At 33.5% G+C, this 57,671-nt stretch carries 49 protein-coding genes (1 of these 49 running past the window's edge); 29 read left to right on the forward strand and 20 right to left on the reverse strand.

The genetic code is table 11. The features are described 5' to 3' along the window. The first annotated feature begins 141 nt into the window (after positions 1-141). Positions 142-648: an RNA polymerase sigma factor gene (locus tag UMM65_RS11670; protein WP_321976737.1), complete on the forward strand. Its 507-nt coding sequence runs from the start codon at positions 142-144 to the stop codon at positions 646-648. Beyond that, a complete protein-coding gene (locus tag UMM65_RS11675) occupies positions 645-1,235 on the forward strand; it encodes a hypothetical protein (protein WP_321976738.1) in 591 nt (196 codons plus the stop codon). Before UMM65_RS11670 ends, UMM65_RS11675 begins: the two co-directional genes overlap by 4 nt. A gap of 41 nt (positions 1,236-1,276) precedes the next feature. Here the strand turns inward: UMM65_RS11675 and UMM65_RS11680 are convergent, their stop codons facing one another. From UMM65_RS11680 to UMM65_RS11690, 3 genes are all read right to left on the reverse strand, one after another. Beyond that, positions 1,277-2,308, reverse strand: coding sequence for an NADP(H)-dependent aldo-keto reductase (locus UMM65_RS11680; protein WP_321976739.1), 1,032 nt, complete (start codon positions 2,306-2,308; stop codon positions 1,277-1,279). A 220-nt stretch (positions 2,309-2,528) separates the two neighbouring features. Further along, positions 2,529-3,710, reverse strand: coding sequence for a phosphoglycerate kinase (locus UMM65_RS11685; RefSeq protein ID WP_321976740.1), 1,182 nt, complete (start codon positions 3,708-3,710; stop codon positions 2,529-2,531). A 45-nt stretch (positions 3,711-3,755) separates the two neighbouring features. Continuing rightward, on the reverse strand, positions 3,756-6,071 hold the full coding sequence (locus tag UMM65_RS11690) for a M28 family peptidase (RefSeq protein WP_321976741.1): 2,316 nt from the start codon (positions 6,069-6,071) through the stop codon (positions 3,756-3,758). Positions 6,072-6,167: 96 nt separating this feature from the next. Here UMM65_RS11690 and UMM65_RS11695 point away from each other — a divergent pair, with 96 nt between their 5' ends. Beyond that, the gene (locus UMM65_RS11695) at positions 6,168-6,632 is read left to right on the forward strand and encodes a CBS domain-containing protein (RefSeq protein ID WP_321976742.1); all 465 of its coding nucleotides are present in this window, start codon (positions 6,168-6,170) and stop codon (positions 6,630-6,632) included. A 1,152-nt stretch (positions 6,633-7,784) separates the two neighbouring features. On the opposite strand, the gene UMM65_RS11700 is transcribed toward UMM65_RS11695, so the two are convergent. Together UMM65_RS11700 and UMM65_RS11705 are read right to left on the reverse strand one after the other, a co-directional pair. Beyond that, positions 7,785-8,132, reverse strand: a complete 348-nt coding sequence (locus tag UMM65_RS11700; protein WP_321976743.1) for a hypothetical protein — start codon at positions 8,130-8,132, stop codon at positions 7,785-7,787. Positions 8,133-8,134: 2 nt separating this feature from the next. Next, positions 8,135-8,857 carry a PA3715 family protein gene (locus UMM65_RS11705; protein WP_321976744.1) on the reverse strand — a complete coding sequence of 241 codons (723 nt, stop codon included), beginning with the start codon at positions 8,855-8,857 and terminating at the stop codon, positions 8,135-8,137. A gap of 153 nt (positions 8,858-9,010) precedes the next feature. Between UMM65_RS11705 and UMM65_RS11710 the strand changes: the two genes are divergently transcribed. The 5 genes from UMM65_RS11710 to UMM65_RS11730 all read left to right on the forward strand — a co-directional run bounded on the left by UMM65_RS11710 (position 9,011) and on the right by UMM65_RS11730 (position 14,749). Further along, positions 9,011-10,072, forward strand: coding sequence for a pyridoxal-phosphate dependent enzyme (locus UMM65_RS11710; protein ID WP_321976745.1), 1,062 nt, complete (start codon positions 9,011-9,013; stop codon positions 10,070-10,072). An 11-nt stretch (positions 10,073-10,083) separates the two neighbouring features. Next, positions 10,084-11,157 carry a DUF1611 domain-containing protein gene (locus UMM65_RS11715; protein WP_321976746.1) on the forward strand — a complete coding sequence of 358 codons (1,074 nt, stop codon included), beginning with the start codon at positions 10,084-10,086 and terminating at the stop codon, positions 11,155-11,157. After that, positions 11,154-12,656, forward strand: coding sequence for a hypothetical protein (locus UMM65_RS11720; protein ID WP_321976747.1), 1,503 nt, complete (start codon positions 11,154-11,156; stop codon positions 12,654-12,656). The genes UMM65_RS11715 and UMM65_RS11720 overlap by 4 nt, the downstream gene beginning before the upstream one ends. 98 nt (positions 12,657-12,754) lie before the next feature. After that, positions 12,755-13,558, forward strand: a complete 804-nt coding sequence (locus tag UMM65_RS11725; RefSeq protein ID WP_321976748.1) for a creatininase family protein — start codon at positions 12,755-12,757, stop codon at positions 13,556-13,558. Positions 13,559-13,687: 129 nt separating this feature from the next. Further along, the gene (locus UMM65_RS11730; protein WP_321976750.1) at positions 13,688-14,749 is read left to right on the forward strand and encodes a mandelate racemase/muconate lactonizing enzyme family protein; all 1,062 of its coding nucleotides are present in this window, start codon (positions 13,688-13,690) and stop codon (positions 14,747-14,749) included. A gap of 270 nt (positions 14,750-15,019) precedes the next feature. Here the strand turns inward: UMM65_RS11730 and UMM65_RS11735 are convergent, their stop codons facing one another. From UMM65_RS11735 to UMM65_RS11750, 4 genes are all read right to left on the reverse strand, one after another. Next, positions 15,020-15,664 (reverse strand): spermidine synthase, encoded by a 645-nt coding sequence (locus UMM65_RS11735; protein WP_321976751.1) that lies wholly within the window; start codon positions 15,662-15,664, stop codon positions 15,020-15,022. A gap of 84 nt (positions 15,665-15,748) precedes the next feature. Continuing rightward, on the reverse strand, positions 15,749-16,198 hold the full coding sequence (locus tag UMM65_RS11740; RefSeq protein ID WP_321976752.1) for a DoxX family membrane protein: 450 nt from the start codon (positions 16,196-16,198) through the stop codon (positions 15,749-15,751). A gap of 1 nt (position 16,199) precedes the next feature. Then, a complete protein-coding gene (locus UMM65_RS11745) occupies positions 16,200-16,811 on the reverse strand; it encodes an HmuY family protein (RefSeq protein WP_321976753.1) in 612 nt (203 codons plus the stop codon). A 19-nt stretch (positions 16,812-16,830) separates the two neighbouring features. Next, the gene (locus UMM65_RS11750; RefSeq protein ID WP_321976754.1) at positions 16,831-18,915 is read right to left on the reverse strand and encodes a TonB-dependent receptor plug domain-containing protein; all 2,085 of its coding nucleotides are present in this window, start codon (positions 18,913-18,915) and stop codon (positions 16,831-16,833) included. Between the two features lie 105 nt (positions 18,916-19,020). Here UMM65_RS11750 and UMM65_RS11755 point away from each other — a divergent pair, with 105 nt between their 5' ends. The 3 genes from UMM65_RS11755 (at position 19,021) to UMM65_RS11765 (ending at position 23,353) form a co-directional block, all read left to right on the forward strand. Then, positions 19,021-19,929 carry a DUF6607 family protein gene (locus tag UMM65_RS11755; protein WP_321976755.1) on the forward strand — a complete coding sequence of 303 codons (909 nt, stop codon included), beginning with the start codon at positions 19,021-19,023 and terminating at the stop codon, positions 19,927-19,929. A gap of 270 nt (positions 19,930-20,199) precedes the next feature. Beyond that, positions 20,200-20,415, forward strand: a complete 216-nt coding sequence (locus tag UMM65_RS11760) for a hypothetical protein (protein ID WP_321976756.1) — start codon at positions 20,200-20,202, stop codon at positions 20,413-20,415. Positions 20,416-20,770: 355 nt separating this feature from the next. Beyond that, positions 20,771-23,353: a phosphoenolpyruvate carboxylase gene (locus tag UMM65_RS11765; protein ID WP_321976757.1), complete on the forward strand. Its 2,583-nt coding sequence runs from the start codon at positions 20,771-20,773 to the stop codon at positions 23,351-23,353. A gap of 42 nt (positions 23,354-23,395) precedes the next feature. On the opposite strand, the gene UMM65_RS11770 is transcribed toward UMM65_RS11765, so the two are convergent. From UMM65_RS11770 to metG, 6 genes are all read right to left on the reverse strand, one after another. Further along, entirely contained in the window at positions 23,396-25,519 is a 2,124-nt protein-coding gene (locus tag UMM65_RS11770; RefSeq protein WP_321976759.1) for a Tex family protein, read from the reverse strand. Positions 25,520-25,781: 262 nt separating this feature from the next. Then, positions 25,782-25,940 carry a hypothetical protein gene (locus UMM65_RS11775; protein ID WP_321976760.1) on the reverse strand — a complete coding sequence of 53 codons (159 nt, stop codon included), beginning with the start codon at positions 25,938-25,940 and terminating at the stop codon, positions 25,782-25,784. A gap of 87 nt (positions 25,941-26,027) precedes the next feature. After that, entirely contained in the window at positions 26,028-26,846 is an 819-nt protein-coding gene (locus UMM65_RS11780) for a hypothetical protein (protein WP_321976761.1), read from the reverse strand. A 3-nt stretch (positions 26,847-26,849) separates the two neighbouring features. Continuing rightward, positions 26,850-27,737 carry a DUF488 domain-containing protein gene (locus UMM65_RS11785; protein WP_321976762.1) on the reverse strand — a complete coding sequence of 296 codons (888 nt, stop codon included), beginning with the start codon at positions 27,735-27,737 and terminating at the stop codon, positions 26,850-26,852. A gap of 46 nt (positions 27,738-27,783) precedes the next feature. Then, positions 27,784-28,587 carry a copper resistance protein NlpE N-terminal domain-containing protein gene (locus UMM65_RS11790; protein ID WP_321976763.1) on the reverse strand — a complete coding sequence of 268 codons (804 nt, stop codon included), beginning with the start codon at positions 28,585-28,587 and terminating at the stop codon, positions 27,784-27,786. Positions 28,588-28,743: 156 nt separating this feature from the next. Further along, positions 28,744-30,819, reverse strand: coding sequence for a methionine--tRNA ligase (metG, locus tag UMM65_RS11795; RefSeq protein WP_321976764.1), 2,076 nt, complete (start codon positions 30,817-30,819; stop codon positions 28,744-28,746). Positions 30,820-31,017: 198 nt separating this feature from the next. Between metG and UMM65_RS11800 the strand changes: the two genes are divergently transcribed. Together UMM65_RS11800 and UMM65_RS11805 are read left to right on the forward strand one after the other, a co-directional pair. Next, positions 31,018-32,007, forward strand: coding sequence for a S66 peptidase family protein (locus UMM65_RS11800; RefSeq protein ID WP_321976765.1), 990 nt, complete (start codon positions 31,018-31,020; stop codon positions 32,005-32,007). Continuing rightward, positions 32,008-32,367: a YraN family protein gene (locus tag UMM65_RS11805; RefSeq protein WP_321976767.1), complete on the forward strand. Its 360-nt coding sequence runs from the start codon at positions 32,008-32,010 to the stop codon at positions 32,365-32,367. A gap of 65 nt (positions 32,368-32,432) precedes the next feature. Here UMM65_RS11805 and UMM65_RS11810 read toward each other — a convergent pair whose 3' ends face one another. The 4 genes from UMM65_RS11810 to mfd form a co-directional block, all read right to left on the reverse strand. Next, positions 32,433-33,764 (reverse strand): TlpA family protein disulfide reductase, encoded by a 1,332-nt coding sequence (locus tag UMM65_RS11810; RefSeq protein WP_321976768.1) that lies wholly within the window; start codon positions 33,762-33,764, stop codon positions 32,433-32,435. 84 nt (positions 33,765-33,848) lie between these two features. After that, the gene (locus UMM65_RS11815) at positions 33,849-34,700 is read right to left on the reverse strand and encodes a hypothetical protein (protein WP_321976769.1); all 852 of its coding nucleotides are present in this window, start codon (positions 34,698-34,700) and stop codon (positions 33,849-33,851) included. A gap of 49 nt (positions 34,701-34,749) precedes the next feature. Further along, a complete protein-coding gene (locus UMM65_RS11820) occupies positions 34,750-35,610 on the reverse strand; it encodes a hypothetical protein (protein ID WP_321976770.1) in 861 nt (286 codons plus the stop codon). 52 nt (positions 35,611-35,662) lie between these two features. Further along, positions 35,663-39,049 (reverse strand): transcription-repair coupling factor, encoded by a 3,387-nt coding sequence (mfd, locus tag UMM65_RS11825; protein ID WP_321976771.1) that lies wholly within the window; start codon positions 39,047-39,049, stop codon positions 35,663-35,665. A gap of 89 nt (positions 39,050-39,138) precedes the next feature. Between mfd and UMM65_RS11830 the strand changes: the two genes are divergently transcribed. Next, on the forward strand, positions 39,139-39,576 hold the full coding sequence (locus UMM65_RS11830) for a tellurite resistance TerB family protein (RefSeq protein WP_321976772.1): 438 nt from the start codon (positions 39,139-39,141) through the stop codon (positions 39,574-39,576). Between the two features lie 39 nt (positions 39,577-39,615). Here the strand turns inward: UMM65_RS11830 and UMM65_RS11835 are convergent, their stop codons facing one another. Beyond that, the gene (locus UMM65_RS11835; RefSeq protein ID WP_321976773.1) at positions 39,616-40,776 is read right to left on the reverse strand and encodes an aminotransferase class V-fold PLP-dependent enzyme; all 1,161 of its coding nucleotides are present in this window, start codon (positions 40,774-40,776) and stop codon (positions 39,616-39,618) included. Positions 40,777-40,877: 101 nt separating this feature from the next. Here UMM65_RS11835 and UMM65_RS11840 point away from each other — a divergent pair, with 101 nt between their 5' ends. The 15 genes from UMM65_RS11840 to UMM65_RS11910 form a co-directional block, all read left to right on the forward strand. Continuing rightward, positions 40,878-41,540 (forward strand): metal-dependent transcriptional regulator, encoded by a 663-nt coding sequence (locus UMM65_RS11840; RefSeq protein WP_321976774.1) that lies wholly within the window; start codon positions 40,878-40,880, stop codon positions 41,538-41,540. Positions 41,541-41,545: 5 nt separating this feature from the next. Continuing rightward, positions 41,546-42,340, forward strand: a complete 795-nt coding sequence (locus tag UMM65_RS11845) for a transporter (RefSeq protein WP_321976775.1) — start codon at positions 41,546-41,548, stop codon at positions 42,338-42,340. 6 nt (positions 42,341-42,346) lie between these two features. Next, positions 42,347-43,258: a metal ABC transporter solute-binding protein, Zn/Mn family gene (locus tag UMM65_RS11850; protein WP_321976776.1), complete on the forward strand. Its 912-nt coding sequence runs from the start codon at positions 42,347-42,349 to the stop codon at positions 43,256-43,258. A gap of 50 nt (positions 43,259-43,308) precedes the next feature. Further along, positions 43,309-44,046, forward strand: coding sequence for a metal ABC transporter ATP-binding protein (locus UMM65_RS11855; RefSeq protein WP_321976777.1), 738 nt, complete (start codon positions 43,309-43,311; stop codon positions 44,044-44,046). 192 nt (positions 44,047-44,238) lie between these two features. After that, positions 44,239-45,366, forward strand: coding sequence for a metal ABC transporter permease (locus UMM65_RS11860; protein ID WP_321976821.1), 1,128 nt, complete (start codon positions 44,239-44,241; stop codon positions 45,364-45,366). After that, entirely contained in the window at positions 45,359-46,519 is a 1,161-nt protein-coding gene (locus tag UMM65_RS11865) for a metal ABC transporter permease (protein WP_321976823.1), read from the forward strand. Before UMM65_RS11860 ends, UMM65_RS11865 begins: the two co-directional genes overlap by 8 nt. Before the next feature lie 116 nt (positions 46,520-46,635). After that, a complete protein-coding gene (locus UMM65_RS11870) occupies positions 46,636-49,797 on the forward strand; it encodes a UvrD-helicase domain-containing protein (RefSeq protein WP_321976778.1) in 3,162 nt (1,053 codons plus the stop codon). Positions 49,798-49,997: 200 nt separating this feature from the next. Further along, positions 49,998-50,516, forward strand: coding sequence for a CvpA family protein (locus UMM65_RS11875; protein WP_321976779.1), 519 nt, complete (start codon positions 49,998-50,000; stop codon positions 50,514-50,516). Between the two features lie 235 nt (positions 50,517-50,751). Then, the gene (panB, locus tag UMM65_RS11880) at positions 50,752-51,570 is read left to right on the forward strand and encodes a 3-methyl-2-oxobutanoate hydroxymethyltransferase (protein ID WP_321976780.1); all 819 of its coding nucleotides are present in this window, start codon (positions 50,752-50,754) and stop codon (positions 51,568-51,570) included. A gap of 183 nt (positions 51,571-51,753) precedes the next feature. Beyond that, on the forward strand, positions 51,754-52,758 hold the full coding sequence (locus tag UMM65_RS11885; protein ID WP_321976781.1) for an AAA family ATPase: 1,005 nt from the start codon (positions 51,754-51,756) through the stop codon (positions 52,756-52,758). Positions 52,759-52,852: 94 nt separating this feature from the next. After that, complete coding sequence (locus tag UMM65_RS11890; protein ID WP_321976782.1) at positions 52,853-53,722, forward strand: DUF58 domain-containing protein; 870 nt, start codon at positions 52,853-52,855, stop codon at positions 53,720-53,722. Further along, complete coding sequence (locus tag UMM65_RS11895; RefSeq protein WP_321976783.1) at positions 53,722-54,768, forward strand: hypothetical protein; 1,047 nt, start codon at positions 53,722-53,724, stop codon at positions 54,766-54,768. The genes UMM65_RS11890 and UMM65_RS11895 overlap by 1 nt, the downstream gene beginning before the upstream one ends. Continuing rightward, the gene (locus UMM65_RS11900) at positions 54,752-55,756 is read left to right on the forward strand and encodes a vWA domain-containing protein (protein WP_321976784.1); all 1,005 of its coding nucleotides are present in this window, start codon (positions 54,752-54,754) and stop codon (positions 55,754-55,756) included. The genes UMM65_RS11895 and UMM65_RS11900 overlap by 17 nt, the downstream gene beginning before the upstream one ends. A gap of 61 nt (positions 55,757-55,817) precedes the next feature. Next, the gene (locus UMM65_RS11905; protein ID WP_321976785.1) at positions 55,818-56,861 is read left to right on the forward strand and encodes a vWA domain-containing protein; all 1,044 of its coding nucleotides are present in this window, start codon (positions 55,818-55,820) and stop codon (positions 56,859-56,861) included. 1 nt (position 56,862) lies between these two features. Further along, a protein-coding gene (locus UMM65_RS11910; RefSeq protein WP_321976786.1) for a tetratricopeptide repeat protein crosses the window boundary here: on the forward strand, positions 56,863-57,671 show its 5' portion. The gene runs 10 nt beyond the window's last position; 809 of the gene's 819 nt are visible here — the first part of the coding sequence; the start codon lies at positions 56,863-56,865; the stop codon falls past the right edge of the window.

Below are 57,671 nucleotides of genomic sequence, written 5' to 3' on the forward strand. Positions count from 1 at the left end.
TTTATCGGTTTGGTTGTTATTTACAATTATTGAGGGTTCTCCCGTATAGAAGCTAACTCATCGAAATAGGGTTAACTAATGATATAAAAAACCTCTATGTAAATGACTTTGCGAATCTAAGGGTAGAAGCAAGACCTTATAATGCAAAAGAACCTTGAAAATATATTTTTAGAAGCATTAACGCAAAATCAGCAAAAACTGCTTAGAATTTGCTCTATTTATGCAATAGATTCCGAGGACAAAAAAGATCTTTTACAAGAGGTTTTAGTTCATATTTGGAGGTCCATGGACTCATTTAAAGGCAATTCATCTCTCAGTACTTGGATGTTTAGAGTTGCCTTAAATGTTTGCCTTCGTTTCAAGTCTAAACACACAAGGAACCAAAAGCGATTCATTCGATTAGATAGTATGACTATTGCCAATTTTGGGTCGGAGGAAAAGGGCGATGAGGAAAGTGAAAAACTATATATTCTCAGAAAGTGTGTGAAAAAATTGAATGAAGCTGATAAAGCGATAGTTGCTCTTTACTTGGAAGGATTAGCATATAGAGAAATTTCAAGTATTCTAGGCTTGTCTGAAAACAATGTAGCCGTAAAAATTAAGCGAATAAAATCAAAATTATTGAACTGCATAAATAAAACATTATGATAGAAGATGAACTAATTAATATCTGGCAATCGTCCAGCAATCGGGAACGCTTAAAATTTGAAAAATCTAAATTGATGATAGAACTCGATTCAAGTTTAGACCGTTTTAACCGTTGGTGGAAGAATATAGAACGGGTTAATGTTATTTCTGGAGTGATAACAGTTCTGGGATTTGTTTTCGGAGTTTATTGGGCCCCTTTCATTTCCATGAAAATTGCATCGGCACTAATAGTTGTTTGGGCTATATATATAGGAACTCGAATGTCATCCATAAAAAAATTCAAACCAAGTGACCTAGAAGAAAATTACCTACAATATTTAGAAAAGACTAGGGTCTATCTTTTTGCCCAAAAGAGAATATTTGATACTTCGTTAAATTGGAAAACTTTGAGTATGTACCCCATATATATATTGTTTTTTGTAGGTGTTTGGGATAAGCCTTTAGGACGATATGTAGCAGTCCTATCATTTTTGGCTCTGATTGGGATAGGTATTTATACCTATTATAATAATAAAAGAATAGTGAAAAATGAAATATTGCCAAGATTGCAAAAAGTGGATGAACTTATTAAAACCTTGAAAGAATAAAGAAAGGGTATTTATAGAATCAGCTTTGATTTTTTAAGTATTTAAGCCGCCGGATTCGGAATTTTACTATGCACTTCATTAATTTCATCAATAACTTCTTGAGACAAATCAATGTTTATGCTGTCAATATTTTCTTTAAGCTGACTCATTTTTGTTGCACCAATTATGTTACCGGTTACAAAGGGCAATTGATTTATAAAAGCCAATGAAAGTTGGGTCAAGCTTAAGTTGTGCTTTTCAGCGATTTTTAAATATTCTGCCGCCGCTTTAGCACATTCAGCACTGCTATATCTTTTATAGGCTGGAAATAAATTTATACGTCCGTTTTTAGGACCTTTTCCGTTTAAATATTTGCCCGAAAGTACACCAAATGCCAAAGGACTATATGCCAACAATCCCACACCTTCTTTTAAGGAGATTTCCGAAAGTCCTGCTTCAAAACTCCTTGCCAATAATGAATATGCATTTTGAATGGTTATCATTCTGGGTAAATTTTTGGTTTTAGATTCTTCTAAATATCGCATAACGCCCCAAGGTGTTTCATTGGAAGCCCCGATATGTCTTATCTTACCTTCTTTTATAAAACTATCTAAGGTTTCTAATACTTCGGCAAAATTATCTTCCCACTCACCTTCTTTTTGATAAGGATAATCTCTAATTCCAAATAAATTAACAGGTCTTTCCGGCCAATGCAATTGGTATAGGTCTATGTAATCGGTTTGCAACCTTTTTAAACTTCCGTGCAAAGCTTCTGTAATGGCATTTTTAGAAAAACCAGTATTGCGAATATGAGCGATACCAGGTCCAGCAATTTTTGATGCCAACACTATTTTTTCTCTATTCCTCGTTTTTTTAAACCAAGTACCAATAATTTTTTCTGTTGAACCATAAGTTTCGGCCTTACCCGGAATGGAATACATTTCTGCAGTATCAAAAAAATTAACATCTTGTGCTAGGGCATAATCCATTTGTTCATGACCTTCGGCTTCAGTATTTTGCTCTCCCCAAGTCATGGTGCCGAGACAGATTTTGCTAACTTTTATATCGGTATGTGGTAATTTAGTGTATTTCATTTTTGACTGTTGTTTAAGCGTTTAATTGTGAAAAGTTATTAGTTAATGGTGTAATAGTTTTTTGTGAATTCTAACATCAATGAAAAAAGATAGTTAGTCTAAACAATAGTTATAAACAACTACCTCAATTACTGTTTCAAATTAATAGTCACAAACCCAAAATCATCAATCACAAACCGTCATAAAGAAGTTTCTCCCTTCAGGGAGACAGAGGGGCTTTTTATATCGCCGCAATCCCAGGCAATTCTTTACCTTCTAACATTTCTAGCATGGCTCCACCTCCAGTGGAGACATAACTTACCTTGTCTTCAAACCCGAATTGTTTTACTGCAGCAACAGAATCCCCGCCACCAACAAGAGAAAATGCTCCGTCTACAGTAGCATCTGCAATGGCATTGCCTAATTCGATAGTGCCTTTGGCAAATTTTGGCATTTCAAATACACCTACGGGGCCATTCCACAAAATGGTTTTAGATTGGGCAATAACAAAAGAGAAACCAACATTGGTTTTTGGACCGGCATCAACTCCTTGCCATCCGTCAGGAATGTTATTAATATCTACAACTTGCGTATTGGCATCGTTACTGAAATCATCCGCTGCTATGACATCAACAGGTAAATGAACTTTTACACCCTTTTCTTTGGCTTGTTTTAAAATATCCAATGCTAATTCCTGTTTGTCATCTTCACAAATGGAATCTCCAATTTTACCACCTTGTGCCTTTATAAATGTAAAACTCATACCACCTCCAATTATAAGGTGATCTACTTTATCTAAAATATTTTCGATTACGGTAATTTTAGATGAAACCTTAGCACCGCCCAAAATTGCGGTTACAGGTTTTTCGCTATCTTCAAAAACCTTTTTTATACTGGTAATTTCTTTCGCCAACAAATCTCCAAAACATTTTTTTCCTTCAAAAAATTGAGCAACAATAGTAGTAGAAGCGTGTGCTCTATGAGCAGTGCCAAAAGCATCGTTAACATAAATATCACCTAGTTTAGAAAGCTTTTCAGCGAAAGCTTTATCACCCTTTGTTTCTTCATCGTAAAAACGAAGGTTTTCTAACAATAAAACTTCTCCTGGCTGTAATTCGGAAGCAGCGGTCTCAACCTTATCACCAATGCAATCATCAACAAATTTTACTTGAACACCGATGATTTCACTAACCGTGTCAACGATATGGGACAACGAAAATTCAGGACTTACCCCTTTTGGACGGCCAAGATGCGACATTAAAATACAGCTTCCACCATCTTCCAAAACTTTTATAATAGTGGGTTTGGCAGCTTCTATCCTCGTAGTATCGGTTACTTTATAATTTTCATCTAATGGTACGTTAAAGTCAACACGTATTAATGCTTTTTTATTCTCGAAATTAAAATCGTTGATTGTGGTCATTTGTTATAAAATTTTGAAGTACAAATATAACCTTTCCAATACTTTTTAATCAAGATTTATCTGTTTTTTTATGATTATGGCATCATTGATTACAAATGGCATGGGCATCATGGTTTCTGTTCTTGGTGTAATGTCAAAAGCCATGTTTTCAAAGAGATCATATGAGGTCTCATAGAGGTAGAATGAAGGAGATGGGCCACTTGGGATGGCAAATTCGATATCCATATTTTTATCTAAATTTGAAAAATAATAGCTAAAAACTGTTTGTCCTGATTCACGCAAATAGAAAACATAGTTTTTATCTATTTCTTTTTTTAAAGTTTCACCATTAATTTTAAAAGATGTAAACACAATTGGATTTTTAGAAATAAATTCAATACGATTTACCAAACGTTGAGGTGTAATACTTAAATCAACATGCCTATCATCACCAATAATTGTATCCTTTAAAATTTCTATTTGAGGCTGAATAATAGTTTTAACTTCAGTTTGTTTATGCAGTTGTACCCTTGAACCATATTTACTTGCGGTTGTTGAATTGTCAAAACCTCCCTTTATTGGATTTTCACTCAAAAATTGTTTTGTAAATTCGTCAATCTTGTTGTTATAACTGGCCCAATATGCCTTGTTTTTATCGGCATCCAATACATAAATAATACTATTTGGCTTTTTCCGGTCAATAGTATAACCTGAATTTAACGATGCCATTATAAAAATTAAAACCGCTAATGCTAAAAATAATTTACCCAAATTTTTAATGTTTTTAAAAGATGAAAAAATGGGCAACAACAATCCAAAAAGTAAAACGATAAAAACGCTACTTACTGCTAAAATTCTTAATCCCAATCCGATTGGGAACATTTGTACCAACGGAGCAAAAACAAATAAAACGGGAATTGACAATAGGCTTAATAAAATAGAAGAGTTTTCTTTTTTTGAGAATATGAGCAATGCCAAAACTATTAATCCATAAATTACCGAAATAATAAAGTATCCCGCTCCTTTTAAATAAAAGGCTATAGCAATATTTATAAGAATCCAAATAAAAATTGGGGCCACCATTAAATTTATGGCTTCATCCCTTTTAAGAAATTTTTTATAAATGATGAAGCAAATTGCCAAGGTCAATGCAGAAAATGCGGCAATATACCAATGGCCATTATATGTAAATCCGTGTAAAATGTCTTGATATTGTGGATGGATTTTTAACAATAATTTCCAACCAAAAAAAGCTATTAGACCCCCAATAATTAAGGACGACAAAAACGGAACGAATCCCTTTAAAATTTGGGGAGTATTTATTTTCTTTTTCGCAATTCCAAAAATCAGTAAAACAACGAATAGAATTAAACAAATAATAATAATTGGTAATACCCATGAAAACGGGTAAAAAACCATACCTACAAAAGGGAGATTAAAATAAACATTGTCATCATTTGATTCTAGGTTTTCCAAATCGGCATCGGCAAAATAGTCAAGCATCGGCATTAAATAACTGGCTTGATGTTCCAACGTGTTCCTATCCAATCTTTCGTAACTGTCCAGCTGAGTATGGTAATCAAAATGGTCATCAATAAAAGCAAAATTAAAACCTTGAATACTGCCATCTTCTCTAAAAACGGTTAAGTCAGTGTCATTGGGCAACATTTTATAAATACTGTACATTAATGAACTTGCCACAGGATATTTAGGGTTAGCCTTCGAAAATTGCTCAATCAGTTTTTTATTACCACCATTGGTTTCCATGAGCATATAACTGGGGCCACCGCTACCTCTTGATTCGAAGTTTAAGACTAAACCTACATTTTTTGCCCAAGGATGATGGTTTACAAAAGCATTGGCACCTAAAAGACCCAATTCCTCTGCATCGGAAAGAAGAATAATAATATCGTTTTTTGGATTTTTATTTTTGGCTAAAAAAGCTCTTAAACCTTCTAAGATTGTGACAACTCCGCTTCCAGCATCACTTGCTCCCAAAGATGAATGTACGGCACTATCATAGTGTGTCAATAATAATAAAGCTTTTGAGTTTGAGGAGCCTTCTATTTTGGCAATAATATTTTGAGCAGTTGTACCCGCCCTCCATTTTTTATTAAGAGCAACTTGTTGTTGTATTTCCGTTTTCAAACCAAGTTTTTGAAGTTCGGCAACAATATAATCTTGCACTTTTTTATGCTCAATAGTTCCTACAAAATGTGGTTTTTTAGAAATTTCTTTTAAATGTACAAGAGCTCTTTCTGTAGAGAATTGTGTAAGTGATGTTGTATTATCGGATATTTTTTTGGGCATTAAGCTACTGAATGACAAATAAATAGCGGTAATAATTATTAAAAAGGAAACAGCTGAGGCGTATTTTTTCATTTAGAATTCAAATTTGATCGAGTGCGGAATTTTGACTAAAGTAAGTATTTTTAAAGAAATTATTATATATTTATGCAAACCTAAAAATATAAAGTTATGGCAATCAAAAGTTTTCAAGGTAAAAGAACACCATCTCAAAAAGATCAATTAAAACCCGCTTTGGTGTCCGATTACATGACAACAAAGTTAATCACTTTTAAAGCTGACCAACCGGTGTCCGAAGTTATAGAATCATTGATTAAAAACAGGATTTCAGGTGGCCCTGTGGTTAACGATAATAACGAATTGGTAGGCGTTATTTCTGAAGGGGATTGTATCAAACACATTTCTGAGAGCAGATATTATAACATGCCAATGGATAATAATACGGTAGAAAAACACATGGTTAAAAATGTTGATACTATTGATGGTAACATGGATATTTTTGAAGCTGCGGACAAGTTTTTAAAAGCAAAGCATCGACGTTTTCCAATTGTACAAAACGGTAAGTTAGTCGGACAAATTAGTCAAAAGGACATTTTAATTGCGGCATTAGAGCAAAAAGGACAAAACTGGAAATAAAAAATTTCACTAATCTAGCACTACTAAAATTACAGTCATAAAAGTAATTGATAAATCTCAACTCTAATTTAGGTTCTATATTGAAATTTTTTATTTTACCTCACCTATAACTGACAAAAATGTCAGTTATGACTTCTCCGAAGGAGAGGTAAATAAATCATAAAATACTGCTTCGGCATATAGCTGCAAAAAATTTCAATTAAATTTTTGAATCTGCAACAAAAAAGCCCCGTTCTTCAACGGGGCAATTTTCTCTAACTAAACTATCAACTTAAACTAATCTTTATTACTTTTTTAACTTCTTTAATTTTGTCGAGAATTCCATTTTACCTCTCCTTCGGAGAGGTCGAAACCGCAATGGGCGGTTTCGGGTGAGGTAAAATGAAAATTTTAATTTTCATTTCCTTAATTTGGGGAGAAAGGAGATAAAGGAGATAAAGTTTTAATGGTATAATTTTTCATTTTTTATAATTAAATTTCCACTTATTACGACTGAAACATTGTTTGTAACTCCACTTCAATTATAAAACAATCTGCGGCTTAAAGTTCCCCCTAAAAAATGATAATTTTTACAAATAAATTTTTAAAATATTGATTATCAATTATTTATATTCAAAATAAATATTTTAAGGAAAAATATTTAAATGTATTATAAGCTTGTTTTAGAGTTTTAAAATCAAAGAAAAGGAGGTTGTGCCAAGAAAAATTACTTTAGTTGTAATATTAAATAAAAAATTACTTTGGAATTAGGTATTTTAATTATTCTTTTAAACAAAAAAAGTCCCGCTTTTCAGCAGGACAATTTTCTCTAACTAAACTATCAACTTATACTAATTTTTCGTCTTTTTCTGGGGAGAAAGGAGACAAGTTTCTAACGGTTTGATTATTGTCTTTTTTTATCTGATATTTTTGAATTTTTTTTAATGGTCAGATAGAATACCGTAATTAAATTTTTCTTTTTCATATTAAAATTTGAAACTGGTATTTCATAGCAATTTTCCCGTTTTCGACTGAAGCATTGTTTGTAACGCTGCTTCGAATATGAAACAAGTTGCCGTGAAAAATTCCCCCTAAAAAAGTAAAAATAATTTTCGCGTAGATTTTAAGTATCTGATAATAAGAATGTTATTATGATAAATAATTTTCATGCTTTTACTCATTTTTAACTAACAAATAAAAATCATTATCCAAAGACAAATACCCTTGGTCATAGACATAATAATAGGTGTTTCCAGTTTTTGTGGTATAAATAGAAGTAAAAAAGTTAAAATCGAAATTTTGATTCAATAATTTTGATTTTGTAACTTTTGTTTTACCTGTTGTATTTAGGTCAGTGAGTATTTTATAATTTTTTCTTAATCGGTTATTGGTATTTCTTATTAGGTTTTTACTGTCCCTATTTACTTTATTGTTAAAAGCATTTCGACAATAATCAGAGCAGAATTTTTTATCTTCTCTTCCCACTACTTTATTACCACATTCGGGACAAACTTTATTCATAATTATTTAAGGATATATTTTCCGTTTACAAATTCCAAAACCGATTTTACTACTTTTGTTGAGGCAATGGATTTGTTGCATTCCCCTTCGTTTTTTCTAAATTGAATTTCTTTGATGGTATTTGTAACTTCAATGTCATAAAAACCATTCGTTTTATTTTTGGATGGAGTTAAAGATTTCTCAGATTCATAAAAATCTCCATAACACTTCATATCTGTTTCTCCGCCATAACTATATATTTCAAAATTTTTAAGGACGTTTTGCAAACTATCGCCATGCTGTATAAAAAGTGAAATGCTTTTATCATAATAGGGATTGGGTTGCGACATATTTCTACTATGCAGAATGACACCAAAAGCTCTACTATTATTATCCACCATATAAGAGGTTGTGTCAATGCTAATTTCATAGATAAATATAGCATCTGATTGCCAACCATTAGTTTCGTGACTCTCAAAAAACAAGCTTTTTATTTCATTGGTTTTGTTGTTTACCAAAGCCACATAGCTATCTAACGCAGTATAATCCTCGTCTTGCTCACCTATTTTTGGTATTACAACAACAGTTTCATTTTTTCCGTTTGGCAATTCCATTTCTGCAAATAACCCATCACAGTCTTCTTCTTCAATATTTAACTGATTCATTACACTTAAAGTCAAATCGGACAATTGTGCAAAACCAACTTGGCAACAAAAAAGAAGTAATAAAATAGATTTAAATTTCAAGCTAGATGTATTTATCGGCAATATACAAATTATCCGTTTACATTCGGATATATTTATTTTTAAGAAACTTAAAAAAAGTTATAAAGTGTGAAATAATATTTTATTTGTATATTCTATTTTTCAGTAATTTAGCTTAATAAATTAGGGGTGAAAATGGATTTAAAAGATGGTGTAAAAACTTCAGAAAATAAAGTATCTTCAGAAGCTTATAAGCTAAGCGAGTTTGTAAAAGATAAAAGTAAGTCGCTAATTGATAGACTAGAAAGCTACGAGGACATTATCAATTTGGAATCTGGAGATACTAGTCTAAACCGTGCAAAAACGTTGGAACGTGAGTTTGATATCCGTCAGTTGTATGTCAAATATGAAGGCGACAATCCCACAGGCACACAAAAAGACCGTATAGCTTTTGCTCAAGTTTATGACGCATTGCGTAGGGAATTTGACGTAGTTTCTCTGGCTACTTGTGGCAATTATGGTGTGGCAATGGCTTTGACGGCTAATTTAGCAGGTATAAATTGTAAAATTTATATTCCTGAAACCTATCATACCGATAGAATTACCGAAATGGAATCGCTCAATGCAGAAATTATTCGATTACCGGGTAGTTATGAAGATGTGGTTACTGAAAGTACGGAAATTGCAATTAAAAACGAATGGTACGATGCCAATCCTGGTGGTGTTAATACACCTTTGCAAATTTCAGCCTATTCGCAAATTGCTTTTGAAATTGTTGAGGAATTGGGTGATGCTCCCAAGTATTGTGCTGCACCTGTTTCCAACGGTACGTTGTTTGCAGGACTTTACCGTGGCTTTGTAAGTTTGTATAAAAGAGGAAAAACCTCTCGGATTCCAAAGATGATTGCTGGCTCTTCTACTGGTAAAAACCCAATAGTTCAGTCTTTCAGGCAGGGGTTAGATTTTTGCAAAGATTTAAATCCCGAAGCAATAAAAGAAACTAAATATAACGAACCCTTAATCAATTGGCATAGTTTTGATGGCGAAGAAGCCCTGTATGCATTGCGGCAATCTGAAGGAGAAGCTTTTAACATTAGCGATAAAAAAATGAAAGAAATGTGTTCATTTTTATTAAAAAAAGAGGGAATAAAAATTTTACCAGCAGCTACAGCAGGATTGATAGCCTTACTAGAATTAGATGAAAAATTAAACTTTGAACCCGATAGATTTGTAGCGGTTGTCACAGCAAAATATTAATATAAATATATATGAAAAATTCAATCGACGGAAAAGCACTTGTGTATTGTGAAGGTGCTTTTAATACACCAAACGGAAAAACGGCTCACGGATTAGTACGTTTTACTGAACGTTACGAAGTAGTTGGTGTTATTGATAGTAACCATTCTGGAAAAGATGCAGGTAAGGTATTGGACGGAAAAGAAAGCGGTATTCTAGTTTTTAAGAGTATTGAAGATGCTGTTAAAAAATTGACCGAATCGAAAAACATTCCTAAATCTCTTGTAATTGGATTAGCACCTGATGGTGGCCGATTACCTTCTCAAGCAAAAGGCACTATTAAAAAAGCTCTAGAAATGGGCTGGAACGTAGATAGCGGTCTGCATGATTTTTTGACCAATGATAAGGTTCTGGTATATCTTGCAAAAGAAAACAATTGTCAAATTAGAGACGTCCGTAAAACTCCTGACAGAGATCAATTGCATTTTTTTACAGGTGATATAGAAAAAGTAAACTGTTTAAAATTAGCCATTTTAGGTACGGATTCCGCAATTGGCAAGCGAACCACGGCTTGGATTATTGTCCACGCATTTAGAAAAGCAGGGCTAAAAGCTGAAATGGTAGGTACAGGTCAAACTGCTTGGATGCAAGGTGCAAAATACTCCATGATTATGGACAGTTGTATTAACGATTTTGTTTCGGGCGAAATTGAACACGCCGTTGTCAGTGCCTATAACAACGAAAAACCAGACGTTATCGTCATTGAAGGTCAGGGCAGTTTGATGAATCCTGCTTATCCTGGCGGGTTTGAAATTCTAGCGGCTGGCCGTCCCGATTATGTAATCTTGCAACATGCTCCAAAACGGGTTGAATATGATGGTTTTCCTGGCTATAAATTACATTCCATTAAAGAACAAATCAATGCCATTGAAGTAATTTCAGGTAAAAAAGTGATTGCCATTACTTTAAACCATGAAGAGATGACTGAAGACGAAATTTTGCCCGCATGCAAAGCTGTGGAAAAAGAAACAGGTCTACCGACTTTTGATGTATTGGCACATGGTGCGGATGAATTAATCAGCTTGTTAAAATCAAAAGTAAAATGACGAAAATTCGTGATCTTGTTGTTTTTTCTAAGCTAAAAGTCCACCAAATTACTATTGAACCAAAAAGGGTAAAGGCTACTTACACAATTGTTAAAAAGGATGGTGGGGAATTGAGCAATGAGTTGATTTATTCTTACAACAATCCTTATTTTGATAAAAAAAATGCAGATGATGTCAATATGGCATCAATGATGGCGGTGCAAGTGGCTTTAAATTATGGTTTATTTTTTGAAACTATTGAATTAGACGGACTTTTTGATGAAGCCGATAAAAGTTTCCTCAAAGATATGTTGGAAAATACATCACGTGAAATATTTGTACTAAAATTTCAGTTTAAGAACGAGTTTTTAAAACCACCTTTTGATACTATCCTAGCTGAAAAAATGGAGCGATTTACTGCTGCCAAAATATCTTTTGTCAATACACAATTCGACTATTTAAAAATTGATAAAAAACAAGTTGAAACTAATATTAATGAATACGCAATTTTAAGCAGTGGGGGTAAAGACAGTTTGCTCACCTATGGTCTTATAAAAGAAATTGGAGTTCCACATCCCATTTTTATAAACGAATCTGGTAGGCATTGGTTTACAGCAATAAATGCTCATAAACATTTTCACGAAATTGAGGCTAATACAGCTAAGCCATGGTGTAATAGTGACCGTATTTTTAATTGGATGGTCAAACAAATGCCTTTTATCAAGGAAAATTTTCAAAATATTAGGGCAGATATTTATCCAATACGGTTATGGACGGTTGCGGTTTTTCTTTTTGGGGTGCTACCAGTTGCCAGAAAAAGAAATGTTGCTAATATATTGATAGGGAATGAATATGATACAACTGTAAAAGGTAATTATGAAGGGATTACCCATTATAATGCCATTTACGATCAGAGCAAATATTTTGATAATGCCTTAACAAGATATTACAAGAAAAAAGGCTGGAATATGTATCAATATTCCATTTTACGGAGTCTATCAGAATTGTTAATTCTAAAAATATTGGTTAAACGTTATCCCGAATTGCAAAAACACCAAGTTTCATGTCATGCTGCCCATGTTGAGAACGATAGAATGTTACCCTGTGGAAACTGCGAAAAATGTAGGAGAATAATCGGTATGCTGTCTGCCTTGGGTGAAGACCCCAAAAGATGCGGTTATACGGATGCTCAAATCAAAAAAGGTTTGGAAGCCTTATCTCAAAAAAGCGTAAAACAGTTGGGCAGTGATGCAGCACATTTGTACCATCTGTTAGTTGAGAAAAATTTGATAGATAAAAACGAACATACCTTAAAATTGGCCAAAAAACACCAAGAAATTACTCAGTTGAGATTTGATAAAGAGCGGAGTAACTTAGCAGATTTACCAAAGCACATCAGAAAACCAATATTTGACATTTATAGAAAATATAGTGACGGTGTTGTGCAATTAGTAGATAGAAAATGGTATACTTTTGATGTGGATAAGGAATTAAATAATGTACCTTATTTTTTAGATTAAAATCGAAATTACTGAGTTATTATATTATTTGGTTACTTAGGTAGGCAATTCTTTTTAATAACCAGTAACTCAATAACCTAATAACTTTTACCATAAAAATGAAAGAACAAAATTATAAAACAGCCTCTTTTCTGTGGGAACAAATGACTTGGCCCGAGTTGGAAGCGTATTTAAAAACCGTTGATACTGCCATTTTGCCCTGCGGTGCTATAGAACAACATGGCCCACATTTGCCTGTGGACGTAGATTATTTTGATGCAAAATACATGGCATTTAAAGTTGCTGAAGCCTGCGAAGATCCCAAGCCATTGGTATTGCCAACCATTCCATTTGGGGTATCTTATCATCATGATGATTTTAAAGGCACCTTGAGCGTAACTAACGATGCCCTGTCAAAATTTGTATACGATTTAGGGATGAGTTTGGCGAAAAATGGTATTAAAAAACTGATTATCCTGAATGGTCATGGAGATAATGCTCCAACCTTGAGTTATGCCGCTCAAATGATAAACCGCGATGCTAAAATATTTGTTTGCGTGGATACGGGAGAAACCAGTGATGTTGATTTATACAATTTAATTGATACTCCAAATGATATTCATGCTGGCGAAATTGAAACCAGCACTTCATTGGCAATTCGTCCAGATATGGTTCAAATGGACAAAGCGGTTAATGAAACGCTGGAATTTGGCAGTAAATTCTTAGATTATGACAATGAAAGGGCGGTCAGTTGGTATGTACATACCCATAAAATTTCTGAAAGTGGTGTTATGGGCGATGCCACAAAAGCAACTGCCGAAAAAGGTGAAAAAATGTGGAAATTAATGATTGGGCAAATGGTAAAATTTGTAGAATCAATTAAAAACACACCATTGGCAGATTTGTACCAAAAAAGATATTAGCCCATAATGGGCACTTATTAAAGCTCAAATTTTGTCATTATTAATGTTTGCACGAACAGTTCCCCTCTTGAGAGGGGTTAGGGGTGTGTTCACCTTCCGAAGCACAACAACCTAATTATTTATTACAACATGAACATCCAAAAAATATCTTACCAGCGTTTTGACATTAAATTATCAGAACCCTATACCATTGCTTATGAAACTATAAGCCATGCTACAAATTTTATTTTAAAAATTGAAACGGATTCCACTTTGGTAGGATACGGTTGTGCAGCACCAGATAAAGTAGTAACCAATGAAACCCCAGAGCAGGTTGAAACGACAATTAAGGATATTATTATTCCCTTTTTAAAAGGAAAAAACCCCTTTAATTATGCCAAAATATTAGCGGATTTAAAAGTTCTGTTAAAGGAAAAATCATCGTCTTTGGCGATGGTGGATTTGGCTATGCACGATTTAATCGCTAAAAAAGCCGATGTACCTTTATATCTACTTTTAGGAGGGTATCGTAATAGCATAGCTACAAGTATTACCATCGGAATTCTTCCAATGGAAGAAACCCTAAAGAAAGCAACAGATTTTGTAAAACAAGGGTTTAGTATCATAAAAATTAAAGGTGGACTGAATATTAATGAAGATATAGAAAAAATGATGCGATTGCACGAATTATTTCCGAAAGTAAAATGGCGTTTTGACGGAAATCAAGGTTATTCGGTTGAAGAAGCTATAAAATTTGTAAGTGCTACCAAAAATATTGGAATCGAAATTTTTGAACAACCGAGTAAAGTAGGTAGTGATGAATTGCTGGGCGAAATTACCGAAAAAGTTGGCTTACCTGTAATGGCAGATGAAAGTTTAAAAACTTTAAGAGATGTTTTCCGCCTTGCCCAAAATGAACGGATAGACATGGTAAACATCAAATTGCAAAAAGTAGGTGGTATATTGGAAGGTTTGCATATCAATTCCGTGGCAAAATCGGCAAAATTGGAAGCCATGGTGGGTTGTATTGACGAATGTAGTTTGGGTATATCGGCGGGATTACATTTTGCACTCTCACGCCCCAATATCCATTATGCTGACCTTGATGGACATTTAGATATGATAGACGATCCATGCAAAGGAATGTTTCAATTGAAAAAAGGGGTATTATACCCTAGTAAATATCCTGGATTAGGCAAATTGAAATTGTGATAATTGTCCCCTTGGCTAGCGGGGACAACAAATTGTTTTTATGAGTATTATCTAGCACAAAATCACTTTTAATAAATGATGCCACGAATTCACTAATTTTTAAATATTAGAAATCAAAATAAAATGAATCAACGCTAATTTAAAAAAAAATCTATAGATTTTTTATTCGTTATAATAATGTGTTTATTTTTTACTTTTATTCGTGCATTAGTGGCAAAAATGACTCTAAAAAAAAGATAAATTTACCTCGAAAGTAATTGGATTATTATTTTATTCAAGATTTTCTTTATTCGCTACCAACAACGTATTGGTTCCGTTTACTTTTTCATAAAAATCAACTTGATAATTTTTGCTTTTTAAAAACCTTTTAATTGTGGCAAGCTTATCATTATTTTTTAATTCTAAAGAGGCATTGCACAAAATGGTGGAAACTGCATTGCTCAAATTTTTCCAAAAAGGAATTTCCAAAAAAGCGTTGGGTACTTTGGTATCAATATAAAGATCGATAATGGCCAAATCGAATTTTTTGGTATTTAACTGCATAAAAAGTTGAGCATCATCACAAATAATGTTGAGGTTTTTGCTTTCACGAATATCAAACTCCTCATCAGCAATTTTAATAATGGTTGGATCGATTTCCACAGCAGTAATTTGATGTTGATAGTTAAAATCATCCCGTAACGTTTTTATGACGCTGCCACCGCCCATGCCCAAAATCAGGATTTCTTTACAATTCTTCAAGTCAATTTTTTGCAACCCTATTTTTAATATTTTTTGTAGAGAGCCATAAGAATAATTGGCATTTTTTGAGTTGAGGTGTTTTTTTCCGTTATACCATGTAATTTCCAGTTCACCATTATGTTTAGAAGTGATTTTTTTAGTGATAGGGTAGATATAACTTAATAGCTTTCTCATGCTGGTAAAATTAAGGCTATTTTAAAGGCTATAAAAAGAAACCAGATGCTTTTATAAACATCTGGTTTTTACTAACTCAAAAAATTACAGTGGTTTGATCCAAAGTAAATGTTTCCATTTTTCTTTTTCGTATAAAACTAGGGCTATATTTAAGGCGAACAATCCGCCAGTTTTTATAAGTTCCCCTACCTCATCTGCTTCCAGAAACAAGTGGAAAAGGAAAATATGCAGGGTTATTGGCAATAGAAACAAGGCCGCCACAAATCCTGTACCCTGAATAATCAGAAGAAAGCCAAAAAGCAGTTCACAAATGCCTAACACTTGCCAAAAATAGCCCGTTTGTTTGCTTCCACTTATATACAGAATTTTTTGCAAGGTATTTTCCTTTTCGGGTGACTTAAACTTATTGGCTTTTTGAACAACTTCAATTGGTGTTGGGATAGGTTTATTAAATTTCTGAATACCGCCGTAAATCATAAAACCACCTAAAAGAAGACGAAAAACAATAAATAGTATTTTGATTGATTTTGACATGTTAAAAAGTAGTTACACCGTCATTTGGTTGATAAACATAATTGAACGTATAATAAGGTGTCTCATCAGTAAACGCGTTTGGTTCTGCAGGTGCATCTTTATAATAGCTCAAAATTTCTAATTTCGCGTATTTTCCAGTTCTTGTTTTTATTACCAATATTTTTCCTGGTGTAGGATTAATTAAATGGGTTGGTTCACCTGCATAGGTGTACCAATCATCCAAAACATAAGCATTTTCTGAATCTTGTTGTAAAGAAGCTGTATTTACTTCTGCAATTGACGCCATAGTTCCAGAAGCGATATAAGCAGCTACATCTTTGGTCCTTTCAGGTTCGTCTTCGGTACCCATTGATTCACCCCCATTTACAATGATGGAAGTCCCTCTAAAAGCGATATCCCATTCGGTTTCGTTAGTTGTGGTTGTGCCAGATGCAAAATCGAATTTAATAAATGCACCAGAAACAGGTTCTCCTCGACCACCTAGTTGCGGTGCATGCAAGTTAGTTACAGATTCTGATTTCACTTCTAATAATGGTTTAGGATCATCATCTTTGTCACATGATGTAAATCCTATAAATAATGCAAGTACTGTTAAAAATTTAATTGTGTTCATTTTTGATTGTATTTAAGTATTAAAATTGAATATTAAGTTTTGCGTATAGTATTCTACCAGCAATATTGCTGATGTTCTGTGGGTCTGTAAAATTGAAAATATTGTCTATACCCACACCCAATTGATAATTCTTATAAATGGTTTTATTTAAGGCAAAATCTATAATGGTATAGCCATCTACAAAGTTGTCATAGCTATCTAAATAGTCATTGCCGTTGGTATCAAAAAGACCGTATTTACTTCGATAGGTTCCTCTAATATTAGTATCAAGGCCCCAAGCAGGAATGGTGTAAAATATTTTTAAGTTTGCCATGTGGCGAGAGCGGTTGTATAGCCCAAAATAATCATCTTTTTGCAGTTGAAAGGAAGGGGAACTTGCACTTTCCCTAGCGAATACTTCTCCGTTTTTAAAAGCTTTTTCAACATCTTTATCTTTCGCAAACAACAATTGATAGCCTCCTGAAACCTTTAATTGATTATTAGGTTTCCAAACGGCGTTGAATTCTAAACCCTGTGTATAGACTTTATCAATATTGAAATAGCTGAATACACTTTGTCCGTTTGTTTTATTGGCAATAACACGGGTGTCGATTAAATCGTTAATGTTATTCCTAAATAGGTTGATGTCGAGTTTGAGATTAGTAGAAATGTTGTAATCAAAACCCAAATCTATACTAATGGAGTTTTCAGGTTTTAATTCACTATTAAATTCCTCTACGGGAATAATAATATTTGCAATTTCTCCATTATTCTCTAATGCTTGGATTGCATCTGGTACAGCGTTATACCCTAAAATAGTATAGCCAACGGAGGTATTTGTAAAATCGAAATATAGTTGTCTAAAATCAGGAGCTTTAAATCCATATCCAACAGAACCTTTAAAGGCTAATTTTTCATTTATTTTGTAGCGTAAAGCCGCTTTTGGGCTGAATTGAGATTTGTATTTACTGTGGCTATCAAATCTGGCTCCTAATATTAAATTTAGCCTTTCGGTAGGATTACCATCATACTGTAAATAAAGATATGGCGAATTGTATACAGGTTTTTCTGTAAAATCAGTTCTATCCAATGTTTCATGATTAAAACCAACGCCACCGATAAATGATGATTTTTTATTAGGGCTGTATGTTCCCCTAACTTCTGGACGAATCAATAATTGCTTGTAGTAAGCATTACTAATAGAAGCTGAATTTTCATCATCTAAATATTCATTTGCATTATATTGGGTTGTATAAAACTCAAAATAACTGCTCCACTTTTTACCATATGTATGGTTTAGTTTTATGTGTGTATTCCAATCTTCTATTTCGGTCTCACCTTTTAGAAGAGAAGATGCTATATAATCTTGCTTTTGATTATAATATTTTCCAGAAATAAGCATGTCGGTATCATCCGAAAAATCATAAGTAATTTTTGTATTCAGTGTATAGTTCCTAAATGGATCAACAGTATTTAGCTCATCGTTTTCATTTAAATCATAACCATCGCTACTATATCTATTAAAGAAAGCACTCAAACCCAATTTATCCTTTTTATGACTTAAAGTTGTGCTTAAATCATGCGTGTTAAAAGAGCCTAATCTATAATTTATATCTCCTCTTAAACCATTTTTAGCATTTTCTGTAATAATATTAATAACACCGCCAAGTGCTTCACTTCCATATAAACTGGAAGAGGCACCCCTAACCACCTCTATTTGCTTTATATTTCCAACGGTAATTCTACTAATATCCAAGGTGCCCGCTAAACGCCCAACGAGGGGTACTCCATCAACAAGAATTAAAGTGTATTCGGCGTCTAGACCTTGCATTTGAATACCCTCGCCACCACCAAAGTCGGGCACGGTAATCAGACCGGTTTGTTCATTCAGAATATCGTTCAGTCGAACAGAATTGGAACGTTTAATGTCTTTTTGTGAAATAATTTGAGCCGGGAGAGGTAAAGATGACAGTTGCCTAATGGTTCTTGTGGCGGTAACAATGACTTCCTCTAAATTTTCAACCTTTATAGAATCCTTTGTTACTTCTTTATTTTCTTGAGGAAAGATTGAAGTACTAAAAAAAAGTAAAAAATAAATACCAAAATATTTGTTATTTAGAATCATTCTTAATTAAATTTGTCGCAAATATATAAGTTATTTAGATTTAATCTAAATAAGAATAAGTAAAATTTTAAATATTTTTTTAATCAATCAAATAACATTTTAAGAATGAGAAAAGTAGCATTATTATCAGTACTAATTTTAACATTTTCATTTATTGGAAATGCACAAAACAAAAAAGAACAAGATCAGAAAGCCATAAAAGATATGTGCGGTTGTTATGAGGTTAGCTTTAACTTTGCTGAAACTTTTCGGTATTCCGATGACAGCACTTATGTACCTTCAAAAGTAAAACATGATAAAGGTTTGGAGTGGGTAGAATTAGTAGAAGACAGTGACAACAAAATTGTAATGCAACATTTATTATTGGTAGGCAGACCTTCAAGCCCTAAAATAATTAAGCATTGGCGTCAAGATTGGTTGTATGAAAATACCGATTTGTACACTTATAATGGCGATAACAAATGGAACTATGTTAACCTTCCTAAAAGTGACGTAAAAGGACAGTGGACACAAAAAGTATTTCAAGTTGATGATAGTCCGCGTTACGAAGGCTCTGCAACTTGGGTTCATGTTGATGGCAATAGCACTTGGGAAAATACAACCGATGCTCCATTGCCAAGACGAGAATATACCAAAAGAAATGATTATAACGTAACAATACGCACCAATAAGCACGCTATTACAGAACAAGGTTGGATTCATGATCAGGATAACGATAAAGTTATTAGAAAAGAAGGCCAAGAAGATATTGTTTTAGCCCAAGAAAAGGGATTAAATACTTATAACAAGGTTGATGATAACAAATGTAAAGCAGCACAAGAATGGTGGAAAGAGAACCAAGAGACTTGGTCTTTGGTTAGAGCCAAATGGAATAATGTATTTGCTAAAAACAAGAACCTTAAATTGAAAGATAAAACAGATGGTAAACATCTATACGAGCACTTATTTTCTCAAGATTTCTCAAAAACAAAAGAAGATATAGATAAAACCATAGATTCATTTGTAGCGGAATAAGTTTTTAGCAAAATAAATGATGCTGTAAAAAATATATTTACGTCTTAAGCGTTATTACTTTACTAAAGCTAGAGGCGGAAAATCGCTTTGAGCGAGAAAAAGTGGAAGACCGCCCGAAAAGGCGGTCTTTTTAGTTTTGAATATTACTTCAAATGGTTCAATTATACTTTCAAACCACACGAAAATAGGTTTATTAATTTATCAAAAACATAACTTTTCTACATTTACTCCGTTTAATAGTTATAAAATATTAACCAAAAACCAAAAATTATGTCAAAACTAGGCGGTTATATCGCAATCTTCGGAGTAGCATCAATTATTTTATCTTTTTTCAATTACAATCTTAGAATCCTAATGTGGATTGATAGTTGGGGCACAACAGTAGGCTGGATTATCAGAATAGGACTTATTGTATTGGGTGCAGCACTTTTCTTTTTAGGTGCAAGAGACACAGAAGAAGAACCAGAGGTTCAGCAGCCAGAATAATTAAAATTTAAGAATAAAAATAAAAAGACTGTCCGCAACCTTACGGATGGTCTTTTTTTCTTAAACTAACCTTCACTTAAACGCAAAAAGTCAAAATCAGTTCTTAGTTTATAAACTTTCCTTTATAAAAAGTGACAAAAAGGAAAAGGAAACTTCAGAATCGTAAAACAAATTGCTCAATCACTTTTTTCTTTGCTTTTAAATAACTATGTTATACATTCCTTTGATATTGTTCATAAATCTAAAGAAAATACAAATTCCATTTTAATAAATTATAGAATCCGCAAAAATTACTAGTGTTCTTTTGCTTTTGCTTAGGCTTTAGTATTTTTACCGAAATAACCTAAATTAATATATGTCCGTACAACCAAAATTACAACGATTCAATCAAAACGTATTGTCTAAATACCAACTTTACAATAGTATTTTTATGACATTGCCTTTTGATTCTATTACCAAAACAGGTGTGTTATTGCCTTTATTTCACGAAACTTGTAAAAAGGGTTTTGGCGATGGTGACGACCCAACTACAATAGTTGATACCTTCTTTAAAAAATATCAGGCTAGAAGATCTGAAGAAAGTCAAATTAACTTACTGTTTCGTTTTATACAATATATTGAAAGACAGGTAGTTTTGTTCGATGCCATTGAAGATGCTTCATTTCCTGTGGTCATTAATATGGACGGAATAGGTACACTGCGGAGTTTAAAGGAGTCCGCTGCTTCTGACCATAAATTAGAAGTCTTAAGGCAATATTTGGAGGAGTTTAAGGTACGGATTGTACTTACGGCCCATCCAACGCAGTTCTATCCTGGCAGTGTTCTCGGAATTATAACAGATCTTACCGAAGCCATTAGACAAAACGATCTATTGGCTATAAACCAATTATTGGCTCAACTGGGCAAAACCCCATTTTATAAAAAGAAAAAACCCACACCTTATGATGAGGCTGTAAGTTTGATTTGGTATTTGGAAAATGTATTTTATTATTCTTTCGGTGCTATTTTCGATTATATTCAGCAAAATATTTTTAATAATAGGGATATTGACAACAACATAATAAATGTTGGATTTTGGCCAGGCGGTGATAGAGATGGAAATCCTTTTGTAACCCCTGAAATAACATTAAAAGTTGCCAACAGATTAAAGCAGACCATTCTTAAAAATTATTATAGGGATATAAGAAGACTAAAGCGAAAACTGACCTTTAACGGCTTAGAAGAACGTGTTGGAACGTTAGAGAGAAAATTATATCATAGTTTTATAGACGATGATGCCGAACCTGAAATAAGTCTAAACGACTTTGAGGCGGAATTAAAAGAAATTAGAAGTTTGGTTATTAAAGAGCATCAATCTTTATATTTGACTGAAATCAATAGTTTGTTGAATAAAATCCGCTTGTTCGGTTACCATTTTGCCATTTTAGATATTAGGCAAGATAGTCGTGTTCACGAAGGCGTTTTTAACACTTTGGCGAAAGGATTGATAAAGTTTAAAAGCGATATTTTTCCTAATGATTATTTTGAACTGCCAGCTAAAAAACAAGTTAAAATATTATCAGAAGTAAAAGGTAAGGTTGATTTATCAGTTTTTAAAGATGAAGAGTTATTAAAAACATTCGAAACAATTAACATCGTTAAGCAGATTCAACAAACGAATGGAGAACGTGCCGTACACAGATATATAATTAGTAACACCCAAAGTACATTGCACGTTATGCAGTTGTTTGCTATGTTAAAATTGGCCGCTTTTGGTGATGATTTAACATTAGATATTGGTCCGTTATTCGAAACCGTTCCAGATTTGGAAATTGCCCATGAGGTTATGGAAGAGTTATATACGAATCCTGCCTATGCAAAACATTTAAAAAAGCGTCAGAACAAACAATTGATAATGCTCGGTTTTTCTGATGGCACTAAAGATGGGGGTTATTTAATGGCAAACTGGGCTATTTTTAAAGCCAAAGAACGATTGACAGAAGTTTCTAGAAAATACAATATCGATGTTATTTTCTTTGATGGTAGAGGTGGACCACCAGCAAGAGGTGGAGGTAAAACACATCAATTCTACGCTTCGTTGGGGCCAACAATTGAGGCAAAACAAGTACAGTTGACTATTCAAGGACAAACCATCAGTTCTAATTTTGGAACGTTGGAATCATCGCAATATAATTTGGAACAATTGATAAGTTCTGGTATTTATAATAAGCTGGAAACCAATTTACCAATGACTGAAGATGACCGAAAAGTTATGGAAGAACTGGCAGAGATCAGTTATAAAAAATATGTCGATTTTAAGAATCACCCGATGTTTGTGCCTTATTTGGAACGTATGAGTACTTTAAAATATTACGCCAAAACAAATATTGGTAGTCGCCCAACAAAAAGAGGAAAATCAGATACATTAAAATTTGAGGATTTACGGGCCATTCCTTTTGTGGGGTCTTGGAGCCAGTTAAAACAAAACGTTCCAGGATTTTACGGAGTGGGAACAGCATTGAAAAAATATGAAGATAAAGGCGAATTCGACAAAGTAGAAGCGTTGTACAAAAACTCTAAGTTCTTTAAAACTTTAGTTGAAAACAGTATGATGGCCTTGTCTAAATCCTTTTTTGATTTGACCAAATACATGTCGGAAGATGCTGAATTCGGCCCGTTTTGGGATGTTATTCACGAAGAGTATAAAACTACAAAAGAATTGTTGCTAAAATTAACAGGTTCTAAAGCCTTAATGGAAAATGAACCAGCAGGAAAAGCCTCTATTGATATTCGAGAATCTATTGTATTACCATTGTTGACCATTCAACAATATGCTTTAAAAAAGATTCAACAATTGGAAAAGGAAGACCCAAAAGATAAAGATCAGATTAAGATTTACGAAAAATTGGTAACGCGTTCGTTGTTCGGTAATATTAATGCGGCAAGAAATTCGGCGTAAAATTTTTTGGTTAATTAGACCTGACAGGTTTTTTAAAACCTGTCAGGTCTTCTGGTGCAATTTCAATTGTATCCGTTCTCTTGCCACATCAACCTCCAATACTTTTACGATAATTTGCTGGTGTAAACTAACGTGTTCGCTTACATCCTTTACAAAAGAATCCGATAAGTTTGAAACATGAATCAATCCACTTTCTTTGATTCCAATATCTACAAAACAGCCAAAATTGGTAATGTTGTTGACAATTCCTGGTAATAATTGCCCTTCTTTAACATCGTTTATGGTTTTAATGTTTTGATTAAATGTAAATACTTTTGCTTTTTCGCGAGGGTCTAATCCTGGTTTTTCCAGTTCAGAAAGGATATCGGTCAAAGTTGGCAAACCTACTGTTTTACTTGTATATTTTTGTAAATCTATTTTTTGAAGGGTTTCATTATTTCCTATTAAATCTTCTATATTTTTATTTACACCTTTTGCCATTTTTTCAACAATAGTATAGCTTTCAGGATGCACTGCTGAATCATCCAACGGATTTTTCGCATTTTTAATACGTAAAAACCCGGCACCTTGTTCAAAAGCTTTATCTCCCAATCTGGCTACTTTTTTTATTTCGTTTCTTGAAGTATAAGCACCATTTTTATCGCGATAAGCAACTATGTTTTCTGCTAATTTGGGACCGATTCCGGATACATAGCTTAATAAGGATTCGCTTGCCGTATTAATATTTACACCGATAGTATTTACGCAACTTTCCACCACAGTATCCAAACTGCTTTTTAATTTAGTTTGATCCACATCATGTTGATATTGTCCAACACCGATGGATTTTGCATCAATTTTTACCAATTCTGCTAAAGGATCTGCCAATCTTCTACCAATTGAAACCGCACCACGCACGGTTACATCATAGTTTGGAAACTCATCCCTGGCAATTTTTGAAGCCGAATAAATTGAAGCTCCGGCCTCACTCACCACAAAAACCTGGATGTCTTTATTAAATCTGATTTTACGGATTAATCGTTCCGTTTCACGAGATGCTGTGCCGTTACCAATTGCAATTGCCTCAATTTTATAAGCATCAACCAAGGAGCTAATCTTTTTAATTGCTCCAATACTGTCGTTTTGGGGAGCATGTGGATAAATGGTTTCGTTGTGCTCCAATCCGCCCTGAGCGTTTAAACACACCACTTTGCAACCCGTTCTAAATCCCGGATCAATGGCTAAAATATTCTTTTCACCCAATGGTGCACCGAGCAGTAATTGTTTTAAATTCTTAGCAAAAACTTGAATGGCATTATCATCTGCTTTTTCTTTGGCGAGAATTAAAATTTCATTGGACAAGGCTGGGAATAATAAACGTTTGTAGGAATCTTGAATTGCTAATGTTATTTGCTCTGCAGATTCGCCATCGGAGCGAAGAATACTATTTTCGATATTATTCAACGCCTTTTCATCATCAATTTCAATTTTAACCCTAATAAAACCTTCTTTTTCGGCTCTTAAAATCGCCAATAAGCGATGAGAAGGACAACGGTTTAAACTTTCTGACCAATCAAAATAATCCCTGAATTTTTGAGCTTTTTCATCGTCTTTTTTAGTGCCAATTACTTTAGTAGTAATTTGAGCATGACGTTCTAACTGTCTTCGGATATTATTTCTAATATCGGTACGTTCATTAATCCATTCTGCCATAATATGTTGTGCACCTTCTAAAGCATCTGTAATATTTTTTACCTCAGCATTCAGGTATTTATGGGTAATGGACTCAATATCTGTTGCTCGCTGTGCCATTATAATTTTAGCCAATGGTTCTAATCCATTTTTTCGAGCGGTTTCTGCTTTGGTTTTACGCTTTTTCTTGAAAGGTAAATAGAGGTCTTCTAAAGTGGTTAAATCGCCAGCCGATTCAACTTTTTGTTTGAGCTCATCAGTTAAAACTTCTTGCTCATCTAATGATTTTATTATGGAAAGTTTCCGTTTTTCTAAGGTCTCGAATTGTTCTTTATACTTGACAATATCTCCAATTTGAACTTCGTCTAAGTTACCTGTTGCTTCTTTTCGGTAACGCGAAATAAAAGGTATGGTACAATCTTGATTAAGTAGTTCAATAGTGTTTTTAATGCCTCTTTCAGGAAGGTTGGTGTGCGATTTTATATAGTGTAACATTGGATAATTTTAGCGGATGCAATATAAAAACTATCTTGTAGAAAAGAAGATTTTTGTCGAAGTAATCAACCGTAATTATATAAACTCAATTAATGCCACGAATTCACTAATTCTTCAGTATTAAGACTATAAGCAAAACTAATTTCACCAAAAAATCTTAAGATTTTTGATTAGTGATCGTCATTCAAGATAGCTATTTTTTTAATTTGTGAATTCGTGGCAAAACACGCTAATATTGAAGTGTGATTTTTGTCTTGCAAGTTTATGCCACCTTTTTAAGCAAATCAAAGCAAGGGCATTTTTTGCAACGCTTTTGTTCACTCTTTTTATATTTTTTACAGCAATCGCTTTTTACTTTTTCAGGGATTAACCCTAATTTTTGTAATTTTTTGATTGCTTTCTTTTTCTTCTTTTTACCCAAAACCGTAAAGATGATTAAATAACTAGGCAAATTTAGTTATTTTTATTCAATCTAAATAAGGTTAGGGTAAGAAAATGTTTAGGTATATTACAATTCTAAACTTAATTGATTTTCTTTTTTGGGATAAAAGACTCCAATAATTACAAAAGGATTTGGAGCTCTTCTTCTATGCCATTCCATCGTAGTACCTAAAAATAAGTAAATATCGTTTTGACTAACGAAAGTATCGAAGTATTTTTGTTTTACCTTTTCTATTGCAATCTCTTTATTTCCTTTAGCGTCCTTTAGGCAATTCCAATAAAGTTGGAAAATTTCCCAGTCTTCAATCATTAATTTGCTAGAAACTCCTTCATCATCTTCAAAAACATATGAAAATTTGTACGGTACTTTAGGAATTAGTTTTTCTGGGTTTGCATCAATTTCCGCAAACAAATCAGTTTGTTTTCTTAATTCTACCCATTCATCTTTCCATTCTTTGGAATCACCTTCTACAAGAAATTTAGTAATTTTAGAGGGTTTAAAAGTAGCCAACGAAACATTTGTTGGGTTTTTAGAATCTGCAAGAAGCTTAGCTTTATTTGTGTAAACATCTTTTAAACAGAAGTGTTTTCGTTCTTTCCAATAATTTTTGGTATCTAATGTATCTATAATCTTAAAACGATAGTTACATGGTGAATGACTTTCTGGTCTAAAATCATCTGTTCTTTCTTTTACATCAAGCTCTATCCATGTATATTTTTTAAAACCAGTATCTTTTTTAATTTGATTAAGAAAACTTAACGGGATTGGGTAAACTCTAATCCAAGATCCGTCCTCTAAAACTCCAGCAGTACATACTAATTCATCATAACTTCTAGAAGGAAGCGGATAAGTAGTAACGGTTATAAGAATTTTTTTAACAGCCATTCTTTAAATATGCTCAACTTTGTATTCAAATTCTTCAAACTTTGCAATGGCATTGGCCAAGTGTGTTCTATGGCATTGACAACTTTTAGCTTCAAAGCATGTCAATGCAATTCTTTTATTTTTCCTTAATAAATCAAGAATTTCTTTTTGATGTAATGATGTTTGTGAAAGGTTTTTCGAAATATATTCTTTAAATAATTTGTCATAATCATGTTGCGAGTTTAATTCTTGTCGTTTATCAGAGTCAATTCCAACCTCTGGAATATGTCTATAAACTATACCTACACCTTCGCAGGCATTTTTTAATTGACTTTTACTAAAGCCATACTTCATACTCATCGCATTTTTCCTTACATCACAAAGAAGGCTAATGTTATTCTTAATTAACTTATTCAAGTAATGTTCTAAAGAGATTCCTTCGTAACCAATTGTAAATAAAACAGTATTATTTTCAAATGACCTATAATTATCTAAATTTTTTAACTCTGATTTCGAGAGGTACTCTTCAGCGATGGTACTGTTTATTGCAAAATAAGGATACCTCTTGTAGGTTAAATCAATCAAATCATAATTTGATTTATTTTTATAGATAATGGCAAAGTCAGATATAATTTTTTTATCCTCTTTGTCTAGTTGTACTAAATAATTTGTTTCATCTATTTTTGTCCACGAAGTGGTTGAGTCTTCAACAATACCGTATTTTGTCAAAGTGTTTAAATCTGCATTTGCTTGAAAAGAAAAACAACCATATTTATAAGGTACAAAATCGTAAGTTTTCTTTTTAGTCTTATATCTACTATGCAGAAACAATAACTTTTGAAGTTGAATTTTATCAAGTTTATTATTAAAAACCTGTAAAAGCGATAATGCCACTTTTCTCCTGTAATACATATTGCAAATATAACGAAGAATTTCCTATAAGTGTATGAATTAAACTCTATTCAAAATAAGCAACCTCGAACTTTGCCAACGGAGCCATTTTAGCTTTATTCAACGTCATGGTTTCACCGCTTAAGGAGAAATTATCAGCAGTACGGAGTATTTCCAAAAACTGTTTTTCAGTTTCCATATTTGAGCAATACATTTTGGTTGCACCTAGTTGCGAAAATGCGATTTGATTACCTTCTTTAAGCTCAAAAGTGCCAAAAAAGCGATTACAACCTGCATTTCCATAAACTTTGTTTTCTTCATCGGGACGAAGAATAATATAAGGCTGATTACCAGATTTTTTGTCGTAATTTACTTTTTGACCATTCAATTCAACCAATTTCCAATGTCTATTGGTAAGTTGGGTTTGTTGCTTATTGAAAATATAGTTTTGGGCTAATTCCGAAGCGTCGGGACCTGTAATTTTTTTAGCGTCTTGATCTAACATCCAAATCCTATTTTCACCGACAAAATATTGATTTTTTTCATCATTATTCAACGTAATTATTTGGCCGGTTTTATCCCAAGAAAAAGTACCCTTATCTTTAAAAATGGTATCTTTTTTCCCTAAGTACTTTGCCTGTTTAGTATAAGTTAAATCGTCATTTAAAATAAGGACAGTATTAATTCCTTCGCAATCTGCACAAGGCAAAACAGTTTGATATGTACCATTCCAATCTAGAGCATTCATACTGTTATGCATATCCACAACCGTTTCTTTTGCTTTTTCATCATCTTCATTAAATTTTTGCTTTGACTTACAACTTGAAAATATGATTACAATTAGTACTATTGTTATATTTATGGTCTTCATTCTTTAATTTTTAACGATTTAATATCTGATTTAGTTCCACTTATCCACTCACCACAGCTTTTGCCACGAATTCACTAATTTTAGCTGATTTGTAGTATGATAAAAAATAATTGTCACAAATTCCCTTCCCTTGGGGAAGGGCTAGGGATGGGTTTCTTAACTCACTTTCACACCATTTTCAACCTTACCATCTGGCTCAACAAACGCCAATTTCCCATCTGGAGTATCACTCATTAAAATCATTCCTTGGCTTTCTACACCTTTTATGGTTCTCGGTGTTAAATTGATTAAAACAGAAACTTTTTGACCGATTACTTCTTCGGGACTAAAACTTTCGGCAATGCCCGAAACAATTGTTCTTACATCTATGCCAACATCTACTTTTAGCTGTAATAATTTTTTGGTCTTAGGTACTTTTACTGCTTCTAAAATTGTGCCAATTCTAATATCTAATTTTGTAAAATCGTCAAATTCAATAGTTTCCTTTTGAGGCTCAATAGATTGGTTGGAAATTTCATTTGCTTTTTTAGAAGCCGCCAATTTATCCAATTGTTTTTGGATTTCTTCATCTTCAATTTTAGCAAACAGTAATTCTGCCTTTCCGCTTTTATGACCTGTTGGTAGAAGAATCTCTTTTTTTGAAACGTCATTCCAAGTTAGACTATCATCAATATTCAGAATTTCTTTTAATTTTTTAGAAGTAAAAGGCAAAAATGGTTCTGAAAGAATAGACAGTCCAGTTGCAATCTGTAAGGCAACGTACATAATCGTTTTTACACGCTCTTCGTCCTGTTTTATAACCTTCCAAGGTTCTTCATCTGCTAAATATTTGTTACCTAAACGGGCTAAATTTATCAACTCACTTTGTGCTTCTCGAAAACGGTATCTTTCAATGGATTTCGATATGATTTGGGGATATTTTTTTAGCATAGCCAAAGTTTCCTCATCTACTTCGGTCAAAGTATTTGGGCTAGGTACAATCCCCTCATAATATTTATGGGTTAATACCACTACACGGTTAATAAAATTTCCAAAAATGGCAACCAACTCATTGTTGTTCCTTGCTTGAAAATCTTTCCAAGTAAAGTCATTATCCTTTGTTTCGGGGGCATTTGCTGTTAACGTATAACGCAAAACGTCTTGTTTATCCGGGAAATCTTCTAAATATTCATGCAACCAAACTGCCCAATTTTTTGAGGTTGAAAGTTTATTTCCTTCGAGGTTTAAAAATTCATTGGCAGGAACGTTTTCTGGTAAAATATAAGAACCTTCAGCCTTTAGCATACTCGGAAAAATAATACAATGAAACACAATATTATCCTTACCAATAAAATGCAATAATTTGGTGTCTTTATCCTTCCAATACAGTTCCCAATCTTTGCCTGTACGTTCTGCCCATTCTTTGGTAGATGAAATGTATCCGATAGGAGCATCAAACCAAACATACAACACTTTTCCTTCACCACCATCTACGGGAACTGGAATTCCCCAATCCAGATCACGGGTAACCGCTCTGGGTCGCAAACCATCGTCCAGCCATGATTTTACTTGCCCCAACACATTCGGTTTCCAATCATTGGCATGTCCTTCAACAATCCAGCTTCTTAACCAATCTTGATATTCATCTAAGGGTAAAAACCAGTGTTTGGTTTCTTTTAAAGTGGGCGTATTTCCTGTAATTGCCGACTTCGGATTGATTAAATCTGTTGCATTATGGCTGGTTCCGCAATTTTCACATTGATCACCATAACTTTCTTCAAATCCACATTTAGGGCATGTACCTATCACAAATCTATCCGCCAAAAATTGATTGGCTTCCGCATCGTATAGTTGCTCATTAGTTTCTTCTATAAACTTACCTTCAACGTATAGTTTTTTGAAAAATTCAGAAGCCGTATCGTGATGCACCTTCGCTGAGGTACGCGAATAATTATCGAAAGAAATTCCAAATTCCTCAAATGATTTTTTAATCATATTGTGGTATTTATCAACCACTTGTTGGGGTGTAATACCTTCTTTTTTCGCTTTAATGGTTATAGGAACGCCATGTTCGTCAGAACCGCAAATGTATAACACATCATTGCCTTGTAAACGTTGATAACGTGCATAAATATCCGCAGGCACATACACACCCGCCAAATGCCCGATGTGAACTGGACCATTTGTGTAAGGTAATGCCGCGGTAATAGTATACCTGTCTGCCGACAAGGCAGGTTTTTTATGAGTATTCATCTAAATTCAAATAGTTTCTAAGTTATTGGTTATTAGGTTACTAAAACTAAATGCTCAGTTTAATTTGGTTAACTTCCAAATAACGCAGTAACTTAATAACCCAATAACTATTTATTGCCCTCAAAAATAAGAAAAAGCACTCACTAGACTAGTTATATTTAGCATTTTATCTATTTTTACGAGATTAACAAAATCATTATGAAAAAATTTTTTAGCATTATTATTCTTTTTTCTATTTCATCAGTTTGTTTAGGACAAAATGATACAGATAAATCTATGACTAAACCACCGAGTTTGCAAAAAGGTGATACGGTCATGATATTGGCACCCGCAGGAATAGTAAAAGATACCATAGGAGTCGAAAATGGTATAGCATTGTTAAAAAAGTGGGGATTGAGCGTGAAATTGGGTAAAAACCTGTTTAACCAGCATTTTAAGTTTGCCGGTACGGATGCTGAGCGTTTAGCGGATTTCCAAAATGCGTTGGATGACGATAATATTAAAGCGATTTGGTGTGCCAGAGGTGGTTATGGGGCAATTCGAATTTTGGATGATTTAGATTTTACCAAGTTTAAACAAAATCCTAAATGGATAATTGGGTTTTCTGATATAACAGCATTTCATAATGAAATACATAAAATGGGTATTGAAACCATACACGGTATTATGCCTTTGACCTATAAACCCGATGAAAAAGAACAACGTTACGCTATAAAATCCTTAAAAAAAGCTTTTTTTGGTAAACGTGTTAGATACCGAGTGGCTGAATCTGATTATAACCGTGAAGGAGATGCTGAAGGCGTAGTAGTTGGTGGAAATTTATCATTGGTTTATAGTATGTTAGGGTCAAAATCGCAAATTGATGTTAGCGGGAAAATTTTATATTTAGAAGAAGTAGGAGAGGCCTTATATCATATTGACAGAATGATGATTAGTTTAAAACGTGCTGGATATTTTGAAAATTGTAAAGGTTTAATAATTGGGGGAATGTCTAATATGAAGTCCGAACCATCAGAATTTGGAATGAGTTATGAGGAAATAATTTTGGATGCCGTTAAAGCGTATGATTTTCCAGTAGCTTTTGATTTTCCTGCTGGGCATATTACCGACAATAGAACAATAATATTAGGAAGGGAAGTCGAGTTAAAAGTAAAAGGGAGTAAAACAGTTGTTAAGTTTGAGAGATAAATGGCTGATCATAACGAATTAGGTAAAAAAGGAGAGGAGTTGGCCATTGCTTATTTAAAGAAAAACGGTTATAAAATCCGCGATATTAATTACAGATATCTAAAGGCAGAAGTAGATATAATTGCCCAAAAAGGAGATATTTTAGCAGCTGTTGAGGTAAAAACACGTTCTACCCGAGATTTTGGCTTACCACAAGATTTTGTTTCAACTAAGAAGATAAAATTATTGGTTATGGCAATTGACAATTATGTAATTTCAAAAGATTTAGATGTTAATGTTCGTTTCGACATTATAGCCATAATAAATGATAAAAATAAGTTTGAAATTGAGCATTTAGAAGACGCTTTTTATCATTTTTAATTTTATGATTCCTCCCCTTTTTTCAAGGGGAGGTGCCAAAGGCGGAGGGGTTATTTCAATTAAAATTATTTAACTTCAAAAAACACTTTCAACTCTTCAACATCATCTGGTTTAGCGATAATGTTTTTGTCAGTATCTAAAATAAAATAGGACGGTGTGGAATTGATACCATATGCTTGTGCAAATTTGTTTTGCCATTTGTTGGCCCCATACACATTGATAAAATTCGGATAATTTAAAACCATTTTATCCCAAATGGGTCTGCTCACATCTTCTTCCATTCCAATGGCAATGACTTTAGTGTTAGAATTATCTTTTAAGAAATCATATAATACAGGAATCTCTTTAAGACAATGACCACATTGTGTACTCCAAAAAACAATTACATAATTATCGAATCCTGATAAATGGTAGAGATTATCGTCTGCCCAACTGATATTAGGGGCTTTGTTGCCCAAGGCAGTTTTTATTTTGGCTTCAACATCTTTTTTAAAGGCCAAATCTTGATATTCGGTTGGTAATTTAGTATAGTAATTATCTAAAATAAATTTTACAATGGGTACATTTTGTTGTTGGGTAAAATTGTATAACAATACTTCTTCAATGTCTTTTGCCAAACTATAATTTTCACCAATTTTTGTAATTACTGATGAAATCGCTTCTTTTTTAAGTTGATTGTTTACTTCTTGATCATCAGAGGCATTTAAGTAGAAAATATAGTCGTTTATTTTATCAGTAATAAATGTGGAGTTCAATAGGGTTTTATCGGTGAAATCAACATTATCGAAAAAGTGTGCTTTGGTACTTTTAAGATAATCATTCGGTTTTTCAATGGGCTCTTCTGGATTGTACCTTGCACTCGCTTTTATAAAATGATGAGCTAATTTTCCTTCGGATTGCTTCTCAAATTGTTGCTGAATATTTTTCAGATTTTGATAATTTTTTTCATACGCCTTTACAATATTTTGTTTGTCTAAAGATTTAAAATAAGCCACCTGCAATGAGTCCAATTGATATTGTGGAATAGTAGTGCTGTTTAAGTAATCATAATAGAGTTTATTTTCATCGGATGCCGTAAATTGAATTTCTTGATTTGGATTTTCAGGATTAAAGATAAAAGCAATATCCTCGTTATTATAAATTACATCTACAAAAAGCTGGTTCTGTAAATCATAAACTAGTCGGTATATTCCTACATCTAAACTATCCGCCAAAGTAAAAGAAAATTCGCCTTCTACAATATCTGCATTGGCAATATAATTTTGTTTTGCTCCTTGCATATGGTATAAAATCATCCATTCATAATCGCCATTGGGTTGCATTTTTCCATTTAGGGTATGTTGAGCATTAGCGAAAGTGGTTGCAAGTAAAACTATAAGTAAAAATTTCTTAATCATAATGTAATTTATAAAAACGTCAGTTCGAGTGCCACGTTTTCACGTGGTGTATCGAAAACTAGTCAAAAACCAAACCAAAGGTAGTTATTCTACGATAAAAGTTATAGGAATTGTGTATTTTACTTTTACCGGTCTATGTCTTTGAGTAGCAGGAGTAAAATCGGGTAGTTCAGCAATTACTTTGTTGATTTCGGATTCGATAATTGGGTATTTTGCCCGCGTTTTAATGTCGGTTACTTTTCCTAAACTGTCAATTTTGAATTGAGTATAATTTTTATATTTTCCGGCCGGAACAATTTTTTGGATATTTTTTAAGTCGAGTTTGGAATTAATGAATTCAACCATTTTCTTATTAAACTCTTCTTTTATTTTAGAACTGTTTTGAGCTTTTGATTCTTTAAATTTGGGAGGGGTTTCTATAACAATACCAAAAGCCACTTCGCCATTTGTTACTAATGGAGGGGGTGGAATATTTATGGTTTCTTTTATAACTGAATCCTTTTTATTTTCAGATATGTTATTTGCTTTTGAAGAAATAATTGAATCATTTATCATTTCGTTTTTCGCAACACTATCCAATATGATTACTTGATTTATTTTCTGCTTTTTACCATCGTTATTACAACTCATCAACGTTGCACCCATGGTTATCAATAAAGCGAGTAAAAACATTCTAGAAAATGAAACCTGTTGAAATAAAACTTGCTCAGGAATTTCAATAGTAATAGTGTCTAATTGACTTTTCTGAAAGCGTCCGCAAACTTTTTTACCTTTATTTTCAATAAAAAAAGATTGTATTTCTTGTGCAGATTTTTTGGTAAAATCGACAACCGTTTTTGCACAAGCATTGCAAAATTTGCCTTGTTGAGAGGGTGTCATTTTTTGCCAATCTTCATGGCAAGGTTTTAGGATAGAAATATTCAGTTGCTTATTCATGGCTGACACTTTATATAGAAGTATCAAAAGTTATACCGAAAAGGGACTTTTAATCTATTTTGCCCTTCCTATAACGCATGATTGCACATTCGTCATCATCACAAATAATTCCTGCAAGTTTAGGATTGTTTAAAACATCTTTTACAAAATAAACCTTGTTATTGATGAGCATTTTTTCGTAGATCAATCTTATCCCATGGCTATAATCTACATACCAATCCACATGGCCCGTATATAAGGGTTGGATGGGTTTTCCGTCCAACTTATGCCAACCATAAATAGCAACTCTATTCGGTTTCGGATTCTTTAGAACTGCTGTTGATTGAACCACATCTTTTTTTATTCCAGCCACAATTCGGTTCGGAATTTTATGTTGCAGTTGCTCTTGAATCAACAAATGATGTTTTACGAAAGTGAGTAATGAATCTCGATTTTCGGTCAACGGAATAGGCGGTAATTTTTGATTTGCTGTTTTGTATATTTCATCTACCATTTTTGTAGTTGGTAAAACACAATGAAATTGATCTGCTAATAATTGTGCCGATTGCGGAGTGAGAGGCATTCTCACAAAATCTTTATTGGTACCAATAGATAAATAATCTGGTGTAGCCCAAAAACTAATTTTATAATTTTTACCCAAAGTATTTTTATGCTGATATGAAACCTTTTTAAATCGAAAATTATAATCGGGCATCCAACCATTGGACATATAGTAAATTAGAGAATCTTCTCGCTGTCGTACAGGTAATTGAGATATGTTATTCAGTAATGATTCAAGGGAGTTAAAATGGGAATTTTTATCGAAGGCGTAAAATTGTTGTTCTATTATGCTACTGACTTTTTTTGAAGAGCTACAAGACAGCATTAGAATGCCAATAACAATGCCTAAAAAGAATTTGGTTACCTGCATCTTAAAATAAAATCAGTGGATTTGCAGGATAAAAGTATAAAATAACTATCAATTAAATCTTCCTTAAAGCATCTAAAGCCTTTTCAATAGAATTTATCTTCGGAAAAGTCAATAACAATCGTAAACCGCTTCGGGTTTCTTTTTCTTTCATAGTGCAGCTGGAAGCATTTTGCTGTACAAACTGTAATACTTTGGTAAACATTTCGGTCTGATAATAACTAGATTGCTTATCAGATATAAAATAGCCAATCATTTTTCCTTTCTTTAAAATAAGACGTTCAAAACCGATGTTTTTGGCTAGCCATTTAACGCGGACGCTATTCAATAAATCTTCGGCTTGTATGGGCAATTCACCAAAACGGTCAATCAGCTTCTCTTCATAAGCTTTTAGTTCCTCTTCGGTATTTAAATTGCCCAATTCGTTGTATAAATTAAGTCTTTCGGTAATAGAATTGATATAATCATCAGGGAAAAGCAATTCAAAATCGGTATCTATTTGTATGTCTTTTACAAATGTTTTCGGTTTGTCTGAAGTGTCTTTATACAAGTCTTTAAACTCATTTTCTTTCAATTCTTCAATGGCTTCATTCAATATTTTTTGATAGGTATCAAATCCGATATCATTAATAAATCCACTTTGTTCACCTCCTAATAAATCACCTGCACCACGAATTTCTAAATCTTTCATGGCAATATTTAATCCACTGCCTAAATCAGAGAAAACCTCTAAGGCTTGAATTCGTTTTCTAGCATCATCCGTCATCATATGGTAGGGTGGTGTAATAAAGTAACAGAATGCCTTTTTGTTAGACCGTCCTACACGTCCTCGCATTTGATGTAAATCTGACAATCCGAAATTATTGGCGTTGTTGATAAAAATAGTGTTGGCATTAGGTACATCCAATCCACTTTCAACTATAGTGGTAGAAACTAATACATCAAACTCATTATTCATAAAAGAAACCATAAGTTGTTCTAACTTTTTTCCCTCCATTTGTCCGTGACCAATGGCAATTTTTGCATCTGGTAATAAACGTTGAATAAGTCCAGCAACTTCCTTAATATTTTCTATTCTGTTATGGATAAAAAACACTTGTCCACCACGTGAAATTTCATATTGAATGGCATCTCTAATAGTTTCCTCTCCAAAGCGAATAACATGTGTTTCAATGGGATGTCTGTTGGGCGGTGGTGTACTAATAACTGACAAATCACGAGCGGCCATTAACGAAAATTGTAAAGTACGTGGAATGGGTGTGGCGGTTAATGTTAAAGTATCTACGTTTTCTTTGATGGTCTTTAATTTATCTTTAACACCAACACCAAATTTTTGTTCTTCATCAACAATTAGCAGACCTAAATCTTTAAATTTTACTTTTTTATTTACGAGTTGATGCGTGCCAATAACAATGTCAATTTTACCCGATTCAAGACCTTTGATAATCTCGTTGCGTTGCTTCGTTGTTCTGAATCGGTTCATATAATCAATAACAACTGGGAAATCTTTCAACCGTTCAGTAAAAGTCCTAAAATGTTGAAATGCCAAAATGGTAGTTGGTACTAAAACCGCGACTTGTTTGCCGTTATCAACAGCTTTAAAAGCAGCTCGGATGGCAACTTCCGTTTTACCAAAACCGACATCGCCACAAATTAATCTATCCATGGGCTGTTGACTCTCCATATCCGACTTTACATCTTGGGTTGCCGTTAATTGGTCAGGCGTATCCTCGTACATAAAACTAGATTCCAGTTCCAATTGCATATAGCTATCGGGTTTGGATTGGAATCCTTTCTGCAATTTTCGTTTGGCATACAATTGAATCAAATCGTAGGCAATCTGTTTGACCCGAGTTTTGGTCTTCTGCTTGAGTTTTTTCCATGCCCCAGAACCTAATTTATAAATTTTTGGTGCCTTGCCCTCTTTACCATTAAACTTGCTGATTTTATGTAACGAATGAATGCTGATATAGAGTACATCTCTATCGCCGTAAATCAGTTTAATGGCTTCTTGTTTTTTACCTGCCTGTCCGGCAGGCAGGCCTTCAACATCAATTTTTTGTAATCCGCCGAATTTACCAATTCCATGATCCATATGGGTCACATAATCACCAATTTCTAGGTTGGTCAGTTCTTTTAGCGTAATAGCTTGTTTTTTTGAAAAACCACTTTTTAAACGGAATTTATGATAACGCTCAAATATTTGATGATCCGTATAACAAGCAATTTTTAAATCATTATCCACAAACCCTTGATAGATGGGAAATACTAAGGTTTCGTATTGCACATTTTCATCAATATCTTTAAAAATATCATGAAAACGTTGGGCCTGTTTGTCATTGGCACAAAACAAATAGTTTTGAAAACCGTTTTTCGTGTTTTCGTTAAGGTTGTCAATTAATAAGTTGAATTGTTTGTTGAATGAGGGTTGAGGTTTGGTTTTAAAGTTTACGTTTTCAAATCTGACAGGTTTTGAAAACCTGTCAGGTTTATCCGCATTACCAACCATCACTAAACTAAAGTCTTGCAGTTGATTTTTTATAAAACTACCATCACAAAACAATTCCTCGGGTTCGGCTAATTTTATAGTCTGTTTTTGTTCTGTAAAAGCCGATTTCGCTTTTTCAAACAATCCGTTTAAGGTATCAAAAATTAAGTCGGTATTTTTAGCGAATACAACTGTTTTACTCGAAATATAGTTGAGAAAACTTTCACGCTTTTCCTGTAATTTTTTATTTTCAACATTGGGTAAAATGCTGATTTTTTTAAGTTTTTCTAATGAAAGTTGAGTTTCAATATCAAAAGTTCTGATACTATCCACTTCGTCGCCAAAGAACTCTATTCTGTAAGGTTCGTCATTAGAAAACGAAAATACATCAACTATTCCCCCTCTCACGGAAAATTCTCCTGGTTCGGTTACAAAATCAACACGATTAAAATGATATTCGAATAGCATTTCGTTGACAAAATCAAGCGAAATTGCCATTCCGACACTCAACTTTAACGTATTTCTATCCAATTCGGATTTAGTGACTACTTTTTCAAAAAGAGCATCTGGATAAGTAACAATTACGGCGGGTTTTTTTCGAGAATTGATACGGTTAAGAACTTCGGAACGCAATAAAATATTGGCGTTATCGGTTTCTTCTCCCGAAGCGTCGGGATGGTAAGGACGGCGATAAGATCCAGGATAAAAAAGCACATTTTTATCACCCAATAGTTGTTCTAAATCGTTTAAATAATAGGCGGCTTCTTCTTTGTCATTAAATATTAAAAGATAAGGTTTATCAATTTGTTTAAACGTGCTTGAAATGATAAAAGACAATGAAGACCCTGCCAAATGCGATAAAAATAGCTTTTGGTTATCTTGCTGAAGTAGCGTCACAATCTGTTTTACATTCTCAGATTGCTCATAAAGTTTAACAATGGCTTGTTTGCTCAATTGTTTAAATTTTGCACAAATATAAAATTATATATAACCTTATAATAACATCGGTAGTTTTTTTATATTTGACCATTCAAAAAATAGTTATGTCTATATCGGATTTGTATTCAAGTGGTGCTCAAAAAAGCAATTTAGGTCATTTTTCAAATATTGTTAAATTGGCTTTGGCCGATGAAAAGTTGGAGGCTTCCGAAAAGGAACTTTTGGACAAAATGGCAAGATCACTTCAAATAAGTGAAGAGAAATATAAAGATATTTTGAGCAATGCTGATAAATATGCCATTAGCCCCCCAAATGGTTATGACGAACGTATTGAGCGATTGTACAAACTAACCCAAATGATTTTTGCCGATGATGAGGTTACCGGTGCTGAAATGATTGTTTTGCGTCGCATTGCAATTGGACTAGGTTTTTCTACAACTAATGCAGAAAAAGTTTGTGATGAAGCAGTCCATTTGGTATTGAACGAAAATGATTTAGAAGAATTCACTGAAGCTATAAAAGCGGTAAATAAGAGTGAGTAATATTTTTACCTCTTATTTGCAGAGGTCAGAAATACCGTTTCAGGTATTTCTTGGAGAGGAAAAACAACCCACAAACTTCTCAAAATCTTCTTCAGAATTATAAACATTTGGTGAAACCCTGATGGCATCACCGCGATAAGAAACATAAATTTGTTCCGCTTTAAATTTCGCTTTTAAGCCTTGTAATTGGATATTTTTAGGCAAATAAACACCAAATAGATGTTTGCTTCTAAATTCATCATCTTCTATAAAACACTCTAAATTTCTAAGTCTGTTAATCGCTTTTTTTGAGATTTTATCGCAATAGTCTTGGATATGTTGTGGTTGCCATTTTAGTATTTGATTGATACTTTCAGTTAACATTGCTACAGAAATAAAATTACTGCACTCACCCATATTATAGCGTCCAGCTTTGGGCTGATAGCCCGAATTATAATTGACCAATTGCGTAAAATCTTCACTTTTATACCGATTTATCCAATTGTTTTCAATGGGTTCGCCATCGTTAAAAGCATCTGAATAATATGCCATTCCCAATCCGTAAGGTCCCATTAACCATTTATAACCAACGGTAATAACAGCTTCAGGTTGAATTTCTTTCACGGAAAATGCATCAGCACCTATAAATTGAGAAGCATCGATAATCAATGCTGCATTATAAAGTTTTGATTTTTCTCTTATTGCTTTTAAGTCAAACAATGTTCCATCTGCCCAGTGTGTTGGTCCTAAAGTTACCACAGCGGTTTTTGAATTTATAGCATCCAGAATATTCTGATTCCACTGTTTGCCTCTATTTTTAAATTCTAGTGGAGGGGAAATAACCTTGACCTTGGCTTTCTTTTTTTCGGCTACTTTTTGCCATGCATATACATTGCTCGGAAATTGAGCATCTACGATAATTATTTCATCGCCAGATTCCAGATTTACATTATTGGCTGCATTGGCCAAACCATAGGAAGCAGAAGGAATTATAGCCGTATTGTTATAATCAGGTACATCAATAAGTTTGGCAAAAACCTTTTTTAAATTCTTTGGACCTTCAAAAAAAGCTTCAGCACCAAATTGATGAGGGAAACATTTTTTTGAAACTGCTTCATGACCAATATTCTCAACACTTTTTAATTGAGGTGACATATAGGCCCCGTTTAAATAAGTAATGTTCTTAGGTAGTCTAAACAAATCTTTTTGGTTGGTCAGCATACTAAATATGGATTTTGATATCAAATATAGTTTTTAAAATTAAATTCACATTATTTTTAGACAAGACTAAAAATATTTTTATATTTGTAAAAAATTAAAGAATGTTTTCGCAGGCCGAAGAAAATTATTTAAAAGCTATTTACGCACTTGAAATAGAGACTTCAACAAGTGTTAGCACCAATTTGATTGCAGAGCAGATGCAAACCAAAGCATCTTCTGTTACCGATATGGTTAAAAAATTATCGGATAAAAGGCTAGTGGCCTATAAAAAATATCAAGGTGTTCAACTTTCTGATAAAGGTAAAAATGTAGCTACTTCAATTGTCAGAAAACATCGTTTATGGGAATGTTTTTTGGTCGATAAATTAAATTTTTCTTGGGATGAGGTACACGATATTGCCGAGCAGTTAGAGCATATTCAATCTGAAGAAATGATCGATAGGTTAGATGCATATTTAGATTATCCGAGCGTAGATCCGCACGGGGACCCAATTCCAGATAAGGATGGGAAGATTACAAAAAGGAAAAAAATCCAATTGTCTAAACTTAAAGAAAATCAAGAAAGTGTATTACTTGGAGTAAAAGATTCTTCGGATGAATTTTTAAGATATTTAGATAAAAAAAAGATAGCCATTGGTAAAACCATAAAAATTTTAAGCATAGAACCTTTTGATAAATCGATGCAAATTAAAATGAATAATACAGAACTTATTATTACTGAGGCCGTAGCCGAAAATCTATTTGTAAAAGAGAAAGATAAATGAGAAACATGACAAAATATTATAGCATATTGTTAATTTTTATTGTAGTTGAATTAACCGCACAAGTTGAAGATAAGGCAAAGAAATATGGCGAATTGATTACGGATAGACCAGACCAAACAGAATCGCCTTCAGTTGTGCCCAAAGGATTTCTACAAGTTGAAACAGGTACTTTTTTTGAAAAAGTTAAAAATAATAATATTGAAAATGAGTCCAAAACATATAATACCACCTTATTAAGGTATGGATTGTTAGAAAATTTGGAATTGCGATTTGGATTGGATTTTATGGAACAGTCTAGAGCAATAAGCGGAACAAAGTTGGAAGATATAGCTAGTGGTTTTTCGCCTTTACTTTTAGGGGTTAAAGTGGGTATTACAGAAGAAAAAGGATTGCTTCCCGAAATAGGATTGTTAGGGCATTTGTCATTACCTTTTTCAGCATCAAAAGATTATAAACCTGAAAACACAGGAGTTGATTTCCGATTTGCTTTTTCGCATACTCTAAATGAAAAGTCTAGCATCTCTTATAATTTGGGTGCTGCTTGGGGAGATGATTCACCAGAAGCTGCTTATGTTTATACTTTGGTTTATGGTAACAGTATCACCGAAAAGTTAGGTGTTTATGTTGAATTATATGGAGATATGCCAGAAAACAACAAGGCAAACCACCTCTGGGACATGGGTTTTACTTATTTAGTAAGTGATAATATACAATTAGATATTTCTGGAGGAACTGGAATTAGCCGAAATATTCAAGATTTACTTTTAAGTGCAGGAATTAGTTTTAGAATCCCTAAATAATAAAAAATGAGAAAAATTTTACTTTTAATGTTTGTGGCAATTTTTACAATAAGCTGTAAGAAAGAGGTTGCAAAAAACGAAAAATTAAATATTGTAACTACCACTACCATGATAACCGATTTGGTTAAAAATGTTGGTGGAGATAGTATTAACGTGCAAGGTTTAATGGGTAGTGGTGTAGATCCGCACTTATATAAGGCAAGTGAAGGCGATGTTACGAAATTGGCAAACGCCGATATTATTTTTTACGGAGGCTTACATTTGGAAGGAAAATTGGTTGAGGTTTTTGAAAAAATGCAGCACCAAAATATTAAAACTATTGCACTCTCTGATGCTTTGGATAAAGAGAAATTGATTAACTCGGAATATTTTCAAGGGAATTACGATCCGCATATCTGGTTTAATATTGGGTATTGGAAAGCGATAGCCAACTACGTGGTTAAAACACTTTCTGAAGGTGATCCAAAACATAAAGTGTTTTTTGAAACAAATGGTAAAAAGTATATAGAAAAATTAAACACTCTTGAATTAGAAGTTAAATCTATTATAGAAAAATTGCCAAAAGAGAAACGGATTTTAGTAACGGCTCATGATGCATTCAGTTATTTTGGAGAGGCTTTTGGGTTTCAAGTAGTAGGTCTGCAAGGTATTTCAACGGCTACAGAAGCAGGTGTGCAAGATGTTCAGAAATTAGCTTCCTTTATAATCGAAAATAAAGTAAAAGCCATTTTTGTGGAAAGTTCCGTGCCTAAACGAACCATTGAAGCTCTTCAGGCAGCGGTAAATTCCAAAGATCATCAAGTAGAAATTGGCGGCACTTTGTATTCTGATGCTTTAGGGAATTCCGGGACTGAGGAAGGTACGTACATCGGAATGTTTAAATACAATGTCAATACAATCGTAAATGCGTTAAAGTGAGATAACAAATCCTGCAAGGTTTCAAAAACCTTGTAGGTTTAAAACGAACCATGGAACAAAAAATAGCAGTTCAAGTAGATGATTTAACCGTAGCTTATAACTATAAACCGGTACTTTGGGATATAGATTTGGAAATCCCAGAAGGTGTTTTGATGGCTATTGTAGGCCCAAATGGAGCGGGTAAGTCAACATTGATAAAATCCATTTTAGGGATTTTAAACCCCATTGCGGGAAGTGTTGCTATTTACGGAGAACCTTATGAAAAGCAACGCGATTTAGTTGCTTATGTTCCACAAAAAGGAAGTGTAGATTGGGATTTTCCCACAACAGCTTTAGATGTGGTAATTATGGGTACTTATGGAAGTCTGGGTTGGATTAAACGTCCTGGACTAAAAGAAAAAAAAGCAGCCCTTGAAGCATTGGAAAAAGTAGGAATGTTATCTTTCCAAAGCAGACAAATCAGTCAATTGTCTGGTGGACAGCAACAACGTATTTTTCTGGCTAGAGCTCTGGTACAAGATGCTTCTATTTATTTTATGGATGAACCTTTTCAAGGGGTGGATGCTTCCACTGAGATTGCTATTATAAATATATTAAAAGAATTGCGAAAAGCAGGTAAAACAGTAGTAGTAGTGCATCACGATTTACAAACCGTTCCAGAATATTTTGATTGGGTTACATTTTTGAACGTAAAAAAAATTGCCACAGGCCCAGTTAAAGATATTTTTAATGATGATAATTTAACTAAGACTTACGGTATTAATTATAAGGTTAGTATTCAGGAATAGGCTAGTTCAGAGTTCGGAGTTATGAGTTCAGAGTTAAAAAAAGTACTAGGTACAAGGTTAGAGGTACGAGAAAAAAGATAAGTAAATTCAGTTGAAAACGTGGAAGTTCCCCTCTTGAGAGGGGTTAGGGGTGTGTTTTTGATTGATCGGACAAATTTTCAGTGATAAATTAATTATTAAGATAAAACAAAAATCGAAATAACAGAATACATAAAACTAGTTTTTAGTGATTACACACTGCGAACCATCACGCTCGGAACCACTGTTCTTGGTGCGGTTTGTGGCATGCTAGGTAGTTTTGCTGTGTTGCGAAAAGAAAGCCTTTTGGGCGATGCTATTTCTCATGCTGCTTTACCCGGAATTGCTATTGCATTTTTAATTACAGGAGCAAAAGAAAGTAATACTTTATTGTTGGGTGCTTTAATAAGTGGACTTATAGGCACATTTTGGATAAGGGGTATTGTCAATAAAACCCATTTAAAAACAGATACCGCTTTAGGTCTAATTTTGTCGTTGTTTTTCGGGTTTGGAATGTTATTGCTGACTTTTATTCAAAAACAACCCAATGCAAATCAGGCAGGTTTAGATAAGTATTTATTCGGTCAAGCGGCAACATTGGTAGAAAGCGATGTTTGGTTAATGGTAATTGTTACAGGAGTTTGCCTATTTGTTGTATTGCTATTCTGGAAAGAGTTTAAAATATTATTATTTGATGCGGATTATGCTCAAACCTTGGGTTTCAACACCAAATTTATCGATATTTTAATTACTAGTTTTATTGTATTGGCCATTGTGTTGGGTCTGCAAACGGTTGGTGTGGTTTTAATGAGTGCGATGTTATTGGCTCCCGCGGCAGCGGCAAGACAATGGACAAACAGTTTAGGAATTATGGTCACTTTAGCTGCCATATTTGGAGCGTTTTCTGGAGTTTTTGGTACTGCTATTAGTGCGAGTCAGAATAATTTATCTACAGGGCCAGTAATTGTTATTGTGGCGAGTGTTTTTGTGTTGTTTTCTTTTATTTTTTCGCCAAGTAGAGGATTGCTTTTTAGGCAAATTCGATTTATAAAAAACAGACGCGATTTACAGCTGCATAAAACCTTGGCTTTTATGTACAATATTGCCGAAGAGCACCAAGATATTTCTCATCCGCATACAGTAAAAATATTGAATAATTTTCAAGGATACACACGCAGTACACTTCAAAAATTAGTAGATAAAAATTATGTAACCTTAGAAGGAAATATGTGGAGTTTAACCAACGAAGGTTTTAAAACTGCTGCCAATTTATATAACCAACAATCTGTCGATGATGAGTAATGCTCAACTAGAAATACAAATCATTGCAAGCCTCGTTGCAATTGCCTGTGCCATACCCGGTACATTTTTGGTGCTACGAAAAATGGCGATGATTAGTGATGCTATCAGTCATTCGATTTTACCGGGAATCGTTATAGGCTTTTTTATTACACATAACCTTAACTCACCATTGTTAATAATATTGGCCGCGTTAACGGGTGTTATTACAGTTTTCTTAGTAGAACGTATTCAAAAAACGGGTTTGGTAAAAGAAGATACCGCTATTGGTTTGGTGTTTCCTGCGTTGTTTAGTATTGGTGTGATAATGATCGCCAAAAATGCCAACGATGTCCATTTAGATGTTGACGCAGTGTTGTTGGGCGAACTCGCTTTTGCTCCTTTTGATAGATTAATGATGGACACCACCGACCTCGGTCCAAAATCACTTTGGATCATTGGAACTATTCTATTGTTTACCATAGTACTGCTTTTTGCATTTTTCAAAGAATTAAAAATCAGCACTTTTGATAAAGGTTTGGCAACATCGTTAGGGTTTTCGCCAATTCTCATTCATTACGGATTAATGACAGTTTCTTCAATTACAACAGTTGGTGCTTTTGATGCCATTGGGGCTATTTTAGTAGTTGCCTTTATGATTGCACCCGCAGCAACTGCATATTTACTCACTACCGATTTGAAAAAAATGCTCATACTGTCTTGTGTTTTCGGTGTTTTTAGTGCCATTTCTGGCTATTGGTTGGCACACTGGTTAGATGCCTCTATTGCGGGATCCATTACCACCATGTTAGGCCTCTTATTTTTAATTGTGTATCTATTTGCTCCTGCAAAAGGACTTTTTGCAGTGTTGTATAGAGAAAAACAACAACGAACAGAAGTGTCTTTGCTTACTTTTTTATTACACTTAAAAAATCACGACGAAAAATCTGAACGCCATGTAAAACACCTTAACGAGCATATCAACTGGCAAAAAGTACGTTCTAAAACCGTATTAGAGTTGGCAATGAAAAATAATATGATTGTTATTGATAACAAAATAGTTTCCTTAACAGATAAGGGTGATGAATTTACATCATTGGCCATAGATTATATTATTACTAACGAAGATGCCCAAATTGAAGACATGAAAAAAGATTTCTTTTTGTTTAGGGGGTAAGGAAGCTGGAAGTCGGGTGATCGAAGCCGGAAGTTTGGTAGGCATGTGTGCGAAAAACTACGGACTAACGACCACAGACTACCGACTAATTATTACTTTTATAAAAAATTTCTCAATTGCAACCATCAACGTTTAAAGTTTATAACGCTTCTGCAGGTAGTGGTAAGACATTTACCCTCGTAAAATCTTATTTAAAAATTTTATTGGCGACCGAAGATGTTTATCGTTTTCAAAATATATTGGCAGTAACATTTACCAATAAAGCAGCAGCAGAAATGAAAACAAGGGTTATTGAAAGCTTACGTGAGTTTTCTGAACCCGCTATTTTACAACATAAAACAGAGCTTTTTAAAGCCATTGAGGAAGATTTTTTAAACGAGGGAATGCTTGCTAATGATGAAATTATCCACCAACGTTCCAAGAAGATTGTAAATGCTGTTCTGCAAAATTATTCTGCGTTCAACATTACCACTATTGATAGTTTTACTCATCGATTAATTCGCAGTTTTGCTTATGACTTAGGTCTATCGCTGAATTTTGATGTTGAAATGGATGCCAATTCTTTATTAGATGAAGCCGTTGACCAACTCATCTCACAAATAGGTGAAGATGCCGAATTGACCAATATTTTAATCGATTTTTCACTTCAAAAAACAGATGATGACAAATCGTGGGATATTTCACGTGAACTCAAAGAAATTGCCAAAATATTATTGAATGAAAATGACAAAATACAGCTCGAAAAAATTCAAGGAAAACCAATAAAAGATTTTATAGACCTTAAAAATCAATTGCTTAAAGAGCAAAAAAATCTCGAAAAAGAATTTGCAATATTAGGCGAGGAGGGATTACAACTTATAGATGGTTTAGGATTAATTCATAAAGATTTTTACTATTCGCAATTTCCAAAACATTTTCAAAATCTGATTGAAAATACAGGTAAACTTAGCTTTGATTCAAAATCTGGACTAGGAAAAAGTATAGAGAATAATCTTTTTTACACCAAAGGAAAATCGGACGATATTAAGTCGAAAATTGATGGAATCACTCCTCAATTACTAGTGTTATACTCTGACAGCCAAAAAGTTTATCAAAAATATATTTTACATCAACTTTTTTTAAGCAATTTGATACCGCTGGCAGTTTTAAGTCGCATCAGTAAAACTTTAAACGAGATAAAAGAAGAAAAAAATATTCGTTTAAATGCCGAGTTCAACCAACTCATCAGTAAAAATTTACAAGACCAACCCGCACCCTATATTTACGAACGTATTGGTGAGAAGTTTAAGCATTATTTTATTGATGAAATGCAAGATACTTCATTGTTGCAATGGCATAACATAATACCATTAATACAAAATGCTTTGTCGCAAGAACAAACTGGGTTACTTTTGGTTGGCGACACAAAACAGTCCATTTACCGTTGGCGTGGTAGCGAACCTGAACAGTTTTTAAAATTAGCTCAAGAAGGAGATACCTATGCTCATAATCCTTTTCATATTGAAAAAAAATTATTATCCTTAGACACTAATTATCGAAGTTATACCGAGGTCATTGACTTTAACAATAACTTTTTTCAATATCTCTCTAATCATTTTAATGAAACTGATTATGCCAATATTTATTTTAATGAAAATCATCAACAAAAAACAAATAAGAAAGGTGGATATGTAGAGATATCCTTTTTAGAAAAGGGGTTAGTTGCTGACGAGAAAGATATGGCTTATGCCGAAAAAGTATTACAGATCATCCAAAATTGTTCGGAGAATTTTCAATTAAATGAAATCTGCATTCTAACAAGAACTAGAAAACAAGGTGTTACACTAGCCAATTTTTTAACAGAAAACAATATCGATATCATAAGCTCGGAAACCTTGTTGTTACAGAATTCTGAAAAGGTAAATTTTGTGATTGATGTGTTAACTTATCTTCAAAATAATAATGATAAAGAAGCAAAATTTAATCTACTTTATTTTTTATACGACCATTTAAAAATCAGTGGTGATAAACATTTATTTTTTAAGAAATTAATTGATTTATCTGTTGAAGAACTGTTTGTGTTTTTAAAAGATTACCAAATCAATTTTAACCCCAATGAGATTGCAAAGTTGCCGCTTTACGAAAGTATTGAATATATAATTAGGAGCGTCTATTTTAACAAAACCTCTGATGCGTATTTACAGTTCTTTTTAGATGAGGTGTTAAAATTTTCACTCAAAAAATCGACAGACACCTGGGCATTTTTAGAATTTTGGAAGGAGAAAAAAGATAAATTGAGCATAGTTGTACCTGAAGAAAAGAATGCAGTTCAAATTATGACCATACATAAATCAAAAGGACTGGAGTTTCCTGTAGTTATTTTTCCATACGATTTAGATATTTATAAAGATATGGGTTCAAAAGGTTGGTATCCAATTGAAAATCCGACAGATTTTAATAATTTTGAGACCTTATTGGTCAATCACAATAAGTCTTTAGAGCAAGTAGGAGATTTAGGAGAATACTTGTATCAAGCCTATCGTGACCAAAAAGAATTGGATAATATTAATTTATTGTACGTAACTTTTACAAGAGCCATTGAGCAATTGTATATTCTTGCCGAGCACAAAAACTTAAAAGATAATCCAAATACTTCCTCTCAATTTTTAATTGATTTTTTCGATAAAAAAGGAGAGTGGAACGACACTAAATCTGAATATACTTTTGGGAATATTGAGAGAATTTCGATTAAACCAAAAGCAATAAAAGATACTGTCCAGTTCAATCAAATAATAAGTACTTCTTGGCAATCACACAATATTAATATTGTAACGAACTCTTCATTGTTATGGGATAACGAACGTGGAGAATCTATCAAATATGGTAACTTAATTCACGAGCTGATGGCTCTAATTAAAACTGCGGATGATGTTGAAGAAGCCATTGAAAAATATATAGCTCTAGGAAATATTGTTCTTTCAGAAAAGGGGCTAATTAGCGAATTAATCCATCAAATCGTATCGCATCCAAGTCTCAAAAACTATTATCAACAAAACAACAAAGTTTACAGTGAACGTGAAATTTTTACGGAATTGGGCGAAATTATTATTCCCGATCGCTTAGTAATTGACGAACAAAACAATGCTGTAATCATTGATTATAAAACAGGTAAGCCTGATAAAAAATATCACCATCAGCTAAATAGTTATGCGGTGGCCGTTTCACAAATAGGTTATAAAGTTGATAAAAAAATCTTAGTGTATATTGAGGATGATGTTCTAGTTGAAGAAGTAAAGTAAGGAAAGATAAAGGCACCAAAAATAAAATCAAAATTCCAAGAATTTCACGCAAAAATCGCAAAGAAAAACGCAAAGCCCACAAAGGAAAAACGGAAATATACTTTAAATTAGAATCTTGTTTAAATTTAATTCTATTAATTTGCATCATTATCAGCCTATTAACTAATAACCCAATAACTCAGTAACAAATATCCTAGTTTATGAACACTTTAGATATAATATTAGCAGCCTTATTGCTTTTCGGATTGGTTCGTGGTTTTATGAAAGGCTTTATCGTAGAAATTGCTGGATTGGCCGCTTTGGCATTAGGCTTATACGGTGCCATTCATTTTTCTCATTTTGCATCTGGATACATCGAAAATAACGTATCTTGGAATGAAAAACAAGTACAAATAGCTTCATTTGCCGTAACGTTTCTAGTCATAATCATTGCTATTTCTTTGGCAGGAAAGCTGTTGACAAAGGTTGCCGATATTGCGGCTTTGGGGATTTTTAATAAAATTTTAGGAGGCCTATTTGGTGCTGCTAAAATTGGATTGATTTTAAGTGTAGTCTTGGTTGTTTTTAGTAAATTAAACCGCACAGTTCCTTTTCTGAGCGATGAGCAAATGGCCGAATCTCAACTATACGAACCTGTAAAAAACATAGTACCTATGGTTTTTCCGACGATAGTCAAAGAACGCGAAACGCAAAATCCAGCTGAAGGTGACCCAGAATAAAATCTTCACGTAATTTTTTGTAATAGAGAGACCGAGCATCGGTTCATATTTTCGTTCAAGTCAATTATAATTTAAAAACCAACCCAACCATATCCTCACTCCGAATAATTTTTAATCTTAAATTTCAAATCTTTAATCTTAATTCTTTTCCCTATTTTTGAAACCAGATAAATAACAACAGTCTTTCGACCTATAGACTTTGGTCTTCCGTCTTCGGACTTCTAGCTCAAAATAAATGTCAACCGCAAAAAAAGAATATAAACGGGTAACTACCAAATCTTTGGTAGAGATGAAGCGTAACAATCAAAAAATTGCTATGCTTACAGCCTATGATTTTACCATGGCAAAAATTATTGATAACGCAGGTATAGATATTATTTTAGTGGGCGATTCCGCTTCAAATGTAATGGCGGGTCACGAAACTACATTGCCTATTACTCTAGATCAAATGATTTATCATGCTTCTTCAGTTATTAGAGCTATAGAACGTTGTTTGGTGGTAGTAGATTTACCATTTGGAAGTTATCAAGGAAATTCAAGAAGTGCGTTGGAATCGGCAATTAGAATTATGAAAGAATCTGGTGCACATTCCGTTAAAATGGAAGGTGGCGAGGAAATTTCCGAATCTATAACCAGAATTTTATCTGCTGGAATTCCCGTAATGGGACATTTAGGATTGACTCCACAATCCATCTATAAATTTGGAACTTATTCGGTAAGGGCAAAAAAAGATTCAGAAGCAACGAAACTGAAAAAAGATGCCAAAATATTGGAAAAACTGGGTTGTTTTGCGGTTGTTTTAGAAAAAGTACCTGCCAAATTAGCGGAAGAGGTTGCCAAAAGTTTGACTATACCTGTAATCGGAATTGGTGCTGGAGGTGCAGTTGACGGGCAAGTTTTAGTAACACATGATATGCTAGGCATGAACCAAGAATTTAGTCCACGTTTCTTACGCAGATACTTGGATTTGAGCAACCAAATGGATGGAGCGTTTAAACAGTATATTAAAGATGTGAAAAGTAGTGATTTTCCTAATGATGAAGAGCAATATTAGCCCTGAATGAGTCAATTTCTAAATAAAATTTTAACATTTCTAAAGAAATCAACTTAAAAAATTCCCAAAATCTTTTGAACCCCTTTATTTTAACCAAATTTTAACAACATAACCCTTGCTGAAACGCTAAGTTTGCTATCCGTAAAATAAAGGAAATTTTTTACACTAAATTTTTACAGATAAATGGAAGAACAATACCCTACGGTTGATATAAGAGCTATCAACGAAAAAATTGAAAAAGAAAGTGCTTTCGTAGAGTTGCTGACGCTGGAGATGAAAAAAGTAATTGTTGGCCAAAAACACATGGTCGAACGTTTACTAATTGGACTATTAGGTAATGGACATATTTTGTTAGAAGGTGTGCCCGGACTTGCAAAAACCTTAGCAATTAATACACTGGCCAAAGCCGTAAAAGGTTCGTTCAGTAGAATTCAATTTACCCCTGATTTATTACCTGCAGATGTAATAGGTACGATGATCTATAACATGAAAGACAATGATTTCTCTATAAAAAAAGGACCCATTTTTGCAAATTTTGTTTTGGCAGATGAGATTAACAGAGCTCCGGCCAAAGTGCAATCGGCATTATTGGAGGCCATGCAAGAACATCAGGTTACCATTGGTGAAACCTCTTTTAAACTTCCAGAACCATTTTTGGTAATGGCAACGCAAAACCCAATTGAGCAAGAAGGAACATATCCGTTGCCAGAAGCTCAAGTGGATCGTTTTATGTTAAAAACCGTAATTGATTATCCAAAACTAGCGGAAGAGCAGTTGATTATGCGGAACAATTTAAAAGGAAGTTTTGAGAAGGTAAACCCTGTAGTTAGTCTTAAAGAGATTTTAGATGCAAGGAAAGCAGTTGAGGAAGTTTACATGGACGAAAAAATAGAAAAATACATTCTTGATATTATTTTTGCAACCCGCTCTCCCGAAGATTACAGACTACCAGATTTAAAACCACTAATCAGCTTTGGAGCATCCCCAAGGGGAAGTATCAATTTAGCAATGGCTTCTAAATGTTATGCTTTTATTAAACGCAGAGGTTATGTTATTCCAGAAGATGTCAGAGCTGTTGTACATGATGTGCTAAGGCATAGAGTAGGAATTACCTACGAAGCCGAAGCCGAAAACATTACCTCGGTTGACATTATCAACAAAATTGTAAACGAAGTAGAAGTACCGTAGAAATTAGTCGGCAGTTGGCAGTGGTCAGTTGGCAGTCAAAATTTGACCTGTAAATAACTGAACACTAAACACTGAACACTGAACACTGAGCAATTTGGATACTAAAGAAATACTAAAAAAAGTTCGAAAAATTGAGATTAAGACAAGAAGGTTGTCTGATCATATATTTTCAGGAGAATACCATAGCTCCTTTAAAGGGCGAGGTATGACTTTTTCTGAGGTACGTCAATATCAATTTGGAGATGATATTCGCTCTATTGATTGGAACGTTACCGCCCGGTATCACGAACCTTTTGTAAAGGTTTTCGAAGAGGAAAGAGAATTGACGATGGTTTTGATGGTGGATGTTAGTGGATCCGAATTTTTTGGAACCACCGAGCAATTTAAACGCGAAACCATAACGGAAATTAGTGCCACATTGGCTTTTTCGGCCATACAGAATAATGATAAAGTGGGTTTACTTTTATTTTCGGATGAAATAGAATTATTCATTCCACCTAAAAAGGGAAAAACCCATGTATTGAGGATTATTAGAGAGTTGATTGAATTTAAACCAAAAAGTAAAAAAACAAATATAACCCAAGCCTTGCGGTATTTTTCAAATGTAATGAAGAAAAAGGCAATTGTTTTTATTCTATCTGATTTTATGGATGATGATTACGATAACGCCTTAAAAATTGTTGGAAGAAAGCATGATGTTACAGGTATAAGACTTTACGATAGATATGAGGAAGAACTACCATCATTGGGTATGGTACCAATGTTGGATGCCGAAACGGGAAAAACAGTATTGGTGAACACATCTTCTAAAAAAGTGAGAACAAATTATAGAGCTCATTATTTAAAATTGGTAGATCAATTTGAAAATACTTTTAGAAAAAGTGGTGCTGGTATAATTCATAACAGAATAGACGAAAGTTACGTAAAAAAATTGCTGGGATATTTTAAACACAAAGGAGCTTAGTGAAAAAGAATTATAAAATATTTGACCCAAAAAATCTAGTCTTGTATCGCGTTTATTCGTTGCAAGTTCCTCTCTTGCCTCGTGTTGCCAAAGCTTTTAGCGTAGGCACAAGAGGGGTTAGGGGTGTGTTTTTAATGTTCATTCTTTTAAACGGATTTTTCAGTTATTCCCAAACCGAACCTGCTGAACCAAAAGTATCGGTAAAGACAGACACTACCAAAATAAGAATTGGCGAACAAATCAATTTTCAAATAGCAGTTGATAATGTAGAAACGGGAGTTATTTTTCCTGAGCTGCAATTAGATTCTTCTGGAAAGATAGAAATTGTAGAAGATCTAAACATAGATACTTTAAAAAACAGATTGGTCAGAAAATATTTATTGACCAGTTTTGATAGTGGTAGCTATACTATCCCACAGCAAAAAGTTACGGTTTGGAGTCAAGAATATTTAACGGATTCCATTAAAATCGATGTGGCAACTGTAGCTGTTGATACCCTGAAACAAAACATGTATCCTATCAAGGCGGTGCAAAACGAGCCTTATACTTTTGATGATTTTAAAAGCTATTTATGGTGGATTTTAGGAATACTGTTGTTATTGGCTGTCATTCTATATTTTGTATTTAGGAAAAAGAAAACTCAGGAGGAAATTGAAGCTAGAATACCACCTTATCAACTCGCTTTAAAGAGGTTAAAAGAATTAGATGAGAAACAGCTGTGGCAAAAAAATAAAATCAAGCAATATTATGTGGAGTTAACTGATATTGTGAGGTCTTATATTGAACGCGAATTGAGCATACCTGCATTGGAATCAACGACAAATGAATTGATGGAAACCATAATGGATTTTAACAGTTCAAGTTCATTGAATATTCCTGATGAAACCATTAAAAAATTACAAAGTTTACTAAAAGATGCCGATTTAGTGAAGTTTGCTAAATATGTTCCGTTATCTAATGAAATAGAATTGCACAGGAACGATGCAGGAGAAGTGATTGAAGTTTTACACCCAAAAATAAAGATAGAAGATGAAGCTGTGGAATAACTTAGAACTGACAAATCCAGAATTTCTGTGGTTATTTCTGCTAATACCTTTGTTGGCAGTTTGGTATTTTTTTGTGCGTAATAAAGACAAGGCGACGTTGACCATTTCAAACACTAAAGGATTTAGAGGGTCTTCATTATTAGCAAAGTTGAAGCCAACGTTGTACGTGTTGCGACTGTTGGCATTGTCGTCTTTAATTTTGGCAATGACAAGACCTAGAAATGTTGAGGTGAGCAAAAAAACTAAAACAACCAGTGGTATCGATATCGTAATGGCCATTGATATTTCAGCAAGTATGTTGGCAAAAGATTTACGCCCAAACCGATTGGAGGCATTGAAAGATGTGGCAAAATATTTTGTAAACCAACGACCAAATGATAGAATTGGAATTGTTGTTTATGCTGGTGAAAGTTTTACGCAAACACCAATAACCAGCGATAAACGAATAGTGATTAATACAATTAGTAGATTACAATGGGGTGATTTAGATACTGGCACTGCCATTGGTATGGGGTTAGGTTCAGCAGTTAACCGATTAAAGGATAGTAAAGCCAAAAGTAAGGTAATTATCTTATTGACGGATGGGGTTAACAATTCAGGATTTATCGATCCTAAAACCGCAACCGAACTGGCCAAAGAATTATACATTAAGGTTTATACCATTGGTATAGGAACGAACGGAACAGCAGAATTTCCTGTGGCAAGAGATATTAACGGACGTTTAATTTTTAAAATGCAACCCGTGGAGATAGATGAGCAATTATTAAAATTTATTGCCAATGAGACAGAAGGAAAATATTTTAGAGCAACTGATAATGAAAAATTAGCATCAATTTATGATGAAATCAACAAATTGGAAAAAACAGAAATAGAAGAGTTCAAATATTATAATTATCAAGAGAGATATCGCCCGTTAGTATTATTGGGTGGCTTTTTAATTTTATTTGAAATGTTATTGCGATTTACAGTTTTTAGAAGTTTTATTTAAAAAAATCTCTTCCCGAGGCTGTGCTTAGCATAGTCGAAGTGGGAAGGTTAGGATGGAATAAATGTATCAATTAGAAGAAAAGACATATTTTTATTATTTCGCTGCGATAGCTGTGCTTTTCTTGGCGTATCTGTTAGTTTCCATATGGAAAAAACAGAAACAGAAGGCTTTTGCAGATAGTAAATTATTAGAAAAGTTAAGTCCCGAAATATCGCCCTTCAAATCATTTTTTAAGACATTGATGGTGGCATTGGCGTTGGCTTTTTTAATTATTGCATTGGTAAATCCAAAAATGGGAACAAAGCTAAAAACCATTAAAAGAGAAGGTGTAGATGTTGTTTTTGCGTTAGATGTTTCCAAAAGTATGTTGGCAGAAGATGTAGCTCCAAACAGATTAGAGAAAGCCAAACAAATTATTTCTAGAATCATTGATAAGTTAGGAAGTGATCGAGTAGGAATTATTATTTATGCAGGTAATGCTTATCCGTTATTACCGATTACGACCGACCAAGCCGCGGCAAAAATGTTCTTACAAAATGCGGATCCTGATATGGTTTCATCACAAGGTACTGCAATTAACGAAGCCTTAAAATTAGGTAAAAGCTATTTTGATGATGATGAACAAACCAACAGGTATCTATTTTTAATTTCTGACGGTGAAGACCATGAAGAAAATGTAAGTTATATCGCCGATGAAGCGATTAAAGAAGGGGTCAAAATATTTACCATTGGCGTAGGTAATGCCGATGGTGGGCCAATTCCTATAAAAAGAAATGGTACACTTATTGGATATAAAAAAGATAGGGAAGGTGAAGTGGTTATTACTCGACTAAACGACCAAACGTTACAAAAAATAGCATCAGAAGGAGGTGGCGAATATATGTATGGAAGCAACACCACTAAAACAGTAGATTATATTAACGATTTATTGTTAAAAGCTGATAAAAAAGAATTTGAAACTAAACAATTCTCTGATTTTAAGGACCAATTCCAATGGTTTTTAGGGTTGGGAATTTTATTCTTGGTATTTGATGCATTAATGTTTAATAAAAAAACAAAATGGATTCAAAAAATGAATTTATTTAATGAAAATAAAACGAAATAAGATGAAGAAGATTTTAATGATTTTACTGCTCATAAATTGTACTATATTATTTGGTCAGAAAGAGGATAAAAAACCAAAGGTTGAGCAGGAGGAAAAGGAATTGATAAGATCTGGCAATGAACTTTATCAACAACAAAATTATGTGGAAGCAGAAGCCAATTATAAAAAGGCATTGGAGCAAAATCCCAATTACGAAAAAGCCAATTATAATTTAGGTAACGCTATCTATCAGCAGAATAAATATAAGGAGGCATTACCGATGTACGAATTAGTTTCAAAAACAACGGAAAATAAACTGACCAAAGCGGAATCCTTTCATAATATGGGTAATGCTTTCATGAAAGAAAAACAATATGCTCAAGCTATTGAAGCGTATAAAAATTCATTACGGAACAGTTCTAAAGATGATGAAACCCGATATAATTTAGCACTGGCACAGAAACTATTAAAGAAAGAGCAAAACCAGAAAGAAGACAATAAAGACGATAAAGACAAGGACAAAAAAGAGAACGATAAAAACGAGGACAAGGATAAAGAGAACAAAGAGAACAAAGACGAGAACGATAAGAATAAAGACAAGGATAAGGATAACAAGGGAGACAATAAAGACGAAAATAAAGATCAGAACAAGGATAAAAAAGACGACAAAGGTGATAAAGATAAGGATGATAAACAGCCTCAACCAAGCCCAAGTCAATTATCGCCACAACAAGTAAAACAGTTGTTAGAGGCCATGAACAATGAAGAAAACAAAACCCAGAAAAAGGTAAATGCCAAAAAAGCACAGGGAAAAAAAGTAAAACAAGAAAA

The organism is Aureibaculum koreense (assembly GCF_034296135.1).
In the GTDB taxonomy this organism is placed as follows: domain Bacteria; phylum Bacteroidota; class Bacteroidia; order Flavobacteriales; family Flavobacteriaceae; genus Aureibaculum.

What these genes read in the sequence shown, in the direction of transcription:
- UMM65_RS11750 (WP_321976754.1), bottom strand. Translation starts at nt 18,915, where the DNA reads ATGATTCTAAATAACAAATATTTTGGTATTTATTTTTTACTTTTTTTT.
- UMM65_RS11840 (WP_321976774.1), top strand. Translation starts at nt 40,878, where the DNA reads ATGTTTTCGCAGGCCGAAGAAAATTATTTAAAAGCTATTTACGCACTT.
- UMM65_RS11850 (WP_321976776.1), top strand. Translation starts at nt 42,347, where the DNA reads ATGAGAAAAATTTTACTTTTAATGTTTGTGGCAATTTTTACAATAAGC.
- UMM65_RS11710 (WP_321976745.1), top strand. Translation starts at nt 9,011, where the DNA reads ATGGATTTAAAAGATGGTGTAAAAACTTCAGAAAATAAAGTATCTTCA.
- UMM65_RS11855 (WP_321976777.1), top strand. Translation starts at nt 43,309, where the DNA reads ATGGAACAAAAAATAGCAGTTCAAGTAGATGATTTAACCGTAGCTTAT.
- UMM65_RS11800 (WP_321976765.1), top strand. Translation starts at nt 31,018, where the DNA reads ATGAAAAAATTTTTTAGCATTATTATTCTTTTTTCTATTTCATCAGTT.
- UMM65_RS11690 (WP_321976741.1), bottom strand. Translation starts at nt 6,071, where the DNA reads ATGAAAAAATACGCCTCAGCTGTTTCCTTTTTAATAATTATTACCGCT.
- metG (WP_321976764.1), bottom strand. Translation starts at nt 30,819, where the DNA reads ATGAATACTCATAAAAAACCTGCCTTGTCGGCAGACAGGTATACTATT.
- UMM65_RS11680 (WP_321976739.1), bottom strand. Translation starts at nt 2,308, where the DNA reads ATGAAATACACTAAATTACCACATACCGATATAAAAGTTAGCAAAATC.
- panB (WP_321976780.1), top strand. Translation starts at nt 50,752, where the DNA reads ATGTCAACCGCAAAAAAAGAATATAAACGGGTAACTACCAAATCTTTG.
- UMM65_RS11755 (WP_321976755.1), top strand. Translation starts at nt 19,021, where the DNA reads ATGAGAAAAGTAGCATTATTATCAGTACTAATTTTAACATTTTCATTT.
- UMM65_RS11735 (WP_321976751.1), bottom strand. Translation starts at nt 15,664, where the DNA reads ATGAGAAAGCTATTAAGTTATATCTACCCTATCACTAAAAAAATCACT.
- UMM65_RS11715 (WP_321976746.1), top strand. Translation starts at nt 10,084, where the DNA reads ATGAAAAATTCAATCGACGGAAAAGCACTTGTGTATTGTGAAGGTGCT.
- UMM65_RS11780 (WP_321976761.1), bottom strand. Translation starts at nt 26,846, where the DNA reads ATGGCTGTTAAAAAAATTCTTATAACCGTTACTACTTATCCGCTTCCT.
- UMM65_RS11725 (WP_321976748.1), top strand. Translation starts at nt 12,755, where the DNA reads ATGAAAGAACAAAATTATAAAACAGCCTCTTTTCTGTGGGAACAAATG.
- UMM65_RS11815 (WP_321976769.1), bottom strand. Translation starts at nt 34,700, where the DNA reads ATGAATAAGCAACTGAATATTTCTATCCTAAAACCTTGCCATGAAGAT.
- UMM65_RS11845 (WP_321976775.1), top strand. Translation starts at nt 41,546, where the DNA reads ATGACAAAATATTATAGCATATTGTTAATTTTTATTGTAGTTGAATTA.
- UMM65_RS11885 (WP_321976781.1), top strand. Translation starts at nt 51,754, where the DNA reads ATGGAAGAACAATACCCTACGGTTGATATAAGAGCTATCAACGAAAAA.
- UMM65_RS11790 (WP_321976763.1), bottom strand. Translation starts at nt 28,587, where the DNA reads ATGAAGACCATAAATATAACAATAGTACTAATTGTAATCATATTTTCA.
- UMM65_RS11760 (WP_321976756.1), top strand. Translation starts at nt 20,200, where the DNA reads ATGTCAAAACTAGGCGGTTATATCGCAATCTTCGGAGTAGCATCAATT.
- UMM65_RS11875 (WP_321976779.1), top strand. Translation starts at nt 49,998, where the DNA reads ATGAACACTTTAGATATAATATTAGCAGCCTTATTGCTTTTCGGATTG.
- UMM65_RS11695 (WP_321976742.1), top strand. Translation starts at nt 6,168, where the DNA reads ATGGCAATCAAAAGTTTTCAAGGTAAAAGAACACCATCTCAAAAAGAT.
- UMM65_RS11670 (WP_321976737.1), top strand. Translation starts at nt 142, where the DNA reads ATGCAAAAGAACCTTGAAAATATATTTTTAGAAGCATTAACGCAAAAT.
- UMM65_RS11685 (WP_321976740.1), bottom strand. Translation starts at nt 3,710, where the DNA reads ATGACCACAATCAACGATTTTAATTTCGAGAATAAAAAAGCATTAATA.
- UMM65_RS11785 (WP_321976762.1), bottom strand. Translation starts at nt 27,737, where the DNA reads ATGTATTACAGGAGAAAAGTGGCATTATCGCTTTTACAGGTTTTTAAT.
- UMM65_RS11835 (WP_321976773.1), bottom strand. Translation starts at nt 40,776, where the DNA reads ATGCTGACCAACCAAAAAGATTTGTTTAGACTACCTAAGAACATTACT.
- UMM65_RS11810 (WP_321976768.1), bottom strand. Translation starts at nt 33,764, where the DNA reads ATGATTAAGAAATTTTTACTTATAGTTTTACTTGCAACCACTTTCGCT.
- UMM65_RS11770 (WP_321976759.1), bottom strand. Translation starts at nt 25,519, where the DNA reads ATGTTACACTATATAAAATCGCACACCAACCTTCCTGAAAGAGGCATT.
- UMM65_RS11820 (WP_321976770.1), bottom strand. Translation starts at nt 35,610, where the DNA reads ATGCAGGTAACCAAATTCTTTTTAGGCATTGTTATTGGCATTCTAATG.
- UMM65_RS11830 (WP_321976772.1), top strand. Translation starts at nt 39,139, where the DNA reads ATGTCTATATCGGATTTGTATTCAAGTGGTGCTCAAAAAAGCAATTTA.
- UMM65_RS11900 (WP_321976784.1), top strand. Translation starts at nt 54,752, where the DNA reads ATGAAGCTGTGGAATAACTTAGAACTGACAAATCCAGAATTTCTGTGG.
- UMM65_RS11740 (WP_321976752.1), bottom strand. Translation starts at nt 16,198, where the DNA reads ATGTCAAAATCAATCAAAATACTATTTATTGTTTTTCGTCTTCTTTTA.
- UMM65_RS11675 (WP_321976738.1), top strand. Translation starts at nt 645, where the DNA reads ATGATAGAAGATGAACTAATTAATATCTGGCAATCGTCCAGCAATCGG.
- UMM65_RS11905 (WP_321976785.1), top strand. Translation starts at nt 55,818, where the DNA reads ATGTATCAATTAGAAGAAAAGACATATTTTTATTATTTCGCTGCGATA.
- UMM65_RS11720 (WP_321976747.1), top strand. Translation starts at nt 11,154, where the DNA reads ATGACGAAAATTCGTGATCTTGTTGTTTTTTCTAAGCTAAAAGTCCAC.
- UMM65_RS11865 (WP_321976823.1), top strand. Translation starts at nt 45,359, where the DNA reads ATGAGTAATGCTCAACTAGAAATACAAATCATTGCAAGCCTCGTTGCA.
- UMM65_RS11805 (WP_321976767.1), top strand. Translation starts at nt 32,008, where the DNA reads ATGGCTGATCATAACGAATTAGGTAAAAAAGGAGAGGAGTTGGCCATT.
- UMM65_RS11730 (WP_321976750.1), top strand. Translation starts at nt 13,688, where the DNA reads ATGAACATCCAAAAAATATCTTACCAGCGTTTTGACATTAAATTATCA.
- UMM65_RS11765 (WP_321976757.1), top strand. Translation starts at nt 20,771, where the DNA reads ATGTCCGTACAACCAAAATTACAACGATTCAATCAAAACGTATTGTCT.
- UMM65_RS11700 (WP_321976743.1), bottom strand. Translation starts at nt 8,132, where the DNA reads ATGAATAAAGTTTGTCCCGAATGTGGTAATAAAGTAGTGGGAAGAGAA.
- UMM65_RS11745 (WP_321976753.1), bottom strand. Translation starts at nt 16,811, where the DNA reads ATGAACACAATTAAATTTTTAACAGTACTTGCATTATTTATAGGATTT.